The following is a 56,420-nucleotide window of genomic DNA, read 5'->3' as shown; positions in this document are numbered from 1 at the left end:
GCGGCCAGAAACAGATCTGGTTCCTGCTGCGCATGGTCGGCCGCGACTGCGACGTCAACCTGCGCGGCACCTCGCATCCCGAATTCGACGCCTGGCGCTGGCACGACTACTGGGTCCCGCTGGACGTGGTGATCGAGTTCAAGCGCGAGGTCTACCAGCAGGCGCTGCAGGAGCTCTCGCGCTTCCTGAATCGCCCTTCGCATGGTCCGCACCCGCGCGGCGCGCGCCCCGGCAACCAGCACAAGAACCAGCCGCAACAGGCCTTGCCGCCCGACGCAGCCCCTTCGCCCGACACCAAGTGAGTCCCATGCCATCGTTCCAGCAGCCCCAGCAGTACGCCAAATCGTCCTCCTCCAATCTGCGCCTGCTGCGCCGCGCCGTGCTGGCGTGCTCGCTGGCCGCCGCCTGCGCCGGCACGCTGGCGCAAAGCCTGGACGAGGACTTCGACGACGAAGAAAAGCCCTGGCAGGAAATCGCCGTGCAGCTGCCGCCCACGCCGCAGGACCAGAACCTGGCCGAGTTCTACCTCAGCCCCAACGCCACCATGAAGGCCTATGTGGACCTGAACTCGGTCTCCATCGGCGGCGACAAGGTGGTCCGCTACACGGTCGTGACCCGCACCGAAGGCGGCGCCGTCAACGTCATGTATGAAGGCATGCGTTGCGAGACCTGGGAAAAGAAGACCTACGCCTTCGGCCATCCGGACGGCAAGTGGTCGCGCTCGCGCCGCGACAAATGGCAGCCGATCCGCGACATCGGCGTCAACCGCATCGACGGCGCGCTGTTCCGCGACTACTTCTGCGACGGCAAGATGATCGCCGACAACGAGAACCTCAAGAGCATCGTCGCCCGCCTGAAGTCGCAGACGCGCATCGATCCGGTACGCCGCTGAACCGACGCGAAACGCCCTTCCGGGGCGCCATGAAAAAAGCGCGGCATGGCCGCGCTTTTTTATCGTTTATACAATTTCCGACCTGATCAGAGCAGCACCATGTTGTCGCGGTGGACCAGCTCCGGCTCCTCCACGAACCCGAGGATGGCGTGGATTTCCGAGGACGGATGGCGGATGATGCGGCGCGCGTCCGAGCTGGTGTAGTTGCTCATGCCGCGCGCGATCGCCCGGCCGGATGCGTCCACGCAGGTGATCACGTCGCCGCGGCCGAACTCGCCGGCCACTTCCACCACGCCGATGGGCAGCAGGGATTTGCCTTCCGAAGTCAGCTTCTGCACTGCGCCGGCGTCCAGCACCACGCGACCGGCGGTCTGCAGGTGGTCGGCCATCCATTGCTTGCGCGCGGTCAGCTGCGCGGTCTCGGCGTTCAACTGGGTGCCGATCGCTTCGCCCGCGGCCAGGCGGGTCAGCACGCTCTCTTCGCGGCCCCAGGCGATCACGGTATGCGCGCCCGAAGTGGCCGCGCGCTTGGCCGCGAGGATCTTGGTCAGCATGCCGCCGCGGCCGATGCCGGTGCCGGTGCCGCCGGCGATCAGCTCCAGCGCGGGGTCGCCCGCGCGCGCCTCGGTGATCAAGGTCGCGGCCGGATCCTTGCGCGGATCGGCGGTGAACAGGCCAGGCTGGTCGGTCAGGATCACCAGCGCGTCGGCTTCGATCAGGTTGGCCACCAGCGCGCCCAGCGTGTCGTTGTCGCCGAACTTGATTTCATCGGTGACGACCGTGTCGTTCTCGTTGATGACCGGGACCACGCCCAGCTGCAGCAGCGCAAACAGCGTGGAGCGCGCGTTCAGATAGCGCTCGCGGTCGGCCAGGTCGGCGTGGGTCAGCAGCACCTGGGCGGTGTGCAGTTCGTGCTTGCGGAAACTCGTTTCGTAGATCTGCGCCAGGCCCATCTGGCCGACGGCGGCGCAGGCCTGCAGGTGATGGATGCCGGTGGGGCGCTTGTCAAAGCCCAGGCGCTGCATGCCCTCGGCCACGGCGCCGGAGCTGACCAGCACCACTTCCTTGCCCAGCGCGCGCAACTGCGCGATCTGCTCGGCCCAGCGCGCGATGGCGCCGGCGTCCAAGCCCTTGCCGTCATTGGTGACCAGCGATGAACCTACCTTGATGATCAGCCGTTTGGCGCTTTGAATGACCGATTGCATATTGTTCTGAGACGCGAAATCCGAAAGCGGAGATGATAGCCTGAACGGAACGGCCGCGCAGCCGCCCGTGGGGGCAGCGCGACCGGCGCAATTGCTCAGTCGATGACTTTGAAGCGCGGATCGTCCGGATCGATGCTGGAGATGCCGCGGGCTTCCTCGGTCATCTGCGTTTCTTCGGCGCGATGCTCTTCGGCGCGCTTGGTCTCGAGGTAGCTGTAGATCTCGTTGATCAGCTCTTCGCAGCCGTCGCGGTTCAGCGCCGAGATTTCGAACACCGGGCCCTTCCAGCCGAAGCGCTTGACGAAGTCCTTCACGCGCTTGGCGCGCTCGCCCTCGGGCACCACGTCCAGCTTGTTGAGCACCAGCCAGCGCGGCTTGTCGAACAGCGACTGGTCGTAGTTCTTCAGCTCCTTGACGATGGCCTTGGCTTCCTTGACCGGATCGACTTCCTCGTTGAACGGCGCGACGTCGACGATGTGCAGCAGCAGGCCGGTGCGCTGCAGGTGGCGCAGGAACTGCACGCCCAGGCCGGCGCCGTCGGCGGCGCCTTCGATCAGGCCGGGAATGTCGGCGATCACGAAGCTCTTTTCATGGCTCACGCGCACCACGCCCAGGTTGGGATGCAGCGTGGTGAACGGGTAGTCGGCGATCTTCGGGCGCGCGTTGGACACGGCGGTGATGAAGGTCGACTTGCCGGCGTTGGGCATGCCCAACAGGCCAACGTCGGCCAGCACCTTCAGCTCCAGGCGCAGTTCGCGATGTTCGCCTTCCTTGCCTTCGGTCTTCTGGCGCGGCGCGCGGTTGGTCGAAGTCTTGAAGTGGATATTGCCCCAGCCGCCTTCGCCGCCCTTGGCCAGCAGCACGGTCTGTTCGTGGTGGGTCAGGTCGGCGATGTGCTCGCCGGTGTTCTTGTCCACGATCAGCGTGCCGACCGGCATGCGCAGGTACATGTCGTCGGCGCCCTTGCCGTAGCAATCGGAGCCGCGGCCGTTTTCACCGCGGCCGGCGCGGTGCAGCTTGGCGTAGCGGTAGTCGATCAGCGTGTTGACGTTGCGGTCGGCCACGGCCCAGATGCTGCCGCCCTTGCCGCCGTCGCCGCCGTCGGGTCCGCCGAAGGGACGGAATTTTTCGCGGCAGAAACTGGCCACGCCGTTGCCGCCGTCGCCGGCGATAACTTCAATTTTGGCTTCGTCGATGAATTTCATGGTTCTACAACCCCTGTGGAGCCGTAAACAAAACGTCGGTGCCATCGACATGCAAGGATGACGCGGCGCTTTGTTGACGGCTCTTCAAAAAACTAAAAAGGCTCCACCAGGGGCAGAGCCTTTTTTGATGCCTGTTCCGGCCGAAGCCGGATGGCCCGATACGCTTAAGCCGTGACGACGGTAGCGTACTGGCGCTGTTGCAGGCCCTTGACAACGAACTTCACCTTGCCGTCCTTCAGGGCGAACAGGGTGTGGTCCTTGCCGACGCCGACGTTTTCACCAGCGTGGACGCGGGTGCCGCGTTGACGCACGATGATGCCGCCTGCGTTGATCACTTGGCCGCCGTAAACCTTGACGCCGAGGCGCTTCGATTCTGAATCACGGCCGTTGCGCGTAGTGCCGCCGCCTTTTTTGTGTGCCATTTAAGACTCCTTGATTACTTTGAATTGAACTGGTGAACCGGATCCCGATGTGCAACGCAATTAAGCGTTGATCGAGACGATTTGCAGTTCGGTGTAGTTCTGACGGTGGCCTTGACGCTTCTGATAGTGCTTACGGCGACGCATCTTGAAGATACGGACCTTGTCATGGCGACCTTGCGCTACCACAGTAGCCAGCACCGTTGCACCTGCGACCAGCGGCGCACCGAACTTGACGGTTTCGCCGGCGCCCACTGCGAGCACCTGATCCAAAGTGATTTCGGAGCCAATGTCAGCCGGTATCTGTTCTACTTTGAGTTTTTCGCCAGCAGCAACTTTGTATTGTTTGCCGCCGGTTTTTATGACCGCGTACATGTGAAACCTCATCGAATGATTAATGAACGATTTTCTCCTGCGCGCCCTGCGATAAATTGCTGGCGAAACAGGAAAACCCCAAATTATACATAGACTTAGCTCCTCGGTCAAAGGGCTTGGGCGCCGCGTAGACCGCAACGCAACACAGTTTCCGGAAGGACAATCAGGCACCGTTGCAGCCCTGGCAAGGCCCATCCGGCCAAAAGTTTCCCCGCAGCACGGGAATCCCGGAAAATCCGTCGCCACCGCCTTTGGCGTGGGGACGCGTTGTCATCGTATAATCTCGTGATAACCCATTTCCCACAGGTTCCGCCTTGTCTGCCGCCGTACAACCCGCTTCGCAACAAACCATCCTGCAACCGATCGTCGCCGACATGGAAGCGGTCAACGCCGTCATCCGCCGGCAACTGTACTCGGAGGTGCCGCTGGTCAACCAGGTGGCCGAATACATCATCAGCGCCGGCGGCAAGCGCCTGCGCCCGGTGCTGGTCGTGCTCATCGCCAACGCCTTCGGCTACAAGGGCGAGCACCACCACTCGCTGGCGGCGGTGATCGAGTTCATCCATACCGCCACCCTGCTGCACGACGATGTGGTCGACGAATCCTCCCTGCGCCGCGGCAAGCAGACCGCCAACGCCATGTTCGGCAACGCCGCCTCGGTGCTGGTGGGCGACTTCCTGTACTCGCGCGCCTTCCAGATGATGGTGGGCGTGGGCAACCCCCGCGTGATGGAAATCGTGGCCGACGCCACCAACGTCATCGCCGAGGGCGAAGTGTTGCAGCTGCTCAACATGCACAACCCGGACGTCGACGAGTCCGGCTACCTGCAGGTGATCCGCTCCAAGACCGCCAAGCTGTTCGAGGCCGCCAGCCAGATCGGCGCCCTGATCGCCGGCGCCGATGAAGCCGGCATCGAAGCCGCCGGCGAATACGGCCGCTCCATCGGCACCGCCTTCCAGCTCATCGACGACGTGCTGGACTACTCCGGCAACAGCGAAGAAATCGGCAAGAACGTCGGCGACGACCTGCGCGAAGGCAAGCCCACGCTGCCGCTGATCTGGCTGATGCAGCACGGCACCGCGCAGCAGCGCGAACTGGTGCGCACCTGTATCGAGAACGGCGACGAGCAGCATTTCGACGAAGTGCTGGCCGCCATCACCCACTCGGGCGCCCTGGCCTACACCCGCGAGCAGGCCGAAATCGCGGCGCGACGCGCGGCGGACGCAATAGTTTCACTTCCGGATAGCCAATTCAAAAAATCCCTGTTAGAATTATCGGCTTTCGCAGTAGACCGGAATCATTGATTCAGTTCTCACTCGACGGGGTGTAGCTTAGCCTGGTAGAGCGCTACGTTCGGGACGTAGAGGCCGGAGGTTCGAATCCTCTCACCCCGACCAGATTCGTCCGGCAAGTCATTCGGCTTGCTTCGGACACGCAGGAAAAAAGAAAAAAGCCCAGCACGCGCTGGGCTTTTTCTTTTTCCGCAAGCAGTTACCTCAGCTGCCCGCCTCATCCTCTCCTTCCCCATACTGCCCTACCCCCACACTTAACTTATCCACAAGCTACGCCGCAGCCAGCGACGAGATCCTGTTGACCAGCATGCCCGCCAGCCACTGGATGCCCATGTCGTTGGCGAAATGCAAATGGGTATGCACCTGCACTTCGATGGACGGCGTCTCGAACGGCAGCTCCAGCAGGGCGAACTCCCCCAGGCGATTGACGCGCCGCGCGATGCTGCGCGGATAGATCACCGCCAGGTCGGTCTGGCGCACGATCTCCGGCGCCATCGTGAAATGTCCCAATTGCAGCGCGGTGTTGCGGCGAATCCCGCTTTCATCCAGCCAGCGCTCGACCATCTGGTGGCCGGTGGCCTCGGTGCTCACATAGATGAAGCGCTGGTCGGCGAACGCGGCCTGCGTGAGCGGCCCGGCGGCGATCGGATGGTCGGCCCGCACCAGGCAGACGAAGCTGTCCGTCAACAGCCATTTGTGCTCGCACTCTCCCTTTAATCCAGGCAGGTAGCCCACCGCCAGGTCGACGTCGCCGGTGTAGAGCGACGCGCCGACCGTGCGCACATCCAGCCTCACCACTTCCAGCCGCACCTGCGGCGCCGAGGTCTCCAGCTCCGCCAGCAGCGGCGGCAGGTAGTAGTACTCGGACACATCCGACATCGCCACGCGAAACACGCGGCTGGCGCGCGCCGGATCGAACGCGGCGTATTGCAGCACGGCGCCGTTGATGATGCCGATGGCCTGGCGCAACGGGCTTTGCAGCTGCGTGGCGGCGGTGGTCGGCACCATGGAATTGGCTTCCCGCACGAACAGCGGATCGTTGAATTCGGAACGCAGCCGCTTGAGCGCATGGCTGACGGCCGATTGCGTCAGGCACAGCTTGTCGCCGGCGCCGGTGAGGCTCTTGGTATCCCAGATCGCGAGAAAGACCCGGATCAGGTTCAGGTCGATGGTTTCTGTATTAATTCTATTCATTTAATGTATGACTATTATGAATTTGACTAATACATGACCAGCCGTGAAACTGAACCCATCAACACCAGCCATCCATTGAAGCCATCATGAACCACTCGCTGCTCGAACCCGCCTCGCCGCCCGCCGTGTCCGATCCTGCTGCCGGCGCCGCCGGCATTTCCGCATGGAGTCCCGAGATGGATGCGATCATCCGCGAGGTGACGGCGCGTCGCGACGAGTTCGACCAGCTGACCTATGTGCCGCGTGACGCCATCGCCACCATGAAACGTGCAGGCATATTCCGTGCCAGCACCCCGAAGCGCTTCGGCGGCGCGGCGCTGGCGCCGGGCGAATTCTTGCAGATGGTGGAGCGCATTTCCGCCGCCGACGGCTCGGCCGGATGGGTCGCGGCCTTCGGCTCGGCCAATACCTATCTGGCGCCACTGCCGCTGGCCACCCAGCAGCAGATCTACGCCGGCGGCCCCGACCAGGTCTATGCCGGCGGCCTGTACCCCTTGCAAAGCGCGCAAGCCGCGCCCGGCGGCTGGAAGATCTCGGGGCGCTGGCATTTCGCCAGCGGCTGCAAGGGCGCCGACTGGATCGGCGTGGGCATCAAGAACGATGCGCCGCCGGTGGACGGCGTGCCGGCGCCGGCGATCATGGCCGTGATGCCGGCCTCGGAAGTGGAAATCGTGCACAACTGGAACGTGGTCGGCATGCAAGGCACCGGCAGCCACGACACCCGCCTGCAAGACAAATTCGTCGCGCATGAATGGACCTGCGCGCGCGGCGCCCCGGGGCTGATCGACGAGCCGCTGTATCGCTATCCCTCGCTGGCCTACCAGGCCGAAGTGCACGCTGCGGTCAACATCGGCCTGGCGCGCGCGGCACTGGACATCGTCACCGAGATGGCCGGCGGCGCCAAGATCATGCCGGGCGCGCCCCGACTTGGTGATCGCGCCTACTACCGCATCAAACTGGGGATGGGCGAAGCGAAGTGGCGCAGCGCGCGCATGTTCTTCTACGACGCCTGCGGCCGCGCCTGGGACCAGGTCCTGGCGGGCAACCCGGTCTCCGAACAGCTCGACACCCTGCTCAAGCTCTCCGCCACCTATGCCGCGCGGGTGTCCATGGAAGTGGTCAACGAAGCCTACCAGGCGGCCGGCATGGCGGCCATCCAGCGTACCCACCGCATGCAGCGCATCGTGCGCGACGCCATGGTGGTGACGCAGCACGCGGCGCTGTCGGAAATGAACTACGAAACCGCAGGCGCGGTATTTGCGAAGGGTATGCCATCACTGGCGCCGATGAAGTAGGAAACGGTTTCACCCAGCACCGAACTTCGCAGGCGCCGACCGGGAGGCGCCTGCCGCCTCCCGCGGCCTGCCGGCCTGCGGGAATTCCGCTGTACGGCTCCGGGGCCGCCGCCGCCACTCCACTGGCGTTCCATCTCACACCAATATGAGGATAAAGCTCGTGACCCACACCACCGTTTCTCGACGCCGCCGCAACCTGCTCCTGGGGGGAGCCTCCATGATCGCCGCCGGCACGCTGCCGACCTTGCCCGCACTGGCGCAAGGCGCACCCGTGACCATCGGCGTGGGCGCCGATCCCGTGTTCACCGCCTTCTTCGTGGCCGCCAACGAAAAGCTGTTCGCCAAGCACGGCGCCAACGTCACCGTGCAGTCCTACACCGACGGCGGCGAGGCGCTCAACGCGCTGGTGGCCAACCAGGTCAACCTGGCCTGCGCGGGCGAGCCGACCCACATCGTGCGCCTGTCGCGCGCCGAGCTGCGCCCGCTGGCCGTGACCTACCAGTCCAAGACCTACCTCAAGCTGGTGGCGCGCAAGGAGATCGCCTCGGCCGACAAGATCAAGAAGTTCGGCATCGTCGCCGGCTCGGTGTCCGAGTACGTCACCGGCCTGACGATGAAGAAGCTGGGCATCGACGCTACCAAGGTCGAGATGGTGCGCTCCGGTCCGCCGGAACTGCCCGCGCTGCTGGCGCGCGGCGACATCGACGGCTACTTCGTCTGGGAACCCTGGCCCACGCTGGGCGTGCAGCAAGGCGGCCACGTGCTGATGACCTGCGGCGACGTCGGCTACACCAGCACGTTGTGGCTGTCGGCCACCGCGGGCTGGCTGGCGACCAACAAGGAGGTCGCGGGCAATATCCTCAAGGCGCTGGCCGAGGCCGCCGAGATCACCCGCAAGGACCCGCCGCGCGCCGCGCAATCGGTGCAGGCGGTGACCCGCATCCCGGTGCCGCAGACCCTCAACTCGCTCAAGGACATGGAGCCGGTGGTACGCGATTTCAGCGACGCCGACCTCAAGACCGCCAATGCGATCGGCGAATTCCTGCTCTCCAAGCAAGCCATCAAGGCGCCGGTGGACATGGGCAAGATCCTGCAGCGCGGCTTCTACAAGGGGTAAGGCCATGGCACGCGGTTCGTCTGTCTCCATCAAGCGCGTCGGCCTGACCATCGGCGCCAACGAGATCATGGCCGGCATCGATCTCGACATCCGCGCCGGCGAGTTCGTCTGCCTGCTCGGCCCCTCGGGCTGCGGCAAGTCGACGCTGCTCAACGCCATCGCCGGCTTCCAGGACGTGGCCGGCGAGATCCTGGTCGACGGCAAGCCGGTGGCCGGCCCCGGCCCGGATCGCGGCGTCGTGTTCCAGTCCTCCGAGGCGCTCTTTCCCTGGCTGACCGTGCGCGAGAACGTCGAGTACGGACTCAAGCTGCGCGGCGTGGGCGCCGGGCCGCGGCGCGACGCCGCCGAGCGCTACGTGTCGCTGGTGGGCCTGAAGCACGCCATCGACAAGTTTCCCGGCGAACTCTCCGGCGGCATGCGCCAGCGCGCGCAGATCGCCCGGGTGCTGGTCAACGAGCCCAAGGTGGTGCTCATGGACGAGCCCTTCGGCGCGCTCGATGCGCAGACGCGCGAGGTGCTGCAGGGCGAACTCGACCGCATCTGGAAGAGCACCGGCTGCACCATCGTGTTCGTCACCCACGACATCTGGGAAGCGATCCTGCTGTCCGACCGCGTGGTCACCATGACCGCAGGCCCGCGCGCCCACATCAAGACCGTCGAGAAGGTGGAGCTGCCGCATCCGCGCGACCCCGCCGACCCGGCATGCATGGCCCTGTATGCGCGCATCCGCGACGACATCGGGGCGGAAGTCACGCGCGTGCTGCGCGCACAAGGTTTGATCGAAGAGGAGTTGATGAAATGACGCAGCTTACCCAGACAGCCACGCCGGCGGCGCAGGAGCCGGCCAAGCCATCGCACCTGGGCCGTCGCCTGAAGGCCGCGCGCCCCTTCCTCATCTCGGTCATCGCCATCGTCGGCGGCCTGGTGCTGTGGCAGCTGGTGTCGATGACCACCTCGCCGCTGTTCCTGCCCTCGGTCTCGATGACCTGGGCCGCCGCGCTGGAGCTGATCGGCGACGGCACGCTGCAGCAATCGGTGATCGCCTCTTCCGGGCGCATCCTGGCCGGCTGGGGCGCGGGCGTGCTGGTCGGCGTGCCGCTGGGCATCTTCATGGGTCGCTTCGAAACGGTGCGCCAGCTGCTCGATCCCTACATCGAGTTCTTCCGCTTCATCCCGCCGATCGCCTTCGTCACCCTCGCGGTGATCTGGCTCGGCCCGGGCGAGCTGTCCAAGATCGCGCTGATCTTCTACACCACGGTCTTCATCGTCACGCTCAACACCATCGCCGGCGTGCAGGCGGTCAACCCGCTGCGCCTGCGCGCGGCCGCTTCGCTGGGCGCGGGCCAGCTGCAGATCCTGAGCACCGTGATCCTGCCTTCGACCGTGCCCTTCATGGTCACCGGCGCGCGCATCGCCATGGGCAACTCCTTCCTGACCGTGGTCTCGGCCGAGATCGTGTCGGCCCGCGAAGGCCTGGGCGCGCTGATCTGGACCGCCCGCAACTTCAGCCGCACCGAGTGGGTGTTCGTCGGCATCATCGCGCTGGGCCTGTTGGGCTACCTGTTCGACCGTGTGCTGCGCGTGGCCACCAAAAAACTGCTGGCGCGCTACCTGTGACGATCATGGCCCAGGCATCCCCTTCCGATCCCACGCAGAAGCAGGCGTTTCGCGACGCCATGAGCCGGCTCGGCGCGGCGGTCAACATCGTCACCACCGACGGTCCCGCCGGACGCCACGGCCTGACCGTGTCGGCGGTGTGCAGCGTGACCGACGAGCCGCCCACGCTGCTGGTCTGCATCAACCAGTCGGCCGGCGCCCACGACGTGGTGGCGGCCAACGGCAGGCTGTGCGTGAACGTGCTGGGCGCGCAGCACGAGAGCCTGTCCGACGCCTTCGGGCGGCGCGGGCTCTCCACCGATGAACGTTATGCGCGCGCTCGCTGGGGCACGCTGCAAAGCGGCGCGCCGGTGCTGGCCGACGCCGCCGTCAGCCTCGACTGCAAGATCGCGCGTGCCGAACAGGTGGGCACGCACAGCGTGTTCTTCTGCAGCGTGCTCGACATCGCCATCGCCGGCGAGCCCAACGGCCTGATCTATTTCAACCGCCTGTATCACCCGCTCGGCCCGGCCCACGCCGTCGCCGCGCGCTGACACCCGACAAGGACGCATTCATGACCGACGTTTCACAAGAGATCCTCCAGCTCAAGCGCCGCCTCGACGTGCTGGAGGCCGAAGCCGACATCCGCCGCATCCAGGCCCGCTACATGTTCCTGTGCGACACGCCCTGCCCCGAACCGGTGGCCGACGACGCCGAGCGCATCGAGAAGATCCTCGCGCTCTATGCCGAGGACGCCATCTGGGAAGGCGTGGGCGCCTACTACGAAGGCCAGTTCGGCCAGGCCGTGGGCAAGGATGCGATCCGCAAGCATTTCCAGGCCTTCTGGGGACAGAAGAAGGACCCCGAGCTGCTGCTCAACGTGCACTACCTGACTTCGGAGCAGATCCACGTCGACGCCGACTGCACGCGCGCCGACGGCCAATGGGTACATTGCCAGCCGTGGATCTTCGGCGACGGTTCTTCGCTGCTGCGCTCCAGCCGCCTCAACAACCTGTTCAAGAAGGTCGACGGCGAATGGAAGATCGCCCGCACCCGCACCGAGAACGTGTTCGTCGCGCCGCTGACCAAGGGCTGGGCCGAGAGCATTCCCGGCTATTCGGTGCTGATGAAGGAAGGCTGACGCCGCCGCTTCCATTCCCTCCTCCCCGGCCGCGCGGCGTTGTCGCCCTGCGGCCGGCGCTCTCCCTTGCCGCTCTCCCTTGCCGCTCTCCCTTGCCGCTCTCCCTTGCCGCTCCCGCGTCGCTCTCGAATCGTTCTCTTGCGCCCTTTCCCATGACCGCTCCCACCATCCGCCGCAGCTTCGTCGACACCGGCGCCGGCCCCATCCATGTAGCCAGCGCCGGCGCCGGCTTTCCCGTGCTGCTGCTGCACCAGACGCCGCGCTCCTGGGATGAATTTCGCGATGTGCTGCCGCTGCTGGGCCGCGATTTCCATGCCATCGCCATCGACACCGCCGGCTTCGGCGACTCCTGCAAACTGCCGCCCGCAGAACACAGCATAGAACGCTGGGCCGCCATCGCCTTCGAGGTATTGGACGGGCTGGGCGTGGACGCCGCCGCCGTGGTCGGCCACCATACCGGCGCCGTCACCGCGCTGGAGATGGCCGCCTCGCAGCCGGCGCGGGTGAAGGCGCTGGTGCTCTCCTCCTGTCCCTACAACGATGCCGCGCGGCGCAGCGCCCACGCCGGCAAGCGCACCATCGACGATGTGCAGGCGCGCGCCGACGGCGCCCATCTCACCGAACTGTGGAGCCGCCGCCAGCCCTACTATCCGGCCGGCGACATCGGTCTGATGGAACGCTTCATCGCCGACGCCATCAAGGCCGGGCCGATGGCGTCCCACGGCCACGTCGTGGTGCGCAACTACCTGATGGAGCAACGCATCTCCCTCGTCAGCGTGCCCACGCTGGTGCTCCAGGCCGGCAGCGATCCCCATGCCGCGCCCTATGCCGGGCGCGTGGCCGCGGCCATCGACGGCAGCGTGCTGCACACCATCGCCGAGGGCATGGTGCCGATGCCGGACCAGCTTCCCGAGCTCTTTGCGCGCGCGGTGGCGGATTTTCTCTCCGTTCATACGGCATAAAAAAAGGCGCCATCTCGCGATGGCGCCCAAGGACTACCAGAGAGCTTTACTACCGGTTTCTGTTCAGCGCTCCACCGAGCGGTTCCAGCGCGTGTTCCAGGCGCTGCGGTTCTTGTTGACTTCATCCCAGTCGACGCTGCGGGAGTTCTTCACGATCTCGTTCATGCGCTTCTGTTCAGCCGCGGCCGCCCCCGTCACCTGCACCTTGGTGTTGGTCGGGTTGTAGCTGCCGTTCTCCAGCGCCTTGGCCTGCGCCTCCGGCGACAGCAGGTAGGCGGCCAGCTCCTGCGCCAGCTGCGGCTCGCTGTTGTTGGCGATCACGCACTGGGCCACCATCAGCACCACCGCGCCTTCCTTGGGCTGCACGTATTCCACCGGGATGCCCTTGCTCTTGAGGATGGTGGACTGCGTGGGCGTGTAGGGGAACAGCGCGGCTTCGCCGGTCTGCGCCATCTCGGAGATCTTGGCCGAGTTGGAGATGTACTCCACCACGTTGGGACCGATGGTCGACGGCCAGGCCTTGAAGCCGGGCTCGACGTTGGCGTCGGTGCCGCCCTTGAGCTGGTTGAAGGCGAGGAAGGCGTGCAGGCCGAAAGTCGACGAGGGCAGCGACTGGAACACCACCTTGCCCTTGTACTTGGGATCGGCCAGGTCCAGCCAGGACGTCGGCGGCGCCCAGCCCTTGTCGGCGAACACCTTGGTGTTGTAGGCCAGGCCGGTGACGCTGATGGTCACGCCGGTGGCCATGTCGTCCTTGATGTGCGCCACCGGCAGCAGGCCGGCCAGGTTGGGATTGGGTTTTTGCTTCTCGCACAGGCCCATGCCGACGGCGCGGTACATCACGCCGTCGTCGAGGAACATCACGTGCATCTGCGGCTTGTCCTTGGCAGCCTGGGCCTTGGCCAGGATATCGGCCGAGCCGCCCGGCACCACCACCACCTTGACGTTGTGCTTCTGCTCGAAGGGACCGAACACGAACTGGGTGAAGGTCTTCTCCATGTTGCCGCCGTTCATGCCGATGTACAGCGTCTTGGTCTGGGCCTGGACGGCGCCGGTGGCCAGGGTGGCGCAGGCGGCGGCAATGAGGGCGCTGCGTGAAAGCGGAATCATGAGATTTTCCTTTCTGGAACGGGAAGAGATGAGGCGCCAGGAGCAAGCGAGGCGGCGGGAGCGAAACGGGACATCGAAAACGCGTCGAGCGCGACGGCGCTGCGGCCGTGCAGCACCAGCTCGGCCAGGGCCTCGCCGGCGGCCGGGCCGATCTGGAACCCGGCGCCGCAAAAACCGAAACCGTGCAGCAGGCCAGGCTGCGTCAGGCTGGGGCCCAGCACCGGCTGGCGGTCGGGCAGGTAGCCTTCGACGCCGCTCCAGGTGCGGATGATCTGCACGTGGCGCAGCGCCGGCAGCAGCGCCACCGCCTGCGGCAGCAGGGACAGGATGGAATCGTGCGAGGCGCGGGCGCGGCTGTCGTCGATCACGTAACCGCGACCGCCGCCCAGCACCACGTTGCCGCGCGCCACCTGGCGGCAGTAGATGGAGCCGCCTTCCACGCCCAGGCTCCAGGGCAGGAACTGCGGGATCGGTTCGGTCACCGCCATGCTGGGGTGGCCGCTGGTCATCGGCGCATCTTCGCCGAAGAAGCCGGCCAGCTTGCCGGCCCAGGCGCCGGCGCAATTGATCAGGACCTCGGCGCGCACCTGCAAGGCCTCGCCGCCGTGCTCGGCGTCGGCCACGAAGGCGCGGCCGTCGAAGCCGGCCTGCTTCACTTCGCAACGCTCGATGACTTGTGCGCCGGCGCGCCCGGCGGCGCGCGCAAAGGCCGGCGACACCAGCCGCGGATTGGCCTGGCCGTCTTCCGGGCAGAGCGACCCGCCGACTGCGGCGCCGCCCAGCCACGGGCATTGCTCGCGCAAGGCGGCGCCGCCGATCAGCGCGATGTCCAGGCCGTAGGGGCGGCTCATCTCGGCATAGGCTTCCAGCGCCTGCATGTCGGCGGCGCTGCGCGCCAGCTTGAAGTGCCCGCTGCGCACGTATTCGCCGTCGATGCCGATCAGCTCGCGCAAGCCCGACCAGATCTCGTGGGCGCGCTGCGCCAGCGGCAGCTGCACCGCCGCGCGCCCCTGGCGGCGCACGCCGCCGTAGTTGATGCCGCTGGAGCGCGATCCGCACAGGTCGCGCTCCAGCACGGTCACGCGACGCCCGGCCCTGGCCAGCGCCAGGGCCGCGGAGGCGCCGACGATGCCGCCGCCGATGATCAGCACTTCGGTGGCGATGCGCTTCACGACTCGTCTCCCTGCGCCAGCGGCTCGGCCACCAGCGCGGCGTGCGTCGGCGCCGCGGCGGCCTGCGGCCTCACCAGCATGCCGATGGGCACCGGCTTGACCGGCGCCTGGCCGCGCAGGCGGCCGACCTGTTCCAGCGGCGCCTGCGCCGCATGCGCCAGGATCTCCGCCGCCGCCGCGCCGCACATGCGCCCCTGGCAGCGGCCCATGCCGACGCGGGTCAGGGCCTTGAGACGATTCATCTCGGCGGCGCCGCAGTCGCGCACCGCCGCGCGCAGCTCGCCGGCGCGGATGTTTTCGCAGCGGCACACCACCAGTTCATCCGGCGCGCCGGCGGCCCAGCGCAGCGGAAACGGAAAGGCGCGCTCCAGCCCGAGCCGGAAGGCGGCGATGCGCGCCAGCTGCCGCTCGATGGCTTCTGCGCGCGCGCCATCGACGGCCACGCCGCGATCCTGCAGCAAGGCCAGCGCCGCGCGCTCGCCGGCCAGTTCGGCCGCGTCCGCTCCCATGATGCCGGCGCCGTCGCCGGCCAGATAGACGCCGGGCACGCTGCTGCGCCCGGCCTGGTCGCGCACCGGCAAGTGGGCGCGCTGCATGGCGTCGAAACCGAAGCGGCAGCTCAAGAGGTCGGCCAGCTGCGTTTCCGAACGCAGCGCGTAGCCGAAGCCGACGGCGTCGCAGGCGATGCGCCGCTCCGGACCCGGCGCGCCGCCGCGGTGCATGTTCTCGCGACGCCAGACCAAGGCCTCCACCCGCGTCTCGCCCTCCGCGCGCAGCACGCGCGCATGGGTGTGCACCGGTACGCGATGCAGCTTCAGCCAGGCCAGATAGAACATGCCCTTGGCCAACAGCGCCGGCTGGCCAAGCATGGCCGGCAGCGCGGCGATACGGTCGCCCAGGCTGCTGCTGTCGAGCACCGCGGCGACGCGCGCGCCGGCCTTGGCGTATTGATAGGCCACCAGGTACAGCAGCGGTCCGCTGCCGGCCAGCACTACCTCGCCGCCGATGGCGCAGCCCTGGAACTTCAGAGCCACCTGCGCCCCGCCCAGGGTGTAGACGCCCGGCGTGGTCCAGCCGGGGAACGGCAGCACGCGGTCGGTCGCGCCGGTGGCCACGATCAGGTCGTCCCAGGGCAGGCTGGCGGCGATGTGGGTGTTGTTGTCCATCAGGTCCAGCAGGCCGGGCTGGGCGTTCCACACCAGGGTCTGCGCGCGGTAGTCGAGCTGCTCGCGCAGGGCATGGAAAGCGCCGTGCAGCGCCTGCGCGCGGCCGGATTCGAAACCGTAGAGCGTCTTCTTGCTGCGCCTGAAACCCGGCGGCGGCTGGCGATAGATCTGGCCGCCGGCGCGCGGGGCCTCATCGAGCAGCACCGGTCGCAGGCCGTGCGCGACCAGCGTCTGCGCCGCGCGCACGCCTGCGGGGCCGGCGCCGACGATCACGGGGGCGTGGCGGCTCATGGCGCGCCCCCGCTGCCCGTGACGAGCTGCATGCCGGCGCGGATGAAGCTGGAGCAGGCGCGCAGGCGTTCGCCGTCGGCGGTGGCGATCCAGCAATCCTGGCAGGCGCCCATCATGCAAAAACCCGCACGCGGCTGGCCGCTGAATTCGTTGTGGCGCAGATGGCCGGCGCAGGTCAGCACCGCGGTCAGCACGGTATCGCCTTCCAGCGCGAGGGCCGGCTCTCCGTCCAGCGTGAAGGCCACCGGCGCGCGCTCGCGCTCGGCCACGCGCACCAGCTGGGCTCGTGCGGGGGTATTCATGAGCGCCCCACCAGCACGCGATCCAGTCCGTAGACGCGGTCAAGGATCACCATCGCGCCCGCCGTCACCGCCACCATCAGCGCCGAGACCGCGGCCATCATCGGGTCGATCGACTCGGTGGCGTACATGTACATGCGCACCGGCAGCGTCACCGTCGAAGGCGAGGTGACGAAGATGGACATGGTGACTTCGTCGAAGCTGTTGATGAAGGCCAGCAGCCAGCCGCCGGTGATGCCGGGCAGGATCATCGGCAGCGTGATGCGCAGAAATACCGTCGCGCGCGACGCGCCCAACGACAGGGCCGCGTGTTCGGCGCTGCGGTCGAAGCCGACCAGCGCCGACATCACCAGGCGCATCGTGTAGGGCGTGACTACCAGCGCATGCGCCAGGATCAGCCAGCCGAAACTGCCGGCGCCGCCCACCAGCGTGAACAGGCGCAACAGCGCCACGCCCAGCACCAGGTGCGGGATGATCAGCGGCGACAGGAACAAACCCTGCAGCCAGCCCGACCAGCGGTTGGGATAGCGCACCAGCGCCATGCCGGCCGGCACCGCCAGCACGGTGGCGATGGTGGCCGCGGCCAGGCCCAGCCACAGGCTGTTCCAGAACGAGCTGACGAAGTCGGGATATTCGAACACCGCCTTGAACCAGCGCAGCGAGAGCTCGGGGCCGTGGATGGTGAGCGTGTTCTCCGGGGTGAAGGCGATCACGCAGACCACCAGGATGGGCGCCAGCATGAAGCCGATCACCAGCGCGTTGAACAGCAGGGCGACGGGTCCGTTCTTGTTCATGGTTCAGCCCAGCGCTTTCTTGTAACGGCGTTCGATCATGCGGTTCCAGCCGAGCATGATGACCAGGTTGGCGCCCAGCAGCAGCAGGGCGATGGCCGCGCCCAGCGGCCAGTTCAGCTCGTGCAGGTATTCGTCGTAGATCAGCGTGGCCATCATCTTGAGGCGCCGCCCGCCCAAGAGGCCCGGGATGGCGAAGGAGCTGGCCGACAGGCCGAACACGATCAGACTGCCGGAGAGGATGCCGGGCATGATCTGCGGCAGCACGATGCGGCGCACCGCGGTGAAGGGCGACGCGCCCAGCGACAGCGCGGCGTTGACCACGCCGGGGTCGATCTTCTGCAGCGACGTCCACACCGGGATCACCATGAAGGGCAGCATCACGTGCACCAGCGCGATGACGATCGCGGTCTCGGTGTAGAGCATCTTCAACGGCCCGATGCCGAAGGCGCCAAGCACGCCGTTGACCAGGCCTTCCGGGCCCAGCAGCATGCTCCAGCCGAAGGCGCGCACCACCACCGAGATCATCAGCGGCGCCAGCACCACCAGCAGCATGATGGAGCGCCAGGGTTTCTTCATCCGGTTCAGGATGTAGGCCTCGGGCGCGCCCACCGCGATGCAGATCAGCGTGACCAGGCCGGAGATCCAGAAGGTGCGCCAGAAGATCGCGTAGTACCACGGGTCGGACACCACGGCGCGGTAGTGCTCCAGCGTGAAGGTGCCGGCCTGCGGTCCGGCGTCGGCGTCGTAGACGTTGAAGGAGAGGATCACCGTCAGCAGCAGCGGCACCAGCAGCATCACCGCGCACAGCAGGATGGCCGGGGCCGACATCAGCCAGGGCAGGCCGCGCGCCGATGCGCTCGCCGCAGACGCGGCGCTGGACAAGGCGGGCGCGGCCGCCTGCGAGGCGCCGGCCGCGCTCACCGCGCCACCTCTTGGGCGGCATTGCGCGAGGCCGACACCAGACGCAGGCTGTGGTCGTTCCATGCCAGGCCGATGTGGGCGCCGGACTCCAACGCATCCGCGCCGTCGTTGGCGGCCAGCACCGACAGCCGCCCCAGCGGCGTGGCGACTTCATACATCCACTGGCTGCCGAGGAAGAAGCGGCGCGCCACCTCGCCGTTGCAGCGCCCGGCCCCGGGCGCGACGCAGCGGATCTTCTCGGGACGCAGGCCCAGCACCACCTGCGCGCCGGCGCGCAGGCCGGAGTCGGCTTCTTCCAGCGAGAGCAGCATGCCGCCCACGTCGACGTCGGCGCGCTCGCCGGCGGCGCCCAGCACAATGCCGTCCAGCAGGTTGGCCTTGCCCACGAAGGTGGAGATGAATCGGTTGGCGGGATGTTCGTACACGTTCAGCGGGCGGCCGACCTGGGTGATGTGGCCGGACTCCATCACCACCACGCGGTCGCTGATGGACATGGCTTCGCTCTGGTCGTGCGTGACCATGATGGTGGTGGTGCCGACCTTGCGCTGGATGTCGCGCAGCTCGAACTGCATTTCTTCGCGCAGCTTGGCGTCGAGGTTGGACAAGGGCTCGTCCAGCAGCAGCACCGGCGGCGCGATCACCAGCGCGCGCGCCAGGGCCACGCGCTGGCGCTGGCCGCCGGAGAGCTCGCGCGGATAACGCGCGCCGTGTTTGTCCAGGTGCACCAGCGACAGCGCCTGGGCGACGCGCTCGCGCTTCTCGGCGGCGGGGCACTTGCGCATCTCCAGGCCGAAGGCCACGTTCTGCTCCACCGTCATGTGCGGGAACAGCGCATAGGTCTGGAACACGATGCCCAGGCCGCGCGTATTGGGCCGGGCGTGGGTGATGTCGCGCCCGTCCAGCTCGATGCGTCCGCCGCTGACCTGCTCGAAGCCGGCGATCATCTGCAGCGTGGTGGTCTTGCCGCAGCCGGAGGGGCCGAGCAGGGAAATGAATTCGCCCTTCTCCACCGTCAGGTTGAAGGACGACACCGCCTGGGTGTCGCCGTAGAACTTGCTGACGTTGGTCAGCGTGAGGAATGACATGGCAAGTCCTTTCCGCAGGTCCGGGCGCCGTCACCGCTGGCAGGCTTGTCAGCCGGCTGGCGCACCGATGCAATCAATCTGGTCTTGACGATCGGCATGCAATTTCCTTGCCAATTCTGCTATCGTATTTCGCAGAGCAGGATCTTTTTGATATTTATTCCATTCAACGGAATACATAAGCAACAAGACCCGCATTCATTCCATCCAGCAGACCGACCGCCCATGAGCAGCAGCACAAACGAAGACGGCGCCGTTGAAACCGCCCTTCCCGTCAACGGCATACAACGCACCTTCGCGGTGTTGCGCGCCCTGGCCGACGCACCGGCGCAAGGCATGCGCGTGACCCAGGTGGCCAAGAGCGTGGGGCTCACCCAGGGCACCACCCATCGCCTGCTGCAGTCGCTGGTGGCCGAGGGCATGGCCGAACAGGACGAGCGCAGCAAGCTGTACCGGCTGGGCATGGAACTGTTCTCGCTGGCCGCGCGCGCCGGCAACGCGTCGGACCTGCGCAGCCTGTGCCGGCCGGCCCTGCTGCGCCTGTGCGGCAGCCTCGGCGACACCATGTTCCTGCTGGTGCGCTCGCGTTTCGATGCGGTCTGCGTGGACCGCGTCGACGGCCCCTTCCCGATCCGCGCCTTCACCGGCGACATCGGCGGCCGCGTGGCGCTGGGCGTGGGCCAGGGCGCGCTGGCCATCCTCGCCTTCCTGCCCGAGCCCGAGCGTGAAGAAGTGATCCGCTATAACGTGCCGCGCCTGCGCGAGTTCGGCGTCTACGACGAGGTCTACCTGCGCACCGAGATCGAGCGCGTGCGCGAGAGCGGCTACGCCGCGCGCCAGCAAGGCCTGCTGGACGGCATGGCGGGCCTGGCGGTGCCGGTCTTCGACAGCGCCGGCGGCATCGTCGCCGCGCTGAGCGTGGGCACGCTGACCGCGCGCCTGACCGAGGAGCGCCTGCCCACGGTGGTGCAGATGCTCCGGCGCGAAGCCGAGGCCCTGTCCCGGCGCATCAATCCCTTCGATCCGGCGCTGCGCCGGCCTATGCACCAAGCCAATCCCGCCATGGAGTCCAACCAATGACAAGCGCGCCGCAACCCATCCTGCTGATCAAGTCCGGAGGCCAGGCGGCGCTGCCGGAGTGGCGCGCCAGCTTCGCCGAGTTCGCGCCGCAGCTGGGTCTGGATGTGCGCGAATGGAACGATCCCGACGTGGATCCGCAGGCGGTGGAATATGCCCTGGTGTGGCAGCCCGAGGCCGGCCGGCTGGCGCGCTATCCGAACCTGAAGGCGATCCTGAGCAGCGCCGCCGGCGTCGACCACATCCTGGCCGATGCGCAACTGCCGGACCTGCCCATCGTGCGCATGGTCACGCCCGAGACGCAGCAGCGCATGGCGGAGTTCACGCTGATGAGCAGCCTGATGCTGCTCAAAGACATGCCCCGCATCGTGGCCCAGCAGGCGCGCAGCGAATGGACCGAATTCTCCACGCCACGCACCGCGCGCGAGACGCGGGTGGGCATCATGGGCCTGGGCGCCCTGGGGCTGGCCTGCGCGCGCATGCATGCGCAGGTGGGATTCGACACCGCCGGCTGGGCGCGCTCGCCGCGCAGCGAAGCCGGCCTGGCCTGCTATGCGGGCGCCGCCCAGTTGCCCACCTTCCTGGCCCGCACCGACATCCTGGTCTGCCTGCTGCCGGAGACCGACGACACCCGCCACATCATCGACGCCGCGCTGCTGGCGCAGCTGCCGCGCGGCGCGGCCGTGATCAACGTGGGCCGCGGCTCGCATGTGAAGTCGGCCGACCTGTTGGCCGCGCTCGATGGCGGCCACATCGCGTCGGCGGTGCTGGACGTGTTCGACGAGGAGCCGCTGCCGCCGGCGGCGCCGTTCTGGCGTCATCCGCGCATCCTGGTCACGCCGCATGCGGCGGCCACCCCTTCGCGCCGCGAACGCGCGCGGCAGGCGGCGGTGACGATCGCGGCCCTGCGGCAGGGCGCGCCGGCGCCGCACCTGTACGACCGCGCCCGCGGATATTGAGCCCGGCGGCGCCGAACTTGCCGGAACCGGGCCCATCGTCTAGACTTTGCCGCTCGCTGGCCGCCCTGCCGGTATTGCCCGTGAGGCAACACGGCAGGCCCGCCCACTCCCTCGCATGAGGGCAACCAACCTGACGGCAACGTTTGGAAACCGTACCCATATGGGTGCAAGTTCTTGCACTCTTCATCCTGATCCTGCTCTCGGCCTTCTTTTCGATGACCGAGACGGCGCTGATGGCCGCCAACCGCCATCGCCTGCGGCACCTCGCCAAGCAGGGCAACCGCGCCGCCATCACCATCCTGTGGCTGCTTGACCGCACCGAACGCCTGCTCTCGCTGGTGCTGATCGCCAATACCGCGATCAACGCGCTGGCCACGGCCCTGGTGACGGCGCTGGCGATCGCCGCCTTCGGCAACCACCAGCACGTGATCACTGCGGCCACCGCCTGCGTGGCGGGCCTGCTGATCATCTTCGCGGAGATCGTGCCCAAGGTGATCGGCGCGACCTATCCGGAACGCATCTCGCTGTTCACCGGTTTCATCCTGAAACCGCTGATGCGCATCGCCAAGCCGCTGATCTGGTTCGTCAACATCTTCGTGTCGGCGGTGCTCAAGCTGCTGCGCATCAAGGTCGGCGCGCGCGCCCGGGAGCAGCGCATCTCGCCCGAGGAGCTGCGCTCCATCGTGCTCGAGGGCGGCAGCTTCATCCCGCAAAAGCACAAGAGCATCCTGCTCAACCTGTTCGACCTGGAGAAGATCTCGGTGGAGGACGTGATGACGCCGCGCGCCCAGGTCGAGGCGCTGAACCTGGCCGCGCCCATCGAGGACATCCTGCACCAGCTGGCCACCTGCTACCACAACAAGCTGCCGGTGTTCGAGGGCGAGATCAACCACATCGCCGGCATCCTGCATGTGCGCAAGACGGTCTCGCTGTTCAACCGCGAGGACGAGATCACCCATGACGACATCCGCTCGCTGCTCTCGGCGCCCTACTACGTGCCGGTGGAGACCGATGTCTTCACCCAGCTGCAGTATTTCCAGGAGAACCACGAGCGCCTGGGCATCGTCGTCGACGAGTACGGCGAGGTGCAGGGCCTGGTGACGCTGGAAGACATCATCGAAGAGATGATCGGTGAATTCACCACCTCGGCGCCGGGCTCCTCGGGCGAGGGTTTCGGCTGGGACAAGGACGGCGCCTGCCTGCTGGAAGGCAGCACCACGCTGCGCGACATCAACAAGCGCCTGGGCCTGCAGTTGCCGCTGGACGGCCCCAAGACCATCAACGGGCTGCTGCTGGAATACCTGCAGGACATCCCGGAAGCGCAGGTGGCGATGAAGATCGCCGGCTGCGTGATCGAGATCGTGCAGGTGCAGAACCAGGCGATCCGCATGGTCAAGCTGATCGCGCCGGCGCAGGCCGCCGGTGACGATGCGGGCGCGTCGCGGCAGGACTGAGCGCGCCGCGGCGCCATCGAACTAAGCCGAGAATTGCCGCGCAAAGCCGGGTTGCGGCTTTCGCGTGCCATGGCCGGTATGGGAGACTTTTCCTCTCTCCCATCGCCGTCCGGGCTTCCGGGCGGTCCCTCTCCGAGAGGCGATCATCATGGACAATCACAGCCAGCCCGCCGGCCCGGCCGCCGCCCACATCGACGATGCGCCGGTCGTGCGCCTGCTGCACAAGATGCTGGCCGACGCCGTCGGCATGGGCGCATCCGACCTCCACTTCGAACCCTTCGAACACTTCTGCCGCGTGCGCTTTCGCATCGACGGCATGCTGCACGAGATGGCGCAGCCGCCGCTGACGCTCAAGGACAAGCTCTCCACCCGGCTCAAGATCCTCTCGCGCCTGGATATCGCCGAAAAGCGCCTGCCGCAGGACGGCAAGATGCGGCTGGAGCTGGATGGCCGCGAGGTGGATTTCCGCGTCTCTACGCTGCCCACGCAGTTCGGCGAAAAGATCGTGCTGCGCATCCTCGACGGCGCGCAGGACAGCCTGGGCATAGAGCGGCTCGGCTACGAGCCGGCCCAGCATGACGCCCTGATGCGCGCCATCCGCAAACCCCACGGCATGGTGCTGATGACCGGGCCCACCGGGTCGGGCAAGACGGTGTCGCTGTACGCCTGCCTGCAACTGCTCAACCGGCCTGGCGTGAACATCGCCACGGCCGAGGACCCGGTGGAGATCAATCTGCCGGGCATCAACCAGGTCGGCATCAACGAGCGCGCCGGCCTGTCCTTCGCGGTGGCGCTGCGCGCCTTCCTGCGCCAGGATCCGGACGTGCTGATGGTGGGCGAGATCCGCGACCTGGAAACCGCCGATATCGCCGTCAAGGCCTCGCAGACCGGGCACCTGGTGTTTTCCACGCTGCACACCAACGACGCCCCGGCCACGCTCACGCGCCTGCTCAACATGGGCGTGCCGGCCTTCAACATCGCCTCCTCGGTCAGCCTGATCGTCGCCCAGCGCCTGGTGCGCAGGCTGTGCGACTGCCGCCACGAGGTGCGCGCCTCGCCCGATACCCTCAAGCGCGCCGGCTTCAGCGACGCCGACATCGACCGCGCGCCCAGCCTGTTCCGGCCCTGCGGCTGCGAGCGCTGCAACGGCAGCGGCTACCGCGGGCGCACCGGCATCTACCAGGTCATGCCGATCAGCGCGGCGATGGAGGGCCTGATACTGGCGCAAGGCGGCACGCCGGACATCGCCCGGCAGGCGCGCAGCGAGGGCATCGCCGACCTGCGCCGCTCGGGCCTGCTGAAAACGCTGCGCGGCGAGACCAGCCTGAGGGAAGTCATTGCCTGCACCTGAGTCCGGCTCCGCCCGCAACCGCTTCCACTGGGAAGGCCTGGACCGCAACGGCCGGCCGCAACAGGGCGCGCTCGACGCCGCCGACGCCGCATCGGCGCGCGCGCTGCTGCGCGGCCAAGGCATACGGGTGGCGCGTTTGCGCGCCGGCGCGAGCGCCGCTGCCGGGCACGCCGTATCGCTCCCGCCTTCCTCCGCAAGCCGGGCGGATAGATCGCCGTCGCACTCCTCCCGGCGGCGCATTCCGGAAAAACAGATCGTGCTCCTGACCCGCCAGCTGGCCACCATGCTGCAGGCGGGGCTGCCGCTGCTGCAGTCGCTGGACATCGCCATCCGCGGCTGCGCCTCGGGAGCGCTGGCTGGGCTGGTGCGCGCGGTGCGCCACGACGTCTCACACGGCGAAAGCCTGCATGCGGCGCTGGCGCGTCATCCGCGGCAGTTCGATGCCCTGTTCTGCAACCTGGTCCAGGCCGCCGAGCAGGCCGGCATGCTGGACACGATGCTGGAGCGCATCGCCACCTACCGCGAAAAGTCGCTGGCCCTGAAGGGCAAGGTGCGCTCGGCGCTGGCCTATCCGTGCGCGGTGGTGCTGGTGGCGATCGTGGTGACCTCGGTGATCATGCTGTGGGTGGTGCCGGCCTTCGAGGAGATGTTTCGCAACTTCGGCGCGGAACTGCCGCTGCCGACCCGCATCGTGATGGCGATCTCCCATTTTCTCGGCGCCAGCTGGCATTGGCTGCTGGCTGCCATTGCCGTGCTGGCCCTCTCAAGCGTGCACGCCTGGCGACGCTCGCCGCGCGTGCGGGCTGTGGCCGAGCGCGCCAGCCTGAAGCTGCCGCTGTTCGGCCCGCTGCTGCGCCAGGCGGCCATCGCCCGCTGGAGCCGCACCTTCGGCACGCTGTTCGGCGCGGGAATCCCGCTGCTGGAGGCGCTGGAGACCGCCGCCGGGGCGGCCGGCAACGTGGTCTATGCGCAGGCCAGCCTGGCCGTGCGCGACGCGGTGCGCGGCGGCGCCTCGCTGCACGCGGCGATGCAGGCCGCCGGCGTCTTTCCCGACCTGGCGGTGCAGATGGTGGCGGTGGGCGAAGAAGCGGGCGCGCTCGACGCCATGCTGGCCAAGGTGGCCGAACTCAACGAGCGCGAGGTCGATGACGCCGTCGGCGCGCTCACCAGCCTGATGGAACCGATTATCATGGCGGTTTTGGGTATCCTGATCGGCGGCCTGGTGGTCGCCATGTACCTGCCGGTCTTCCGCATGGGATCCGTGGTCTGAAGCGTGTGACGAACTGATGCTCTTCCTCGAGGCTTACGCCGAACCGAACAACGCCTTCTACAGCCTGGCCGCCGCCGTGCTGGGCCTGCTGGTGGGCAGCTTCCTCAATGTGGTGATCCACCGCATGCCGAAGATGATGCTGCGCGAGACCGCCAACTTCGTCGCCCAGGAGCGCGGCGAGGCGCTGCCGCACACCGGCCGCTACGACCTGCTGCTGCCGCGCTCGGCCTGCCCGCATTGCGAGACGCCGCTGCCGCCGCATCACAACGTCCCGGTCCTGAGCTGGCTGCTGCTGCGCGGGCGCTGCGGCGAATGCCGCGCGCCCATCGGGATACGCTACATCGTCGTCGAACTGCTGACCGCGGCCGTCTTCGCGCTGGCGGCGTGGAAGTTCGGCGCCGGCGTCACCGGCCTGGCGATCATGGCGTGCTGCGCCGTGCTGATCGCGCTGGCCTTCATCGATGCCGAAACCATGCTGCTGCCCGACGACCTCACGCTGCCGCTGCTGTGGCTGGGCCTGCTGGTCAACACCGCCCAGCGCGTGGTGCCGCTGCAGGATGCGGTGTTGGGCGCGGCCGCCGGTTATGCGGTGCTGTGGCTGATCTTCTGGATCTTCAAGCTGGCCACCGGCAAGGACGGCCTGGGCTATGGCGACTTCAAGCTGCTGGCGGCGCTGGGCGCATGGCTGGGCTGGCAGGCGCTGCCCTTCGTGCTGCTGTCGGCCTCGGCGCTGGGCGCGCTCGCCGGCATCGCGCTGGTGGTGGCCGGCCGCCACGAACGCGGACAGGCGATTCCCTTCGGCCCCTATCTGTCGATTGCGGGTATGCTGGCGCTGCTTTACGGCAGCGACTGGCTGTCCTTCGGCATCTACGATTACTGAGACTCGACCTTCATGACCTCCCTCGCGCAACGCTTCACGATCGGGCTGACCGGCGGCATCGGCAGCGGCAAGACCACCGTGGCCAACCTGTTCGGCGAACTCGGCGCCTCGCTGGTGGATACCGACGCCATCGCCCATCGCCTGACGGCGCCCGGCGGCCTTGCCATCGCGGCCATTCGCGAGCGCTTCGGCGCCGGCTTCATCGACGCCGGCGGCGCCATGGACCGCGCACGCATGCGCAGCCACGTGTTCGGCAACGCCGGCGCGCGCCAGGAACTCGAAGCCATCCTGCATCCGCTGATCCGCAGCGAAACCGCGCGCGAGGCCGAGGTCGCCACCGGCGACTACGTGATCTTCGTGGTGCCCTTGCTGGTGGAGTCCGGCACCTGGGTCGGGCGCACCTCGCGCATCCTGGTGGTGGATTGCGAAGAAGAGGTGCAGATCGAGCGCGTCATGCGCCGCAACGGCCTGCAGCGCAGCGAGGTGGAAGCCATCATGGCGGCCCAGGCCAGCCGCTTCGCGCGCCTGGCGGTGGCCGACGACGTGGTGGAGAACAACGGCGACAGCGCGGCCCTGCTGCCGCGCGTGCAGGAGCTGCATGCGGCCTATCTCGCGCTGGCGCGGGCGGCCTGAAATCGCCCCGGAAATTCTTTATATCCGCCTTCGGCGGCAGTTGCCCGGCGCCATTGCCGGCGCGGCCGAGGTGCCGACGAGACGCGGCGCGCTTTTTCATTGCGCCATGCATTTGTATTTTTCCTCTGCATGGGTCAGAATCACAAAAAATTGCAATGCAGCTGGAGCTTGCGCGTCAACGAGCTGTCAGTGGCTTAATCGAGTCCGGTTCAACCAATAAAGGGATCATGCTTTGATCGTCTACGAATACCCTTTCAACGAGCGTATTCGCACGCTGTTGCGACTGGAAGACCTGTATGAGAAGTTCGTCTTCTTCCTGCACCAGGAAAGCCCGCAGCAGCATCACATCGCCCTTGCCACCATTTTCGAAATGCTGGAGGTAGCCGGACGCGCCGACCTCAAGTCGGACCTGCTGCAAGAACTGGAGCGCCAGAAGCAGATGCTGCTGGCCTACCAGTCCAATCCCAATGTCGAGCCCGAGATGCTCAACGCCATCCTCGCCGAGGTCGACAAGGCCAGCAGCGCGCTGACCGCGGCCCAGGGCCGGACCGGCCAGAACATCCGCGACAACGAGTGGCTGATGAGCATCCGCGGCCGCACCATCATCCCCGGCGGCGCCTGCGAGTTCGACCTGCCGGCCTACTATGCCTGGCAGCAGCACCCGTTCGAGCGCCGCTTCAACGACATCTCCAACTGGTTCGCGCCGCTGATCCCGCTGTTCGACGCCATTTCGATCGTGATGCGCCTGCTGCGCGAATCCGGCCATGCGGTGAAGATCAACGCCGAAGGCGGCAGTTACCAGCAGATGCTGCAAGGCAAGGTCTACCAAATGCTGCGTTTGTCGCTGGATATGGAACTGGGTGCCATTCCGGAGATTTCGGCCAACAAATACATGCTGTGGGTCAGGTTCACCCAGCAAGACGGCGACGAAAAGCCGCGCTCCTTCGAAGGCGAAGTGCCGTTCGAGCTGGCGCTGTGCGGGTTCTGAGGGGGAGTCATGGCGACTGTTGTCGATTGCCCCACCTGCGGGACCAAGGTCGAATGGAACGAGAAGAACAAATTCCGCCCGTTCTGCTCCGAGCGCTGCAAGCAGATTGACCTGGGCGCCTGGGCCGAAGAGAAATACACGATCCCGGCGGTCAACCTGCCGCTTGAGGGCGAGGACGACAAACCGCTGCAATAGGCATCGGGATGTGCGCAACTTATCAGAAGATCGTTAAAAAAGCCGCTTGAAGCGGCTTTTTTAATTGCTTTTCGCGCTATGACGGATTTCGCCCTGGCGCTGCGCGGAGTACTCGGTTCGAACGGTTCGCTCGGCTCGAGCCTGCCGCCCTCCCAACTTACTGATCCGTGCTTACTGATCCGTACTTGCTGATGCGCATCAGTCGATACGCACTTGCTGCGTCATCCCGGCGTCGGCGCGCCATAGCGCAACTGGTCCAGCCACTCGATCAGGGGGATGGTGGCCGGCAGCAGCGGCTCCACGCCCACCCCGCCCTGCCAGGCGAATGCCTGGCCTTCCAGGCTCTGCGGTTCGCCGCGCCAGCTGCGGCTGATATAGAAATGCAATCGCACATGGGCATGCGGATAGACGTGCTCGACGCCGCACCAGCCTTCGCCGTCCAGCACCTCGATGCCCAGCTCTTCCTTGAACTCGCGCTGCAGGGCGGCGAAGATGCTTTCGCCGGCTTCCACCTTGCCGCCGGGGAATTCCCAGTAGCCGGCGTAGGGCTTGCCTTCCGGGCGCTGGCCCAGCAGCACGTCACCGTTGGGCTTCATCAGGATGCCCACCGCCACGTCGATGGGCTTGACCTTGGTCTGGTTCATCAGCCCTGCGCCTTGCCCGCGTAGTCGCGCGCGAACTGCCAGGCCACACGGCCCGAGCGCGAGCTGCGCTGCAGCGCCCAGCGCAGCGCATCGGCGCGCGCTTCGGCGATCTGGGCGTCGTTGCAGCCGAAGTGGCGCAGCCAGTGGGCGACGATGTCCAGGAAGTCGTCCTGCTTGAACGGGTAAAAAGTGACCCACAGGCCGAAACGCTCGGACAGCGAGATCTTCTCTTCCACCGTTTCGCCCGGATGCAGGTCGCCGTCGTCGGTGTGGGTGTAGGTGCTGTTGTCGGACAGGCGCTCCGGCATCAGGTGGCGGCGGTTGGAGGTGGCGTAGATCAGCACGTTGTCCGATTGCGCGGCGATGCTGCCGTCCAGCGCCACCTTCAGCGCCTTGTAGCCGCCCTCGCCCTCTTCGAAGGACAGGTCGTCGCAGAACACGATGAAACGCTCCGGACGGGCCGAGACCAGCTCGACGATGTCCTGCAGGTCGTGCAGGTCGTCCTTGTCCACCTCGATCAGGCGCAGGCCGCGAGCGGCGTACTGGTTCAGGCACGCCTTGATCAGCGACGACTTGCCGGTGCCGCGCGCGCCGGTCAGCAGCACGTTGTTGGCCGGACGGCCTTCGACGAACTGTTTGGTGTTCTGGTCGATCTGCTCTTTTTGCGGACCGATGTTATGCAGGTCGGACAGGCCGATCTTCGAAATGTGGCCGACCGGCTGCAGATAGCCCGGGCGCTGCGCGGTGGCGCCGCGCCAGCGGAAGGCCACGCCCGCGTTCCAGTCCGGCTCGCGGCTGGCGGCATTGGGCAGGATGGCCTCGACGCGCGCCAGCAAGGCTTCGGCACGCTGCAGGAATTGGTCCAACTGGGTCATGATGGTCTGTCTCGGAATGATGGTTGGCGCCATTGTGGCGCAATGCGGCTGCATGCTGGATGAAAAAAATTCCGAGGGCGCCAAGCATTCATGTTGCCGCCACCATCACGGGACCACGTTCGCGACCGGTCTGCGGAACGCTGTCATGTCTTACAGCACTGCAAAGAACTCTAACTTGCCGGCTTATTGCCGGCGTATTGCCTGTTTTGTTCCCCATTTATTGCCCGCTTCGTGGACGTCGGGCGGGTGTCAGGCGGGATGAGATGCAAGGCGTAAACCGCAGCCAGGCTGGCGCCTGGCGAGGATTTACAACGCCGCAGATCGCCCGCCTGACACCCGCACGACGTTCACGAACGGTAGTCGGCGTTGATGGAGACGTAATCATGCGACAAATCGCACGTCCAGACCGAAGCCTTGGCCGCGCCGCGCGCCAGCTTCACGCGCACCACGATCTCGGCCTGCTTCATCACGCGCTGGCCGTCTTCCTCGCGGTAGTCGGGATTGCGGCCGCCGTCCTTGGCGACCCAAACGTCGTCCAGCCACATGTTGAGCTTCGAGACGTCCAGATCGTCCACACCGGCGTAGCCGATGGCGGCCAGGATGCGGCCCAGGTTCGGGTCGGAGGCGAAGAAGGCGGTCTTGACCAGCGGCGAGTGGGCGATCGAGTAGGCGATCTGGCGGCATTCCTCGATGTTCTTGCCGTCTTCCACGGCCACTTCGATGAACTTGGTGGCGCCTTCGCCGTCGCGGATGATCTGGTGCGCCAGGTTCTGCGACAGCGCGGTCACGGCCGCTGCCAGCTCCTTGTACTCGGCGCTGTCGGCGCTGGTGATTTCCAGCTCGCCGGCGCCGGTGGCGATCAGCATGAAGGAGTCGTTGGTCGAGGTGTCGCCGTCGATGGTGATGCAGTTGAACGAGTGGTCGGCCGCATCCTTGACCAGCTGGTTCAAGAGCGCCTGCGGCAGCTTGGCGTCGAAGGCCAGGAAGCCCAGCATGGTCGCCATGTTGGGCTTGATCATGCCGGCGCCCTTGCTGATGCCGGTCATCACGACCTGCTTGCCGGCGATGGTCACGGTGCGCGACGCCGCCTTGGGCTGGGTGTCGGTGGTCATGATGGACTCGGCGGCGTTGAACCAGTTGTCGGCCTTCAGGTTGCCGATGGCTTGCGGCAGGCCGGCGATGATGCGGTCCACCGGCAGCGGCTCCAGGATCACGCCGGTCGAGAACGGCAGGATCTGCTTGGCGTCGCAGCCCAGCAGCTGGGCCAGCGCGTCGCAGGTGGCGTTGGCGCGCTTCAAGCCCTCTTCGCCGGTGCCGGCGTTGGCGTTGCCGGTGTTGATCACCAGCGCGCGGATGGGCTTGTCGGCGACCAGCGCTTCCAGGTTGGCCTTGCAGATCTGCACCGGCGCGGCGCAGAAGCGGTTCTTGGTGAACACGCCGGCCACAGTCGCACTCGGCGCCAGCTTCAGCACCAGCAGGTCCTTGCGGTTGGCCTTGCGCACGCCCGCCTCGGCATGGCCGAGTTCGATGCCGGCGACGGCTTTCAGGTCGGAAGAGACGGGAATCGGGGAATTGACGGCCATGGCGTGCTTTCAGCGTAAAAATTCGGAACGCGTATTTTAAACACTTTCACCGGCCGCCCGATGACAGCGGCGTGAAATCAGGCCGCGCCGTCCCGCCCGGCGCCGCCGGCCAGGCCCGATTCGATGATCTCGGCGGCCATGCGCGCCCATTGGGCGTACTGGCCGTGGCCGGGGTGGAACTTGTCGATCGCCATCTCATGCGGCAAGGCCCATTGCAGTGAGCAATAGCGCAGGGCCGGATCCTGGGCGATCCAGGCGCGCAGCGCGCTGTCGAGCTTGCGCGCGTAGCGCCCGAGATACCAGCGCAGTGGCTGCGGCGCGGCCGGCAGCGTGTGCAGCGGCGGCAGACCGGTGAAGACGATGTGGGCGACGCCGGCCCGGGCCATCAGCCGTTCGGCCAGCAACCTGAGATTGGCGACATATTGTCGCGGCGGCATCTGCGAGGTGACGTCGTTGGTGCCCAGCGCCACCACCAGCACGGCGGCCGGGCCGATCTCGTGCCGCGCCAGCAGGTCCAGCGCCTCCAGCGAATTGACCCCGCTTTGGGCCACCAGCTGCCAGGCGACGGCGCGACCGCTGCGCGCGGCCAGGTGGCGCGCCAGCGGCAAGGCCAGCGCCTGCTCCTGGTGCTCCACGCCCACGCCGGCGGCCGACGAATCGCCCACCACGAGCAATCTGAGCGCTTCGGCCGGCGCCGCGGCGGCCGCGCCCGGCGGATGCTCCACGCCCAGCCGGGGCCCGGCGGCTTCGGGCAGGCGCAGCGCGGTCTTGCGCAGCCATTTGCCCTGGGCCAGCAGCAACGGCCCCAGCAGGATCTTGGCGAGGATCAGCATGCGCGAGCGGACCGGTCAGGGCAGCAGGTTCTTGACCACCACCAGCCACGGCCGCTGCGAGATCGGCTGGGCGCGTCCCTGCTCGTCGACGGGAATCAGCGACTCGGACACCGAATTGAACACGTTGCCGCCGATGGCGCCCGCCCAGCCCTGGTCGGCATGCACCTCCACCACCATGTCGCAGTGCCCGGCCAGGCCGGGCCGGATCTCGTCGAGCGTGGTGGCGTTGTTGTTGCCGCGCGGCGCGCAGATCAGGTCGCCCGGCGCGATCGGCTCGCTGGCGGCCGGGCGCAGCACGAATTGCGGCGAGGGCCGCGCTTCGCGCTCCTTGAGGAAGCTCAGGTAGTTGAAGTGCGTTTCATTGGGGGCGAAGTCCTGCGGCGGCACGTTGGAGCTGACCATCAGCCACGAGATGAAGGCCGCCGACCAGGCCTGCTGGCAATCGGCGCCGGTGAGGTTCTTGCCCACGGCATGCCAGTACTCGCCCACGCGCTGCACGGCCTCGCCCTCGTCCTCCAGCAAGCCCAGCCGCGGCGCGCTGAAGGGGTCGTGCCGCATGTCGATCTGCTGGTTGCCGAAGAAGTCCCACTCGGCCCTGGCCGCCGCCACCAGCGCCGCGCGGGTGGGCGGCGCGGTGCTGATCGCCACGGCCGGCACCGCGCTCACCGTCGGCTCCGCCTGGGCCGGGCGCACCGGCGCATAAGCTGCATCCGCCGGTTCTTTCCAGCTGGGCATCGGACTGGAGGCGCAGCCGGCCAGCAGCGCGCAAAGCGCCACGGCGGCGGCGAGCAGGACGGATCGGGTGGGCTTGGCGGCTTGCATCTTGTTGTTCTCCCAAAAAACGAGGTCAAAAAAAGGCCGCTCACCAGGTCGATGGTGAACGGCCTTTTTCTTCAGGCTGCCGGCGGCTGGATCAGGCCAGCTTGCCGTGGCACTGCTTGTACTTCTTGCCGCTGCCGCACGGGCAGGGGTCGTTGCGGCCGACCTTCGGATATTCCGAACCGTCGTCGGACTCGCTCTGGGCGGTCGGCGCCAGCAGCTCCTCGGGCGCGGCTTCGGGATTGAAGTCGGCGTGCTGGTAGTTGACGTTGATGGGCGAACCGCCGCTCATGCTTTCCTCGGCCGCCTCGATCTCTTCGCGGCTCTGGATGCGCACGGTCATCACGACCTTGATCACTTCGTTCTTGATCAGGTCCAGCATCTGGGCGAACAGCTCGAAGGCTTCGCGCTTGTATTCCTGCTTGGGGTTCTTCTGCGCATAGCCGCGCAGGTGGATACCCTGGCGCAGGTGGTCCAGCGCGGCCAGGTGTTCGCGCCAGTGGTTGTCGATGCTTTGCAGCATGACGCTGCGCTCGAAGCCGGCGAAGGCTTCCACGCCGACCACCGCGACCTTGGTGTCGTAGGCTTCGGTGGCGGCGGCCAGCACGCGCTCCAGCAGGTCGTCGTCGGCCAGATCGGGCTCGGCTTCGAGGATGGCGTCGAGCGGCACGTCCAGCTGCCATTCGTTCTTCAGCACCGCCTGCAGGCCCGGGATGTCCCATTGCTCTTCCATCGACTCGGCCGGCACGTACTCGCGGAACAGGTCGGTGAACACGCCTTCGCGCAGCGAGGCGATCATCTCGGCCATTTCGGCCGACTCCAGCAGCTCGTTACGCTGCTGGTAGATCACCTTGCGCTGGTCGTTGGCGACGTCGTCGTATTCCAGCAGCTGCTTGCGGATGTCGAAGTTGCGGGCTTCGACCTTGCGCTGCGCGGACTCGATCGAGCGGGTCACGATGCCGGCCTCGATCGGTTCGCCTTCGGGCATCTTCAGGCGGTCCATGATGGCGCGCACGCGGTCGCCGGCGAAGATGCGCAGCAGCGCGTCGTCCAGCGACAGATAGAAGCGCGAGGAGCCCGGGTCGCCCTGGCGCGCGGAACGGCCGCGCAGCTGGTTGTCGACGCGGCGCGACTCGTGGCGCTCGGTGCCGATGATGTGCAGGCCGCCGGCGTTGACCACGTGGTCGTGCAGCGACTGCCATTCGTCGCCCAGCTGCTTGGCGCGGGCGGCCTTGTCGTCGTCGGACAGGGCCGGGTCTTCCTGGATCAGCTGGATCTGCTTGCCCACGTTGCCGCCCAGCACGATGTCGGTGCCGCGGCCGGCCATGTTGGTGGCGATGGTGATCATCTTGGGACGGCCGGCCTGCGCCACGATCTCGGCTTCACGCGCGTGCTGCTTGGCGTTCAAGACGTTGTGCGGCAGCTTGGCCTTGGTCAGGATGCCCGACAGCAGCTCGGAGTTTTCGATCGAGGTGGTGCCCACCAGCACCGGCTGGCCGCGCTCGTAGCAATCCTGGATGTCTTTCAGCATCGCCATGTACTTCTCTTGCGCGGTCTTGTAGACCTGGTCCTGGCGGTCCTTGCGGGCATTCGGACGGTTCGGCGGGATCACCACGGTTTCCAGGTGGTAGATCTCCTGGAATTCGTAGGCTTCGGTGTCGGCCGTACCGGTCATGCCGGACAGCTTGCCGTACATGCGGAAGTAGTTCTGGAAGGTGATCGAGGCCAACGTCTGGTTCTCGTTCTGGATCTTCACGCCTTCCTTGGCTTCGACGGCCTGGTGCAGGCCGTCGGACCAGCGGCGGCCGGTCATCAGGCGGCCGGTGAATTCGTCGACGATGGTGACTTCGCCGTTCTGCACCACGTAATGCTGGTCCTTGTGATACAGCGTGTGCGCGCGCAGGGCGGCGTACAGGTGGTGGATCAGCGTGATGTTGGCGGCGTCGTACAGCGACGCGCCTTCCGGCAGCAGGCCCATCTGGGTCAGGATCTCTTCGGCCTTGTCATGACCGGCCTCGGTCAGCAGGACCTGGTGGCTCTTCTCGTCCTTGGTGTAGTCGCCCGGGACTTCGATCTTGCCCTTGCCGTCCGGGGTCTCTTCGCCGATCTGCAGCGTCAGCAGCGGCGGCACGGAGTTTATCTTGTGATACAGCTCGGTGTGGTTCTCGGCCTGGCCGGAGATGATCAGCGGGGTACGCGCTTCGTCGATCAGGATCGAGTCCACTTCGTCGACGATGGCGAAATTCAGGCTGCGCTGCACGCGGTCGTCGGCGTCGAACACCATGTTGTCGCGCAGGTAGTCGAAACCGAACTCGTTGTTGGTGCCGTAGGTGATGTCGGCGGCGTAGGCTTCCTGCTTGATGTCGTGTTCCATCTGCGACAGGTTCACGCCGGTGGTCAGGCCCAGCCAGCCGTACAGGCGACCCATGTCGTCGGCGTCGCGCTGCGCCAAGTAATCGTTGACGGTGACCACGTGCACGCCCTTGCCGGCCAGCGCATTCAGGTAGGCCGGCAGCGTCGCCATCAGGGTCTTGCCTTCGCCGGTGCGCATTTCGGCGATCTTGCCGAAGTGCAGCGACATGCCGCCGATCAGCTGGACGTCGAAGTGGCGCATCTTCAGCACGCGGCGGCTGGCTTCGCGGCACACCGCGAAGGCTTCCGGCAGGATCGCGTCCAGCGTCTCGCCGCCGGCGATGCGTTGCTTGAATTCGGGCGTCTTGGCTTGAAGTTCGGTATCCGTCAGCTTTTCGACCGACGGCTCCAGCGCGTTAATCTGGCGGACGATTTTTTGATATTGTTTGAGCAACCGCTGGTTACGGCTACCGAAAATCTTGGTCAGGAATGACATGCTTGGATTCTATAAAAGCGCCGATGAAAGATCCGGCAGACAGACGCCCGGCACCCGGCCGGAAAACGCCCAATAATAAACCGCTGATTTTAGCACGCAGGCCCCGTGGCGATGGCTTTCGAGGCATGCAGGCGGGCCGAACCGCTTGTAGATCAGGCCCGATCGCGAAGATTCAATAGAAAAACCCGCCAAAAGGCGGGTTTTGCGCATGTCCGGGGGAGAAAAGCGCTCAGCGGCCGGCCACGAACACCGGCATCTGCTTGGGCTGGTTGCCGCCGTTGGCGCCCAGGGCCAGGAACTTGCGCGGATCCTGGGCGATGCCGCGGATGCGCACCTCGAAATGCAGGTGGGCGCCGGTCGAGCGGCCGGTCGAGCCGACGTCGGCCACATGCTGGCCGCGCTTGACGATGTCGCCCACCTTCACATACAGCTGCGAGGCGTGGGCATAGCGCGTGATGATGTTGTTGCCGTGGTCGATTTCCAGCATGTTGCCGAACTGATAATGATATTCGGAGGCGATCACCACGCCGGCGGCCGCGGCCACGATGCGGGTGCCCACCGGGGCCGGGAAGTCCAGGCCCTCGTGGAAGGCGTTGTGCCCGGTGAAGGGGTCCAGGCGCCAGCCGAAGCTCGACGAGTTGTAGGCCACGTTGACCGGCTGGTTGGTCGGCAGCAGGCGCGACTTGATCTTGTCGCCCATCAGGGTGGACTCGACCGCATTGAGGTAATCGGTACGATGGCCGGCGTCCACCGCCAGCGAGTCGAGCATGCGGCGCAGCTCATCCATGCCGACTTCCCTGCCGGGGCCGGCCAGGCTGGACTGCTCGGCGCCGCCGCGGCCGGGCATTTCCTTGAAGTTGAATTCTTCGGGACGGATGCCGGCCAGGCCCTGCACGCGCTCGCCCAGGGCGTCCAGGCGCATCATCTGGGCCTGCATCTCGCCCAGCTTGACGGCCATCATGGCCAGGTTTTCCTTGAGGAATTTTTCCTTGCGGTCGTCTTCCTGCTGGCTCATGGACATGGCCAGCTTGCGGAACATCGGCGATGCGTCGGCCTCCCCGGCGTGACGCAGCACCATGTAGGAGATCAGCGCGGAGCAACCGGCGATGGCGATTGCCATGAGGAAGAACACGATGAACAGGTGCTTCGAACCCAGCGTGACGGATCGCGCCTTGGTGAAACGGGGGTGCAGCAGGATAATTTGCATCTTTGCTCCTTGGTCTCCGGTCGGTCAACTACCGGATGTGATAAGGTTTAAAGATGAAGTACGCATCCACGTTCACCCCTTATCGGCCCGCTCCCACGAGCGCTCAACGCATGGCGCGGAGCACGAAGGGAGCTTCGGATTTTTTGCGGTCGAATTCGACGATGGCGGCGCTGCTGCCCGCTCTTTCACGCATGGCCACGCTGCAAAAGGCAGTCGCGGCCGGATTGCCCGCGATGTTTGCCGCGTGCGAGATCTTGAACTTCGAAACTGGCGTGCTGGTAATGAGTGCGCCCAATGCCGCTCTGGCCGCCCGCCTCAAACAACAGCTCCCCAGGCTGCAAGACCGCTTGCAAAAGGACGGATGGCAGGTTAATTCAATCCGTATCAAAGTGCAAGTTGGCAAGATTGCCCCGCCGCCCCAGCCCAAACGGGTACTCGAATTGACGGACAACGCCTTGTCATCCTTCGCCGAGCTCAGCAATACGCTGTCGGCCGACCCGCGCAGCCAGGGCCTGAAGGATGCCATCGACGCCATGATACGGCGTCGCCGGCCTCGCGCATAAGCGAAACAGGGAAGGGAAAGCGGGGTTATTTCCAGCCAGCAATCCATGTATTGCAAAATCTTGTAAAAGATTTACGCCCGCACTTTCACCCCAAAAAGCGCCGTACAAAAGAAAAACGCCCCGCAATGCGGGGCGTTTTTCCTTGTCTAGCGTCGCAACGGGCCCGGTTGCTCAGTTCAGCGCCCACTCCTGCTTGGCCTGCATCACATAGGTCTGCGGCGCGGTCTCCAGCGAATCGAAGGTGACCACTTCATAGGAATCCGGATTGTTCAGCAGCTCGCGCAGCAGCAGGTTGTTCAGGCCGTGGCCGGACTTGTGCGCGTCATAGCTGGCCAGCAGCGGGTGGCCGATGATGTAGAGGTCGCCGATGGCGTCGAGGATCTTGTGACGCACGAACTCGTTGTCGTAGCGCAGGCCGTCGGCGTTGAGGATGCGGTATTCGTCCATCACGATCGCGTTCTCGAACGAGCCGCCGCGGGCCAGGCCCATGCCGCGCAAGGTTTCCACGTCCTGCATGAAACCGAAGGTGCGCGCGCGGGCGATCTCTTTCACGTACGAATCGATGCCGAAGTCGACCTCGGCCACCTGGCCGGTGCCGTCCACTGCGGGGTGGTTGAATTCGATGAAGAACTTCAGGCGGAAGCCGTTGTAGGGTTCCAGACGCGCCCACTTTTCCTTGTCGCCGGTGCCTTCGCGCACTTCCACGGGCTTTTTCACGCGGATGAATTTCTTGGCGGCGTTCTGCTCTTGCAACCCGGCCTGCTGCAGCAGGAACACGAAGGAAGAGGCGGAACCGTCCATGATCGGGATTTCTTCCGCGGTCAGGTCGATATAGAGGTTGTCGATGCCCAGCCCGGCGCAGGCCGACAGCAGGTGCTCAACGGTGGATACCTTGGCGCCGTCCTTGGTCAGGGTCGAGGCCATGCGGGTGTCGCCCACGCCGGTGGCGACCATGGGCAGCTCGACGACGGGATCGAGATCGATGCGGCGGAAGATGATGCCGGTGTCCGGCGCGGCCGGACGCAGGGTCAGCTCGACCTTGGTGCCGGAGTGCAGGCCGACGCCGGTGGACTTGACCAAATTCTTGATTGTGCGCTGTTTCAACATCCGGACATTATAGCCAAGGCGCGGGAGCGCGGCCGCCCGGGTGTTGCAAATCTGGAGCGGCGGCGGATTGTTTTTATCAATCGCAATGATTGCTTTTGCCCGCCACCGGGGCGCGTCAAACGACACGGGTCCCGGCCTGCGCCGGGACGACAAGGAAAAAGAAACCTGAACCGGCGATATGCCGGATCCCTGCAGCCCTGCCACCCCGGCCCCGGACGGGACCCGACGACGTTCGGGGAAGCCCGATTTACAGCTGGCCCAGCAGGGTCTCGGCGTTCGACACTTCGAACTTGCCCGGCGCTTCCAGGTTCAGCTGCTTGACCACGCCGTCTTCCAGCAGCATGGAGTAACGCTGCGAACGCACGCCCATGCCCTTGGCGGTCAGGTCGAACTCCATGCCCAGTTCCTTGGTCAGCGCGGCGCTGCCGTCGGCCAGCATGCGCACCACGCCGGTGGCCTTCTGCTCGCGGCCCCAGGCGCCCATGACGAAGGCGTCGTTGACCGACAGGCACCAGATCTCGTCCACGCCTTTGGCCTTGAACTGCTCGGCTGCCGCGATGTAGCCCGGCACGTGCTTGGCCGAACAGGTCGGCGTGAAGGCGCCCGGCAGCGCGAACAGGGCGATCTTCTTGCCCTTGACCAGGTCGGACACCTTGAAGGCGTTCGGGCCCAGGCTGCAGCCTTCGGTTTCGGTCTCGATGAATTCGGTCAGGGTGCCTTCCGGCAGGCGGTCGCCGATCTTGATGGTCATGGTGTTTCCTCGTCTGGTTGTGGGTATCTAGTGCAATCCGGGCGGGCAAAAAAACGCCGCGCACGGGGCGCGGCGTTAGTATGCCCTGTTGTGGGCCGGGCTGCTGGAAATCACCCAGCCCGGCCACACAGCGAATGGGCAGCCTGCGATCAGTCCGCCTGCTTGCGCAGGAATGCCGGGATGTCGTAGGTTTCCATGCCGTTCTTTTCCAGGGCGCGCACGGTGTCGGAAGCCGACTCGCGACGCCACACGGCCGGCGCCTTCAGGCCGCCGAAGGCGGCTGCCGGCTGGGCGGCGCCCTGCATCACTGTGCCGGTGGCGGCCATGATGGGTTCGTTGTGTGTACCGGTACGCATCACCGGGGTCTGCACCAGCTGCACGGTCTTGCGGGCACGGCCCAGGCCGGTCGCCACCACGGTGACGCGGATCTCGTCGCCCATGGTGTCGTCGTAGGCGATGCCTTGCGCGATCGAGGCGTCGGCGGCGGCGAAGGCGCGCACGGTCGCCATCACTTCCTTGATTTCCTTGCCCTTCAGGCTGCGCGAGGCGGTCACGTTGACCAGCACGCCGCGCGCGCCGGACAGGTCGATGCCGTCCAGCAGCGGCGAAGCCACGGCCTGCTCGGCGGCCACGCGCGCGCGGTCGACGCCGGAAGCGGTCGCGGTGCCCATCATGGCCTTGCCCTGCTCGCCCATGATGGTCTTGACGTCGTTGAAGTCGACGTTGATGTGGCCCGGCACGTTGATGATTTCAGCAATACCGGCAACGGCGTTGTTAAGCACATCGTCGGCGTGGGACAGCCATTCGATCATGCTGTCGTCTTCGTAGATCTCTTCCAGCTTCTCGTTGAGGATGATGATCAGGGAATCGACGTGCTGCGACAGTTCTTCCAGGCCTGCGTCGGCGATGTCCATGCACTTCTGGCCTTCGTAGGAGAACGGCTTGGAAACCACCGCGACGGTCAGCGCGCCCTGCTGCTTGGCCACCTGCGCCACCACGGGAGCCGCGCCGGTGCCGGTGCCGCCGCCCATGCCTGCGGCGATGAACACCATGTGCGCGCCGCGCAGCGAGTCTTCGATGCGCGAACGGGTCTCTTCGGCCAGGCGGCGGCCGACTTCCGGCTGCATGCCCGCGCCCAGGCCGGTGTCGCCGATCTGGATGACGTTGTGCGCCTTGGACTGCTTGAGCGCCTGCGCGTCGGTGTTGGCGGCGATGAATTCCACGCCGTTGACGCCCTTGTTGATCATATGCTGCACAGCGTTGCCGCCGGCGCCGCCGACGCCCACGACCTTGATGATCGTACCCAGCGTCGCGTTGTCGACCATATCGATTTCCATGATGACTCCTTTAAATATATGTGTCTGCAGCTGGCAGTTGATAGGCATCACGCGGTGTGACGACTAGCAACTGAGAACTGCATGCCTGTCCAAGATTGTTTCAATCAACCGTTTTACTGTGCTACTGCGAACTCAAATTACTGACCTGCCGAATTACCAAAAACTGCCATACCGCCGAATTCTTGAACCGCCCAACCAACCGTCGCCCGAAGAGAACAAAAACTCCCGACACCGTACCGCCGTTGACGCAACCGCCGCCAAAACTTTTACATCCTGATGCACCTGCCCGCCGCGCACCTCAGAAATTGCCGAGGAACCATTCCTTCATGCGCTGCCATACCGCCTTCACCGAGCCCTCCTGGCGCGTCACGATGTAGCCGCGCAGGTATTGCTTCTTGGCTTCCTGCAGCAGGCCCAGCACGGTCGAGTAGCGCGGGCTGCGCACCACGTCGGCCAGCTGGCCGCTGTACTCCGGCGTGCCCAGGCGCGCCGGCTTGAGGAAGATGTCTTCGGCCAGCTCGGTCATGCCCGGCATCATCGAGGAGCCGCCGGTGAGCACGATGCCCGAGGACAGCACTTCTTCGTAACCCGACTCGCGCACCACCTGGTGCACCAGCGCGAACAGCTCTTCCACGCGCGGCTCGATGACCGCGGCCAGCGCCTGGCGCGACAGGGTGCGCGGGTTGCGGTCGCCCAGGCCGGGCACTTCCAGCGTCTCGGTCGGGTCGGCCAAGATCTGCTTGGCCACGCCGTAACGCAGTTTGATTTCTTCCGCTTCCAGCGTCGGCGTGCGCAACGCCATCGCGATGTCATTGGTGATCTGGTCGCCGGCGATGGGGATCACGGCGGTGTGGCGGATCGCGCCTTCGGTAAATACCGCCACGTCGGTGGTGCCGCCGCCGATGTCGACCAGCACCACGCCCAGCTCGCGCTCGTCCGGGGTCAGCACGGAGTCGGCCGACGCCATCGGCTGCAGGATCAGGTCCGACACTTCCAGGCCGCAACGGCGCACGCACTTGACGATGTTCTGCACTGCCGAGACCGCGCCGGTCACGATGTGCACTTTCACTTCCAGGCGGATGCCGCTCATGCCGATCGGCTCGCGCACGTCTTCCTGGTTGTCGACGATGAATTCCTGCGGGACCGTGTGCAGCAGCTGCTGGTCGGTCGGAATGTTGACGGCCTTGGCGGTTTCGATCACGCGCGAGACGTCGGCCGCCGTCACTTCCTTGTCCTTGATCGCCACCATGCCGCTCGAATTGAAGCTGCGGATGTGGCTGCCGGCGATGCCGGTATAGACGTTTCTGATCTTGCAGTCGGCCATTAGTTCGGCCTCTTCCAGGGCGCGCTGGATGGACTCGACGGTGGCCTCGATGTTGACCACCACGCCCTTCTTCAGCCCCTTGGACTCGGACTGGCCCAGGCCGATGACTTCATGGCGGCCGTCGGCCAGCACCTCGGCGACCACCGCGACCACCTTGGAGGTGCCGATGTCGAGACCGACGATCAGATTTTTTGCGTCTTTTGTCATATCGTTCCGCTTATTTCTTCTTTCCGTTCAATGCCGCCAGCACCATTCCATCCGCCTTGAGCGCCATCCCGTTGGGGTAACGCATGTCGACGCTCTCGATCTTGCCCTGCAATCTTTCCATCAGCTGGGGATACACCGCCACCAGCCTGTCGATCCGTTCCTTCAGCACCGCGTCGCCCTGGTCGCGCCCAAGCTCGACGGTCATGCCGTTGTCCATGCGCACCGTCCAGGCGTAGCGGTTGGACAGCACCAGCGACTCCGGCTCCAGCTTCAGCGGCGCGAACCACTGCCGGAACTGCGCCAGCCGCGTCACCACCTGCTTCTCGCTGCCCTCGGGGCCGTCGAACTCCAGCAGGTCGCCGTCGTCTTCGGCCTCGGCCAGGTTGGCGGTGAACACATCACCCTTCTGCGACAGCAGCTTGCCATCCTCGCCCCAGGTGCCCAGGGCCCTGTGTTCCTCGATCTTCACCACCAGCCGGTCCGGCCATTCGCGCCGCACCATCGCTTTGCGCACCCACGGCACCGCCTCGAAGGCCGCGCGCACCGCCGACAGGTCGGTGGTGAAGAAATTGCCGCGTATCTTCGGCACCGCCGCCGCGCGCACCGTCAGCGCGTTGATCTTTTCCAGCGGCAACTCGCCGGCGCTTTCGATACGTATCGTGTGCAGCGTAAACATCGGCCGCTGCGCCACCCACCACAGGCCCGATGCCATCAGGGCCAGCAGCACCAGCGCAAACAGCGCGCTGCTGACCGCATTGAGCATCTTGACGTCTTGCCACATTCCTTCGCGAGCTCCCCTGGCGCCTTAGGACTGGTCCGCCTGCGGCGTCCAGTTCTTCGAAGGCGTCATATCGAGCGCCGCCAGCTGCAGGATCTCGCAGCACAAATCCTCATAACTCAATCCCAGCGCCTTGGCGGCCATCGGCACCAGCGAATGGCTGGTCATGCCCGGCGAGGTATTGATTTCCAGCAGGTAAGGCTCGGCCTGGCCGTCCTTCTCGCGCAGCATGAAGTCGACGCGGCTCCAGCCGCGGCAGCCGACCGCGTGGAAGGCCTGCACCGCCAGTTCCTGCAGGCGCTGGGTCAGTTCTTCGCTGACCGGCGCCGGGCACAGGTACTTGGTGTCGTCGGTGAAATACTTGTGCTGGTAGTCGTAGTTGCCTTCGGGCGCACGGATCTCGATCACCGGCAGGGCGCGCGCATCGCGGCCGCTGCCGATCACCGGCACGGTCAGTTCGCGGCCGCGGATGAATTCTTCGGCCAGCACCACGTCGTCGTAGCGGGCGCACAGGTCGAAACCGGCCTGCACGTCGGAGTAGCCGTTGACCTTGGCGATGCCGATGGTCGAGCCCTCATGCGGCGCCTTGAGCATCAGCGGCAGGCCCAGCTCGTCAGGCACGGTGCGCAGCTGCTCGCGGGTGGTGGACTTGGCGTCCAGCACGGCGAAGCGCGGCGTCGGCAGCCCGTGCGCCAGCCAGATGCGCTTGGTCATGATCTTGTCCATGGCGATGCTCGACGCCATCACGCCGGGGCCGGTGTAGGGCAGGCCCATCTGTTCCAGCGCGCCCTGCAGCGTGCCGTCCTCGCCGTAGCGGCCGTGCAGCGCGATGAAGACGCGGTCGAATTTCTCCGCCTGCAACTCGCCCAGGCTGCGCTCGGCCGGATCGAACGGGTGCGCGTCCACGCCCTTGGAACGCAGGGCCTGCAGCACGCCGCTGCCCGACATCTTGGACACTTCGCGCTCGGCCGAGCGGCCGCCGTAGAGCACGCCGACGCGGCCGAAGGCCTTGATCTGGTCCTGGCTGATCATGCGCCCCCCTGTTCGGATTTTTCACCGGCCTGCGCCGTCAGGCGGCCGGGCACGGCGGAAATCGAGCCGGCGCCCATGGTCATCACCACGTCGCCGTCGCGCACCACGTTGCGGATGGTCTCGGGCATGTCGGCGATGTCGTCCACGAACACCGGTTCGACCTTGCCGGCCGCGCGCAGCGCATGCGCCAGCGAACGGCCGTCGGCGGCGACGATGGGCGACTCGCCGGCCGAATACACCTCGGCCAGCACCAGCACGTCAGGCTGCGACAGTACCTTGACGAAGTCTTCGAACAGGTCGCGCGTGCGGGTATAGCGGTGCGGCTGGAACGCCAGCACCAAGCGGCGGCCCGGATAGGCGCCGCGCGCGGCGGAGATCGTCGCGGCGGTCTCGACCGGATGGTGGCCGTAGTCGTCGACCAGCGTGAAGTGGCCGGCAGGCTTGCCTTCGGCGTCGAACAGCGGCACCTCGCCGTAGCGGGTGAAGCGGCGACCCACGCCGTTGAATTCGGTCAGCGCCTTTTGCGTGGCGGCGTCGTCCACGTCCAGCTCGCGCGCGATGGCGATCGCCGCGCAGGCGTTCTGCACGTTGTGCATGCCGGGCTGGTTCAGGCTCACCTGCATCGGCGCATAGCCGTCCTGGATCACGGTGAACTCCATCTTGCCGTCGACCGCGCGGGCGTCCACCGCGCGCACTTCGGCGTCCTCGTGGAAGCCGTAGGTGACGATGGGCTTGGACACCATCGGCATGATCTCGCGCACGTGCGGGTCGTCCAGGCACAGCACCGCCACGCCGTAGAACGGCAGGCGCTGGGTGAACTCGACGAAGGCCTGCTTCAGGCGCGCGAAGTCATGGTTGTAGGTCTCCATGTGGTCGGCGTCGATGTTGGTGATCACCTCGATCACCGGCGTCAGGTTCAGGAAGGACGCATCGGACTCGTCGGCCTCGGCCACGATGAATTCGCCGGTACCCAGCTTGGCGTTGGCGCCGGCCGAGGTCAGCCGGCCGCCGATCACGAAGGTCGGGTCCAGTCCGCCCTGGGCCAGCACGCTGGCTACCAGCGAAGTGGTAGTGGTCTTGCCGTGGGTGCCGGCGATCGCGATGCCCTTCTTCAGGCGCATCAGCTCGCCCAGCATCACCGCGCGCGGCACGATGGGGATGTGTTTCTTGCGCGCCGCCAGCACTTCCGGATTGTCGCCCTTGACGGCGGTGGAGGTGACGATGGCGTCGGCGCCGTCGATGTTCTCGGCCGCGTGGCCGTAGCGGATGCAGGCGCCCAGCTGCGCCAGGCGCTGGGTCGCGGCATTGCTGCCCAGGTCCGAGCCGGACACGCCGTAGCCCAGGTTCAACATGACCTCGGCGATGCCCGACATGCCGGAGCCGCCGATGCCGACGAAGTGAATATTCTTGACGCGATGCTTCATGGTGTTACCAGTCCTTCCAGCACGCGCGCGATCGCCTCATTGGCGTCGCGCCGGCCTTGTTCGTATGCCGCCTGCGCCATGTCCTGGCATGCAGCGCGGTCCATTTTCTGCAGCAAACCCGCCAGCGCGTCGGCTGTGAGTTCGCGTTGCGGCAGGTGTATCGCCGCGCGGTTTTGCGCCATCCATTTGGCGTTGTCGATCTGGTGCGAGGTGGTCGACACTGCCAGCGGCACCAGCACGCTCGCCACTCCGGCGGCGGTCAGTTCCGACACCGTGATGGCGCCGGCGCGGCAGATCACCAGGTCGGCCTCGGCGTAACGGCGCGGCATGTCGTCGATGAAATCCACCACCTCGGCCTGCACGCCCGCCTTGTCGTAGGCGGCGCGCAGCGCATCGATATGCTGCTTGCCCGACTGGTGCGTGACCAGCGGACGCTGCGCCGGCGGCAACTTGGCCAGCGCCGCCGGGACGTTGTCGTTCAACACCTTGGCGCCCAGGCTGCCGCCCACCACCAGGATCTTCAGCGGGCCGCTGCGCCCGGCATAGCGCTGCGCCGGCAGCGGCAGCGCCACGATTTCCTTGCGCACCGGGTTGCCGGTGACTTCGGCCTTGCCGGCTGCACGGCCAAAGTCGGCCGGGAAGCCGAACAGCACGCGGTCGGCCAGCGGCGTGAGCATCTTGTTCGACAGCAGCAGCGCGGCGTCGGCGTTGACCAGCACCAGCGGCTTGCCGCGCAGGCGCGCCATCGCGCCGCCCGGCACCGTCACGTAACCGCCCATGCCCAGCACCACGTCCGGGCGACGGCGTCCGAGGATGGCGAAGCAGCTGAAGAAGCTGGCCGCCATGCGCAACACGCCCTTGACCGTATGCATCAGGCCCTTGCCGCGCAGGCCGGCGAAGACGATGGTGTCCATCTCCACGCCATGGCGCGGGACCAGGTCGCGCTCCATGCCGTGCGAAGTACCCAGCCAGCTCACCTGCCAGCCGCGCGCGCGCATGGTGTCGGCGATCGCCAGGCCCGGGAAGATGTGGCCGCCGGTGCCGGCCGCCATGATCAGCAATTTGCGGGGAGTGCTCACAGGCGTCCTCCTCGCATCAGCACGCGGTTCTCGTAATCGATGCGCAGCAGGATCGCCAGGCCCACGCAGTTGAGCAGCACGCCGGAGCCGCCATAGCTCATCAGCGGCAGCGTCAGGCCCTTGGTCGGCAGCAGGCCCAGGTTCACGCCCATGTTGATGAAGGCCTGCACGCCCAGCCAGATGCCGATGCCCTTGGCCACCAGGCCGGCGAAGGTCAGGTCCAGCGCGATGGCCTGGCGGCCGATCTCGAAGGCATGCTTGACCAGCCAGTAGAACAGCAGCACCACCACCAGCACGCCGGCAAAGCCGAGTTCCTCGCCGATCACGGCCAGCAGGAAGTCGGTGTGCGCCTCGGGCAGGTAATGCAGTTTTTCCACGCTGCTGCCCAGGCCCACGCCGAACAGCTCGCCGCGACCGAAGGCGATCAGCGAGTGCGACAGCTGGTAAGCCTTGCCCAGCGCGTTTTCCTCTTCCCACGGATTGAGGTAGGCGAAGATACGCTCGCGCCGCCACGGCGACATCACGATCACCAGGGTGAACACGCCGCCCAGCATGGCGCTGATGCCGCCGAACCAGATGCCGTTGATGCCGCCCAGGAACAGGATGCCCATGGCGATGCAGACAATCACGCCGAACGCGCCCAGGTCGGGCTCCAGCAGCAGCAGCAGGCCGACCAGGCCGACGGCGGCGGCCATCGGCGCAAAGCCCTTGACCAGCTTGTGCATCACCGCCTGCTTGCGCACCGTGTAGTCGGCCGCGTACAGCACGATGAAGAGCTTCATCAGCTCGGACGGCTGCAGGTTGATCACCTTCAGCGACAGCCAGCGCTTGGCGCCGTTGACGCCCTTGCCCACGCCCGGGATCAGCACCATCAGCAGCAGGATCAGCGTGATGGCGAACAGGTACGGCGCCCATTTCTGCCAGGTCTCGATCTTCACGCGGAACGCCAGCGCGCCGGCGATGATCGAGAGCACGATGAAGATCGCCTGGCGGGTCAGGAAGTGGTAGTTCGAATAGGAGGCGTACTTGGGCGAATCGGGCAAGGCGACCGACGCCGAATACACCATCACCATGCCGAACAGCATGAGCAGCAGCACCACCCAGATCAGCGGCTGGTCGTACTCCATCATGCGCGAGCGCTGCTCGAAGCCGACGCTGCCGGAATGCCCGCCCAGGCCGCTCTTGAGGCGACCGGCGGCAGCCGGGGCGGCGTCTTTGACGCTGCCCAGCATTCCACGCAGTGACGACAGTCCGAGCTTCATGCGATCACCTCGCCGCGCGAGAGCGCCAGTTCACGCACCGCGTCCACGAAGACCTCGGCGCGGTGCGCATAGTTGCGGAACATGTCAAAGCTGGCGCACGCCGGCGACAGCAGGACGATCTCGCCCGAGCGCGCCATGTCGCCGGCCTTCTGTACCGCCTCGTCCATGCTCGCGCAGTCGATCAGCTCGACGCCGGTGTCGGCCAGCGCGGCGCGGATCACCGGCGCGTCGCGGCCGATCAGCAGCACCGCGCGGCCGTACTTGCTTACCGGCAGCGCCAGCGGCGCAAAGTCCTGGCCCTTGCCTTCGCCGCCCGCGATCAGCAGGATGCGGTTGGGACGGCCGCCCAGGCCCAGCCCGTTCAGGGCGGCCACGGTAGCGCCGACGTTGGTGCCCTTGCTGTCGTCGTAATACTCCACTTCCTGCACCACGCCCACCAGCTCGACGCGGTGCGGCTCGCCCGTGTAGTCGCGCAGGCCGTGCAGCAGCGGCGCCATCGGCAGGTCGATCGCGCGGCACAGCGCCAGCGCGGCCAGCGCGTTCATGGCGTTGTGGGCGCCGCGGATCTTCAGCGCATCGGCCGGCATCAGGCGCTTGACGGTCACCGGCGGCGGCACCAGTTCCTTCTGCTTGCGGCGGCGACGGCCTTCCGGCTGTTCGTCGTCTTCATGCACGAAGCCGTTGGCCAGCCACAGCATGCCGTTGTCATTGATCAGGCCGAAGCTGTCCGGCGCGGACGGTTCGTCCAGGCCGAACGAGGACAGCGGCGCGGCCGGGTCGGACATCGCCATCACCAGCGCGTCGTCGCGGTTGAGCACGCGCACGGTGCGTTCGCCGAAGATGCGCGCCTTGTCGGCGGCATAGGCGTCCATGCTGCCGTGCCAGTCCAGGTGATCCTGGGTCACGTTGAGCACGGTGGCGGCATCGGCCTGCAGGCTGTGCGTGGTGTGCAACTGGAAGCTCGACAGCTCCAACACCCAGGCCTGCGGCATCGAGCCGCGATAGGTCGGCTCCGGCGGCGGAGGCGGCGGCACGGCGGCCAGCGCGTCTTCGTCAGCGGTGCGGGAGACTTCCATGAAGTCGCCCAGGTTCATGCCTTCGGGCGCGGCTGCTTCGTTGCCGGGAACGTCGGTCTGCACGCCGGCGTCGACCGACGCGTCGGCATTGGCGGCTTCAGCCGGCAGGTGTTCGGCGCCTTCGGTGATCTCGGTGGCCAGCGTGGGCGGTGCTTCGTGAACATCGTCAGCTTCCCGAGCTTCGGGCGCGTCGAGTGCTTCGGTCGCTTGCACCGCTTGGCCTTCGGACGGCGTCTCTCCGGCATCGGACGCAGCAGGTTCGGTCGCCTCGCCGGACGGGTCTTCACCGCCGACGGCGGCATCCGCTTGCGACTGCTCCAATGCAACAGGCTCGGCGTCGTCTACGACCGACGGCGACAGCAGGTCGGCCTGCGCATCGTTGGCGGCCGGCGTCGCGGCTTCCGGCACCGGGAACGGGACCGGCACGGCGATGGCGGCGGCTTCCTCGATGCGGGCGGCGGCGCGCTTGTGGCGGGCTTCTTCGGCGGCCTGCTGTTCGGCCAGCTCGGCGGCGCGCGCGGCTTGCTCTTCGGCCTCGGCCTGGGCCTGGATGGCGGCGATCGCATCCTGCTCGGCCAGTTCGGCCAGGAACACCTTGTCCCTGATCACGGCTTCGCGCAGCACGTCCAGCGCGGCCGGGCTGATGTTGCCGGCGACCTTGACCGACAGGCCGGCGCGTTCGCACAGCTGACCGGTCAGGCTGGTGACGGTGGTCTTGCCGTTGGTGCCGGTGATGGCCAGCACCCTGGGCTTGTACAACGTCTCTTCGCGCAGCGCCGCCAGGGCCTGGGCGAACAGTTCGATCTCGCCCCACAGCGGCAGGCCGCGCTCGGCGATGGCGGACATCAGCGGCGCCAGCTCGCCCTCGGGCGCAAGGCCGGGACTGACGGCGACGAAGTCCACGCCGTCCAGCAGTTCGGGCGCAAAGGCGCGACCCAGCACGGCCTCGGCCTGCGCATCGTCGGCGCGCAGGGCAGCCAGGCGCTCGGCCAGTGCGGCCTCCGTACGCGTATCGGCCACGCGCACGCCGGCGCCGCAGTAGACCAGCCACCGCGCCATTGCCAGGCCGGACTCGCCGAGTCCGAGCACCAGAACGTGTTTGCCCGAGTAATTCATTCTTTCCTGCTCACTTCTTTCACTTCATCAAACTGCCAAGGGCGCCGCCTTGCTTTGCTCGCAAGGGGCGCCGTGTATTCATTGCCGGCCTGCCTCAGCGCAACTTCAGCGTGGACAGGCCCACCAGCACCAGCATCATGGTGATGATCCAGAAGCGGACCACCACCTGGGTTTCCTTCCAGCCCTTCTGTTCATAGTGATGGTGCAACGGCGCCATCAGCAGCACGCGGCGGCCGGTGCCGAAACGCTTCTTCGTGTACTTGAAATAGGCCACCTGGATCATCACCGACAGCGTCTCCACCACGAAGATGCCGCCCATGATGAACAGCACGATCTCCTGGCGCACGATCACGGCGATGGTGCCCAGCGCGCCGCCCAGCGCCAGCGCGCCGACGTCGCCCATGAACACCTGCGCCGGGTAGGCGTTGTACCAGAGGAAGGCCAGGCCGGCGCCGCCCATGGCGCCGCAGAAGATCAGCAGCTCGCCCGCGCCGGGAATGTGCGGGATGAACAGGTATTTGGCGTAGCTGGCGTTGCCGGTCAGGTAAGCGAACAGGCCCAGCGCGGCGCCCACCAGCACGGTGGGCATGATGGCCAGGCCGTCCAGGCCGTCGGTCAGGTTGACGGCGTTGCTGGTGCCGACGATGACGAAGTAGGTCAGCGCGATGAAGCCCCACACGCCCAGCGGATAGCTCACGCTCTTGAAGAACGGCACGATCAGGTCGGCCTTGGGCGGCAGGTCGAGGCTGAAGCCGGATTGCACCCAGGCCATGAACAGGTCGAGCACCTTCATGTTGCTCACTTCGGACACCGAGAACGCCAGGTAGAACGCGGCCACCAGGCCGATCAGCGACTGCCAGAAATACTTTTCGCGCGAGCGCATGCCTTGCGGGTCGCGATAGACCACCTTGCGGTAGTCGTCGACCCAGCCGATGGCGCCGAAGCCCAGGGTCACGATCAGCACGATCCAGACGAAGCGGTTGGACAGGTCGGCCCACAGCAGGGTCGAGATGCCGATGCCGATCAGGATCAGCACGCCGCCCATGGTCGGGGTGCCGGACTTGATCAGGTGGGTCTGCGGGCCGTCGGTGCGCACGGCCTGGCCGACCTTCATGCGGGTCAGCATGCGGATCACGGCGGGGCCTGCGATCATGCCGATCAGCAACGCCGTCAGCGTGGCGAACACCGCGCGGAAGGTGATGAAGCTGAACAGGCGCAGGAAGCCGAAGTCCTGTTGAAAATTCTGAGCGAGCCAGACCAGCATGCTAATGGGTCTCCTGTTGATGTTGCGTGTTGGATTCAACGTTGACCAGATGCTGTACAACTCGCTCCATCTTCATGAAGCGTGAACCTTTTACCAAAACGGTCGCGCCTTGCGGCGCGGCCTGCTCCACCGCCGCGCAGAGCGCGCCGATGTCGTCGAAGTGCGCCGATTCCTGCGCGGCTTCGCCTTGTGTTTCCTGATAGGCCTGCACCGCGTGGCGCATCAGCTCGCCGGTCGCGTAGAAGCGCGGGATGCCGCGGCTCTTGGCGTAGGCGCCGATCTCGCGGTGGAACTGCGGACCCTGGTCGCCGACCTCGCCCATGTCGCCCAGCACCAGCACGCGCCGGCCGTCGATGGCGGCCAGCACGTCGACGGCGGCGCGCACCGAATCCGGGTTGGCGTTGTAGGTGTCGTCGATCACCAGCGCGCCGCTGATGGCCTGTTTGCGTTGCAGGCGGCCATTGACCGGCGCGAAGTTTTCCAGCCCGCGCACCACGGCCTCGACCGGGATGCCGGAACCCAGTGCGCAAGCCGCTGCCGCAAGCGCATTGCGCACATTGTGCTCGCCCACGGCGGCCAGTTCGACCTTGAAATGGGCGGGCGGGACGGCCAGTCCCTTGACGGTGACTTCCATCGTGCTGCCGAAGACGCCGGCCTTGTAGGTCGCGCCGACGTCGGCCTGCTCATTCAGGCCGAAGGTCAGCACCCGGCGCGCGCCCGCCTCTTCGCGCCACAGCGCGGTGAAGGCGTCGTCGGCGGGGAACACCGCCACGCCGTCGGCCGGCAGATGGCGGATCACCGCGCCGTTCTCGCGCGCCACCGCTTCCACGGTGGCCATGAATTCTTGGTGCTCGCGCTGGGCATTGTTGACCAGGCCCAGCGTCGGCTGCGCGATGCGTGACAAGACAGCGATCTCGCCCGGATGGTTCATTCCCATCTCGATCACCGCGGCCTGGTGCGCGGGCTGCATGCGGAACAAGGTCAGCGGCACGCCGATCTCGTTGTTGAAATTGCCGCGCGTGCCAAGGTAGCCGTCGTCGCCAAAAGCGGCGGCGAGGATGGAGGCGATCATTTCCTTGACCGTGGTCTTGCCGTTGCTGCCGGTCACGCCGATCACCGGCACCTGATGCAGGGCGCGCCAGCCGTGGGCGATCTGGCCCAGCGCGGCGCGGGTGTCCGGCACCACGATGGCCGGCACCGCGAGTCCGGCCGGCACGCGCTCCACCACCACGGCGCAGGCGCCCTGGGCGACCACGGCGTCGAGGAAATCATGCGCGTCGAAACGTTCGCCGCGCAGCGCCACGAAGACATTGCCCGGCTTGACCGCGCGGCTGTCGGTGACGACGTCGTTCAACGCCAGCACGCCGGCCGGCGCGTTGACCACGCCCGGCACCGTGTGCGCGGAGGCGGCGGCCTCGGCGGCGCGGATCCACTCCAGCATCTGCGCGAAGTCGAATTTCATCACGCGCCTCCCATCATGGTCGAGCGCGCGGCCAGCGCCAGCGCGACGTGATCGGCATCGAGGAAGGGCAATTTCTTGCCGGCGATTTCCTGGTAGGCCTCATGCCCCTTGCCGGCCAGCAGCACGACGTCGCTCTTGGTGGCATGGCGGATGGCCCACAGGATGGCGCCGGCGCGGTCTTCCAGCACCACCGGTTCGATGCGCGCGATGCCGGCGCGGATCTGGTCGATGATGACCTTGGGATCTTCGCTGCGCGGGTTGTCGCTGGTCAGCACCACGTGGTCGGCCTGTTCGGAGACGCGGCCCATCTGCGGGCGCTTGCCCGGATCGCGGTCGCCGCCGCAGCCGAACACGCACCACAGCTCGCCGCCGCGCTGGGTGGCGACCTGGCGCAGCGTGGCCAGGGTCTTGTCCAGGGCGTCCGGCGTATGGGCGTAGTCGATCACGATCAGCGGCACGTCCGGACCACCGAACTGCTGCATGCGCCCGGGCGCGGCGGTCAGCGCGCCGGCGGCGGCCACCACGGCTTCCCAGGCCACGCCCTTGGCCAGCAGCACGCCCATGATGCCGAGCACGTTGCTGACGTTGAAACGGCCCACCAGCTGAGTCTTGACCTGGCCGCTGCCGAACGGCGAATCGACCTGGAACACGGTGCCGGCATGGCTGCTGCGGATATTGCTGGCGCGCAGCGTCGGCACGCCGGCGGCGGCCGGATCGATCTCGTCTTCCAGCGCGTAGCCGATCAGCGGCACCTGGCGCGCCTGCACCAGCGGCAGCAGGCGCACGCCCATGGGGTCGTCGAGGTTGACCACGGCATGCTTCAAGCCGTCCCATTCGAACAGCTTGCGCTTGGCGGCCTCATAGCTCGCCATGTCGCCGTGGTAGTCCAGGTGGTCGCGCGTGAAATTGGTAAACAGGGCGACGTCGACGTGCATGCCGTTCATGCGGCCCTGCGCCAGCCCGATCGACGAGGCCTCGATCGCCAGCGCGGCGACCTTGGCCTTGGCCAGCTTGGACAGGTTGCGTTGCAGCAGCACCGCGTCCGGCGTGGTGTAGCCGGTAACGTCGAAAGCCTGCGCGCGGCCGGCCAGGAAGGTGCCCACGCCCAGCGTGCCGACCACGCCGGCCAGCCCTGCGCCCGGCAGGCGCGACAGCGCCGAACCCAGCCACCAGGAGCAGGACGTCTTGCCGTTGGTGCCGGTGATGGCCACGGTGAACATGCCGGCATCGGGCCGGCCGTACCAGGCGGCGGCGACCTCGCCGGCCCTGGCCTTCAAATCCTCTACCGCCAGGCGCGGCAGCTCGAGCTGCGCCGGCCAGTCGAAGCCGGCGGCCTCATAGACCACCGCCGCGGCGCCGCGCTCGACCGCATCCGCTATATAAGAGCGGCCGTCGGCGTCGCCCACGTAGGCGAAGAACACGTCGCCCGGCGCAATGGCGCGCGAGTCGGCGCTCAACTGGGCGCCGGCCGCATTGGCCTGCAACCAGTCGTGGATGTCCTTGACCTCAAGCGCTCGCGAGCTCATTACATACTCTCCTCGAGCGGTTCTTTGGGGATGATGATGTTGGTCACGCTCGAATCCGGCGGCACGTTCAGCGCGCGCAGCGCGTTGGCGGCGACGTTGGCGAACACCGGACCGGCCACCGGGCCGCCGTAGTGCTGCACGGTCGGTTCATCGATCATGACCGCGATGATCAGGCGCGGGTCCGACATCGGCGCGATGCCGGAGAACGACGCCACGTATTTGCGCACGTACTTGCCGCCCTCGATCTTGTAGGCCGTACCGGTCTTGCCGCCCACGCGGTAGCCGGGCACCTGGGCCTGCGGCGCGGTGCCGCCGGGGGCAACCACGGTTTCCAGCATGCGGCGCATCTGCAAGGCGGTGTTCTCGGAGATCACGCGCTGGCCGATCGGCGAATCGTTCACCTTGGTGAAGGACAGCGGGATGATGTCGCCGTTGCGGGCGAAGATCAGATAGGCATGCGCCACCTGGATCAGCGACACGGCGATGCCGTGGCCGTAGCTCATGGTGGCCTGCTCGATCGGGCGCCACGACTTGTAGGGACGCACGCGGCCGGCGACAGCGCCGGGGAAGCCGTACTTGGGCTGCTGGCCGAAACCGACGGTGGTGAACATTTCCCACATCTCTTCGGGCGGCATCTGCAGCGCGATCTTGGCGGTGCCGATGTTGGACGACTTCTCGATGATCTGCGCCACCGTCAGCGGACCGTGGGCATGCGAGTCGCCGATGGTGGCGGTGCCGATGGTCATCTTGCCGGGCGCGGTCTGGAACACCGTCGACGGCGTCACGCGGTGGGTGTCCAGCGCCAGCGCCACGGTGAAGGGCTTGAGGATGGAGCCGGGCTCGAAGGTGTCGGTGACGACGCGGTTGCGCAGCTGCGCGCCGGTCAGCACCGAACGGTCGTTAGGGTTGTAGGTCGGCAGGTTGGCCAGCGCCAGCACCTCGCCGGTCTTGGCGTCGACCACGATGATGCCACCGGCCTTGGCCTTGTTCTTCTCCACCGCTTCTTTCAGCTGGGTGAAGGCGATGTACTGGATCTTGCTGTCGATGGACAGGGTCAGGTCGCGGCCGTCGTGCGGCTCGCGGATCGATTCGATGTCCTCGACGATGCGGCCCAGCCGGTCCTTGATCACGCGGCGGCTGCCGGTGGTGCCGGCCAGCGTCTTCTGCGCGCCCAGCTCCATGCCGTCCTGGCCGGCGTCCTCGATGTTGGTGAAGCCGACCACGTGCGCCATCACCTCGCCTTCGGGGTAGAAGCGCTTGTATTCCTTGCGGGTCTCGATGCCGGGGATGCCCAGCTTGGCGATCTTGTCGGTGACTTCCTGCTCCACCTGGCGCTTCAGGTAGACGAAGCTGCGGTCGGAGTCGAGCTTCTTGCGCAGCTCGGCGTCGCTCATCTCGAGCAGCCTGGCCAGCTCGCGCAGCTTGTCCTTGGGCGCGGCCTGCACGTCCTCGGGGATCGCCCACACCGCCTTGACCGGCACCGACGAGGCCAGTACCTGGCCGTTGCGGTCGGTGATCTTGCCGCGCGTGGCCGGCAGCTCCAGCGTGCGCGCGTAGCGCGAGGCGCCCTGCTTTTGCAGGAAGTCGGTCGACACGCCCTGCAGCCACAGCGCGCGCACCACCAGCGCGACGAACGCGGCAAACAGTACGAACAGCACGAAGCGCGAACGCCACGCCGGCAGCTTCACCTGCAGGATGGGATTGGAAGAGAAGGCGACGCCCTTGGAGGCGGCGACTCTGCCGCCGGCGACATTGGTGCGCGGGGGCATGCGGGTCATTTCGCCCCCACCGTCAGGTATTGGGTACGCGCCGCGGTCAGCGGCACCATGCCCAGGTCACGCCGCGCCAGTTCCTCGATGCGGGCGTTCTTGCCCAGGGTCGACTGGTCCAGCTGCAGTTGCGCCCAGTCGACGTCGAGCTGGCGCGCCGCGGTCTGGGCGCGTTCCAGTTCGATGAACAGGCTGCGCG

54 protein-coding genes and 1 tRNA gene (2 of these 55 cut by a window edge) are annotated in these 56,420 nt (G+C 66.6%); 21 read left to right on the top strand and 34 right to left on the bottom strand.

The window, feature by feature from the left end; all coding sequences use genetic code 11:
* Both CEJ42_RS22310 and CEJ42_RS22305 read left to right on the top strand, forming a co-directional pair.
* Window positions 1-302, top strand: the 3' portion of a protein-coding gene (locus tag CEJ42_RS22310; RefSeq protein ID WP_079217071.1) for an RNA pyrophosphohydrolase. 277 nt of this gene lie to the left of the window's left edge; the window shows 302 of its 579 coding nt (coding positions 278-579); the start codon falls outside the window, past its left edge; the stop codon is at window positions 300-302.
* A 5-nt stretch (window positions 303-307) separates the two neighbouring features.
* Entirely contained in the window at window positions 308-892 is a 585-nt protein-coding gene (locus tag CEJ42_RS22305; protein ID WP_079217072.1) for a CNP1-like family protein, read from the top strand.
* An 86-nt stretch (window positions 893-978) separates the two neighbouring features.
* Here the strand turns inward: CEJ42_RS22305 and proB are convergent, their stop codons facing one another.
* The 4 genes from proB to rplU all read right to left on the bottom strand — a co-directional run bounded on the left by proB (window position 979) and on the right by rplU (window position 4,096).
* Window positions 979-2,097, bottom strand: coding sequence for a glutamate 5-kinase (gene proB, locus CEJ42_RS22300; protein WP_079217073.1), 1,119 nt, complete (start codon window positions 2,095-2,097; stop codon window positions 979-981).
* Window positions 2,098-2,192: 95 nt separating this feature from the next.
* Window positions 2,193-3,302 carry an Obg family GTPase CgtA gene (cgtA, locus tag CEJ42_RS22295; RefSeq protein WP_079217074.1) on the bottom strand — a complete coding sequence of 370 codons (1,110 nt, stop codon included), beginning with the start codon at window positions 3,300-3,302 and terminating at the stop codon, window positions 2,193-2,195.
* Window positions 3,303-3,466: 164 nt separating this feature from the next.
* The gene (gene rpmA / locus CEJ42_RS22290; RefSeq protein WP_006713216.1) at window positions 3,467-3,724 is read right to left on the bottom strand and encodes a 50S ribosomal protein L27; all 258 of its coding nucleotides are present in this window, start codon (window positions 3,722-3,724) and stop codon (window positions 3,467-3,469) included.
* Between the two features lie 60 nt (window positions 3,725-3,784).
* Window positions 3,785-4,096 carry a 50S ribosomal protein L21 gene (rplU, locus tag CEJ42_RS22285; protein WP_006713215.1) on the bottom strand — a complete coding sequence of 104 codons (312 nt, stop codon included), beginning with the start codon at window positions 4,094-4,096 and terminating at the stop codon, window positions 3,785-3,787.
* Between the two features lie 374 nt (window positions 4,097-4,470).
* Here rplU and ispB point away from each other — a divergent pair, with 374 nt between their 5' ends.
* On the top strand, window positions 4,471-5,400 hold the full coding sequence (gene ispB, locus CEJ42_RS22280) for an octaprenyl diphosphate synthase (RefSeq protein ID WP_175354654.1): 930 nt from the start codon (window positions 4,471-4,473) through the stop codon (window positions 5,398-5,400).
* A gap of 16 nt (window positions 5,401-5,416) precedes the next feature.
* A tRNA-Pro gene (locus tag CEJ42_RS22275) sits at window positions 5,417-5,493 on the top strand.
* A gap of 165 nt (window positions 5,494-5,658) precedes the next feature.
* Here the strand turns inward: CEJ42_RS22275 and CEJ42_RS22270 are convergent.
* A complete protein-coding gene (locus tag CEJ42_RS22270; protein WP_079217076.1) occupies window positions 5,659-6,582 on the bottom strand; it encodes a LysR family transcriptional regulator in 924 nt (307 codons plus the stop codon).
* 86 nt (window positions 6,583-6,668) lie between these two features.
* Here CEJ42_RS22270 and CEJ42_RS22265 point away from each other — a divergent pair, with 86 nt between their 5' ends.
* The 7 genes from CEJ42_RS22265 to CEJ42_RS22235 all read left to right on the top strand — a co-directional run bounded on the left by CEJ42_RS22265 (window position 6,669) and on the right by CEJ42_RS22235 (window position 12,693).
* Entirely contained in the window at window positions 6,669-7,877 is a 1,209-nt protein-coding gene (locus CEJ42_RS22265; protein WP_088752593.1) for an acyl-CoA dehydrogenase family protein, read from the top strand.
* A 160-nt stretch (window positions 7,878-8,037) separates the two neighbouring features.
* A complete protein-coding gene (locus CEJ42_RS22260; protein ID WP_088752592.1) occupies window positions 8,038-8,994 on the top strand; it encodes an ABC transporter substrate-binding protein in 957 nt (318 codons plus the stop codon).
* A gap of 4 nt (window positions 8,995-8,998) precedes the next feature.
* Window positions 8,999-9,796: an ABC transporter ATP-binding protein gene (locus CEJ42_RS22255; protein WP_088752591.1), complete on the top strand. Its 798-nt coding sequence runs from the start codon at window positions 8,999-9,001 to the stop codon at window positions 9,794-9,796.
* Entirely contained in the window at window positions 9,793-10,611 is an 819-nt protein-coding gene (locus CEJ42_RS22250; RefSeq protein ID WP_088752590.1) for an ABC transporter permease, read from the top strand. Before CEJ42_RS22255 ends, CEJ42_RS22250 begins: the two co-directional genes overlap by 4 nt.
* A 5-nt stretch (window positions 10,612-10,616) precedes the next feature.
* On the top strand, window positions 10,617-11,144 hold the full coding sequence (locus CEJ42_RS22245) for a flavin reductase (RefSeq protein WP_079219225.1): 528 nt from the start codon (window positions 10,617-10,619) through the stop codon (window positions 11,142-11,144).
* Between the two features lie 20 nt (window positions 11,145-11,164).
* Window positions 11,165-11,731, top strand: a complete 567-nt coding sequence (locus CEJ42_RS22240) for a nuclear transport factor 2 family protein (RefSeq protein WP_088752589.1) — start codon at window positions 11,165-11,167, stop codon at window positions 11,729-11,731.
* A 152-nt stretch (window positions 11,732-11,883) separates the two neighbouring features.
* Complete coding sequence (locus CEJ42_RS22235) at window positions 11,884-12,693, top strand: alpha/beta fold hydrolase (protein ID WP_088752588.1); 810 nt, start codon at window positions 11,884-11,886, stop codon at window positions 12,691-12,693.
* Window positions 12,694-12,756: 63 nt separating this feature from the next.
* Here CEJ42_RS22235 and CEJ42_RS22230 read toward each other — a convergent pair whose 3' ends face one another.
* The 7 genes from CEJ42_RS22230 to CEJ42_RS22200 are packed head-to-tail and all read right to left on the bottom strand — an operon-like array spanning window position 12,757 to window position 19,531.
* Entirely contained in the window at window positions 12,757-13,803 is a 1,047-nt protein-coding gene (locus CEJ42_RS22230) for an ABC transporter substrate-binding protein (RefSeq protein ID WP_079217083.1), read from the bottom strand.
* Window positions 13,800-14,975, bottom strand: a complete 1,176-nt coding sequence (locus tag CEJ42_RS22225) for an NAD(P)/FAD-dependent oxidoreductase (protein WP_088752587.1) — start codon at window positions 14,973-14,975, stop codon at window positions 13,800-13,802. The genes CEJ42_RS22230 and CEJ42_RS22225 overlap by 4 nt, the downstream gene beginning before the upstream one ends.
* Entirely contained in the window at window positions 14,972-16,432 is a 1,461-nt protein-coding gene (locus CEJ42_RS22220) for an FAD/NAD(P)-dependent oxidoreductase (protein WP_088752586.1), read from the bottom strand. Before CEJ42_RS22220 ends, CEJ42_RS22225 begins: the two co-directional genes overlap by 4 nt.
* Window positions 16,429-16,734 (bottom strand): (2Fe-2S)-binding protein, encoded by a 306-nt coding sequence (locus CEJ42_RS22215; protein ID WP_079217086.1) that lies wholly within the window; start codon window positions 16,732-16,734, stop codon window positions 16,429-16,431. The genes CEJ42_RS22220 and CEJ42_RS22215 overlap by 4 nt, the downstream gene beginning before the upstream one ends.
* Window positions 16,731-17,525, bottom strand: coding sequence for an ABC transporter permease (locus CEJ42_RS22210; protein WP_088752585.1), 795 nt, complete (start codon window positions 17,523-17,525; stop codon window positions 16,731-16,733). Before CEJ42_RS22210 ends, CEJ42_RS22215 begins: the two co-directional genes overlap by 4 nt.
* A gap of 3 nt (window positions 17,526-17,528) precedes the next feature.
* Window positions 17,529-18,446, bottom strand: a complete 918-nt coding sequence (locus CEJ42_RS22205; protein ID WP_088752584.1) for an ABC transporter permease — start codon at window positions 18,444-18,446, stop codon at window positions 17,529-17,531.
* Window positions 18,443-19,531, bottom strand: coding sequence for an ABC transporter ATP-binding protein (locus CEJ42_RS22200; RefSeq protein ID WP_088752583.1), 1,089 nt, complete (start codon window positions 19,529-19,531; stop codon window positions 18,443-18,445). The genes CEJ42_RS22205 and CEJ42_RS22200 overlap by 4 nt, the downstream gene beginning before the upstream one ends.
* Before the next feature lie 222 nt (window positions 19,532-19,753).
* Here CEJ42_RS22200 and CEJ42_RS22195 point away from each other — a divergent pair, with 222 nt between their 5' ends.
* From CEJ42_RS22195 to yacG, 9 genes are all read left to right on the top strand, one after another.
* On the top strand, window positions 19,754-20,608 hold the full coding sequence (locus CEJ42_RS22195; protein ID WP_088752582.1) for an IclR family transcriptional regulator: 855 nt from the start codon (window positions 19,754-19,756) through the stop codon (window positions 20,606-20,608).
* Window positions 20,605-21,564 (top strand): 2-hydroxyacid dehydrogenase, encoded by a 960-nt coding sequence (locus CEJ42_RS22190; RefSeq protein WP_088752581.1) that lies wholly within the window; start codon window positions 20,605-20,607, stop codon window positions 21,562-21,564. The genes CEJ42_RS22195 and CEJ42_RS22190 overlap by 4 nt, the downstream gene beginning before the upstream one ends.
* Before the next feature lie 143 nt (window positions 21,565-21,707).
* Entirely contained in the window at window positions 21,708-23,018 is a 1,311-nt protein-coding gene (locus tag CEJ42_RS22185) for an HlyC/CorC family transporter (RefSeq protein WP_088752580.1), read from the top strand.
* Window positions 23,019-23,166: 148 nt separating this feature from the next.
* On the top strand, window positions 23,167-24,369 hold the full coding sequence (locus CEJ42_RS22180; RefSeq protein WP_088752579.1) for a GspE/PulE family protein: 1,203 nt from the start codon (window positions 23,167-23,169) through the stop codon (window positions 24,367-24,369).
* Entirely contained in the window at window positions 24,356-25,639 is a 1,284-nt protein-coding gene (locus CEJ42_RS22175; protein ID WP_088752578.1) for a type II secretion system F family protein, read from the top strand. The genes CEJ42_RS22180 and CEJ42_RS22175 overlap by 14 nt, the downstream gene beginning before the upstream one ends.
* Before the next feature lie 16 nt (window positions 25,640-25,655).
* Window positions 25,656-26,519 carry a prepilin peptidase gene (locus tag CEJ42_RS22170; protein WP_088752577.1) on the top strand — a complete coding sequence of 288 codons (864 nt, stop codon included), beginning with the start codon at window positions 25,656-25,658 and terminating at the stop codon, window positions 26,517-26,519.
* Window positions 26,520-26,531: 12 nt separating this feature from the next.
* A complete protein-coding gene (gene coaE / locus CEJ42_RS22165; RefSeq protein WP_088752576.1) occupies window positions 26,532-27,152 on the top strand; it encodes a dephospho-CoA kinase in 621 nt (206 codons plus the stop codon).
* 232 nt (window positions 27,153-27,384) lie between these two features.
* On the top strand, window positions 27,385-28,140 hold the full coding sequence (gene zapD, locus CEJ42_RS22160) for a cell division protein ZapD (protein WP_079217097.1): 756 nt from the start codon (window positions 27,385-27,387) through the stop codon (window positions 28,138-28,140).
* Window positions 28,141-28,149: 9 nt separating this feature from the next.
* Complete coding sequence (gene yacG / locus CEJ42_RS22155; protein WP_079217098.1) at window positions 28,150-28,335, top strand: DNA gyrase inhibitor YacG; 186 nt, start codon at window positions 28,150-28,152, stop codon at window positions 28,333-28,335.
* 221 nt (window positions 28,336-28,556) lie between these two features.
* Here the strand turns inward: yacG and mutT are convergent, their stop codons facing one another.
* From mutT to CEJ42_RS22120, 7 genes are all read right to left on the bottom strand, one after another.
* A complete protein-coding gene (mutT, locus tag CEJ42_RS22150) occupies window positions 28,557-28,979 on the bottom strand; it encodes an 8-oxo-dGTP diphosphatase MutT (protein WP_088752575.1) in 423 nt (140 codons plus the stop codon).
* Entirely contained in the window at window positions 28,979-29,854 is an 876-nt protein-coding gene (locus CEJ42_RS22145) for an ATP-binding protein (protein ID WP_088752574.1), read from the bottom strand. The genes mutT and CEJ42_RS22145 overlap by 1 nt, the downstream gene beginning before the upstream one ends.
* 347 nt (window positions 29,855-30,201) lie before the next feature.
* The gene (gene argJ / locus CEJ42_RS22140) at window positions 30,202-31,437 is read right to left on the bottom strand and encodes a bifunctional glutamate N-acetyltransferase/amino-acid acetyltransferase ArgJ (RefSeq protein ID WP_088752573.1); all 1,236 of its coding nucleotides are present in this window, start codon (window positions 31,435-31,437) and stop codon (window positions 30,202-30,204) included.
* A 77-nt stretch (window positions 31,438-31,514) separates the two neighbouring features.
* A complete protein-coding gene (locus tag CEJ42_RS22135; protein ID WP_088752572.1) occupies window positions 31,515-32,270 on the bottom strand; it encodes an SGNH/GDSL hydrolase family protein in 756 nt (251 codons plus the stop codon).
* 15 nt (window positions 32,271-32,285) lie between these two features.
* Entirely contained in the window at window positions 32,286-33,092 is an 807-nt protein-coding gene (locus tag CEJ42_RS22130; RefSeq protein WP_088752571.1) for a DUF2272 domain-containing protein, read from the bottom strand.
* A 91-nt stretch (window positions 33,093-33,183) separates the two neighbouring features.
* Entirely contained in the window at window positions 33,184-35,937 is a 2,754-nt protein-coding gene (gene secA, locus CEJ42_RS22125) for a preprotein translocase subunit SecA (RefSeq protein WP_079217103.1), read from the bottom strand.
* A gap of 229 nt (window positions 35,938-36,166) precedes the next feature.
* Window positions 36,167-37,144, bottom strand: coding sequence for a M23 family metallopeptidase (locus CEJ42_RS22120; RefSeq protein WP_079217104.1), 978 nt, complete (start codon window positions 37,142-37,144; stop codon window positions 36,167-36,169).
* A gap of 53 nt (window positions 37,145-37,197) precedes the next feature.
* Here CEJ42_RS22120 and CEJ42_RS22115 point away from each other — a divergent pair, with 53 nt between their 5' ends.
* Window positions 37,198-37,707 carry a DciA family protein gene (locus CEJ42_RS22115; RefSeq protein ID WP_088752570.1) on the top strand — a complete coding sequence of 170 codons (510 nt, stop codon included), beginning with the start codon at window positions 37,198-37,200 and terminating at the stop codon, window positions 37,705-37,707.
* A gap of 171 nt (window positions 37,708-37,878) precedes the next feature.
* Here CEJ42_RS22115 and lpxC read toward each other — a convergent pair whose 3' ends face one another.
* The 15 genes from lpxC to ftsL all read right to left on the bottom strand — a co-directional run.
* Entirely contained in the window at window positions 37,879-38,814 is a 936-nt protein-coding gene (gene lpxC, locus CEJ42_RS22110) for a UDP-3-O-acyl-N-acetylglucosamine deacetylase (RefSeq protein WP_079217106.1), read from the bottom strand.
* A 247-nt stretch (window positions 38,815-39,061) separates the two neighbouring features.
* On the bottom strand, window positions 39,062-39,565 hold the full coding sequence (locus CEJ42_RS22105; RefSeq protein WP_088752569.1) for a peroxiredoxin: 504 nt from the start codon (window positions 39,563-39,565) through the stop codon (window positions 39,062-39,064).
* 149 nt (window positions 39,566-39,714) lie between these two features.
* Entirely contained in the window at window positions 39,715-40,902 is a 1,188-nt protein-coding gene (gene ftsZ, locus CEJ42_RS22100; protein WP_079217108.1) for a cell division protein FtsZ, read from the bottom strand.
* Between the two features lie 298 nt (window positions 40,903-41,200).
* Entirely contained in the window at window positions 41,201-42,433 is a 1,233-nt protein-coding gene (ftsA, locus tag CEJ42_RS22095) for a cell division protein FtsA (protein WP_079217109.1), read from the bottom strand.
* A gap of 10 nt (window positions 42,434-42,443) precedes the next feature.
* Complete coding sequence (locus CEJ42_RS22090; RefSeq protein WP_079217110.1) at window positions 42,444-43,214, bottom strand: cell division protein FtsQ/DivIB; 771 nt, start codon at window positions 43,212-43,214, stop codon at window positions 42,444-42,446.
* Window positions 43,215-43,238: 24 nt separating this feature from the next.
* Window positions 43,239-44,243, bottom strand: coding sequence for a D-alanine--D-alanine ligase (locus tag CEJ42_RS22085; RefSeq protein ID WP_079217111.1), 1,005 nt, complete (start codon window positions 44,241-44,243; stop codon window positions 43,239-43,241).
* Window positions 44,240-45,667: a UDP-N-acetylmuramate--L-alanine ligase gene (gene murC, locus CEJ42_RS22080; protein ID WP_079217112.1), complete on the bottom strand. Its 1,428-nt coding sequence runs from the start codon at window positions 45,665-45,667 to the stop codon at window positions 44,240-44,242. The genes CEJ42_RS22085 and murC overlap by 4 nt, the downstream gene beginning before the upstream one ends.
* Window positions 45,664-46,746 carry an undecaprenyldiphospho-muramoylpentapeptide beta-N-acetylglucosaminyltransferase gene (gene murG / locus CEJ42_RS22075; protein WP_088752568.1) on the bottom strand — a complete coding sequence of 361 codons (1,083 nt, stop codon included), beginning with the start codon at window positions 46,744-46,746 and terminating at the stop codon, window positions 45,664-45,666. The genes murC and murG overlap by 4 nt, the downstream gene beginning before the upstream one ends.
* A complete protein-coding gene (gene ftsW, locus CEJ42_RS22070) occupies window positions 46,743-48,008 on the bottom strand; it encodes a putative lipid II flippase FtsW (RefSeq protein ID WP_079217114.1) in 1,266 nt (421 codons plus the stop codon). Before ftsW ends, murG begins: the two co-directional genes overlap by 4 nt.
* Window positions 48,005-50,200 (bottom strand): UDP-N-acetylmuramoyl-L-alanine--D-glutamate ligase, encoded by a 2,196-nt coding sequence (gene murD / locus CEJ42_RS22065; protein ID WP_088752567.1) that lies wholly within the window; start codon window positions 50,198-50,200, stop codon window positions 48,005-48,007. The genes ftsW and murD overlap by 4 nt, the downstream gene beginning before the upstream one ends.
* Window positions 50,201-50,294: 94 nt before the next feature.
* Window positions 50,295-51,464, bottom strand: a complete 1,170-nt coding sequence (gene mraY, locus CEJ42_RS22060) for a phospho-N-acetylmuramoyl-pentapeptide-transferase (protein ID WP_079217116.1) — start codon at window positions 51,462-51,464, stop codon at window positions 50,295-50,297.
* A gap of 1 nt (window position 51,465) precedes the next feature.
* Window positions 51,466-52,929, bottom strand: a complete 1,464-nt coding sequence (locus CEJ42_RS22055) for a UDP-N-acetylmuramoyl-tripeptide--D-alanyl-D-alanine ligase (protein WP_088752566.1) — start codon at window positions 52,927-52,929, stop codon at window positions 51,466-51,468.
* Window positions 52,926-54,452 carry a UDP-N-acetylmuramoyl-L-alanyl-D-glutamate--2,6-diaminopimelate ligase gene (locus CEJ42_RS22050; RefSeq protein WP_088752565.1) on the bottom strand — a complete coding sequence of 509 codons (1,527 nt, stop codon included), beginning with the start codon at window positions 54,450-54,452 and terminating at the stop codon, window positions 52,926-52,928. Before CEJ42_RS22050 ends, CEJ42_RS22055 begins: the two co-directional genes overlap by 4 nt.
* Complete coding sequence (locus CEJ42_RS22045) at window positions 54,452-56,230, bottom strand: peptidoglycan D,D-transpeptidase FtsI family protein (RefSeq protein ID WP_079217119.1); 1,779 nt, start codon at window positions 56,228-56,230, stop codon at window positions 54,452-54,454. The genes CEJ42_RS22050 and CEJ42_RS22045 overlap by 1 nt, the downstream gene beginning before the upstream one ends.
* Window positions 56,227-56,420, bottom strand: partial view of a cell division protein FtsL gene (ftsL, locus tag CEJ42_RS22040; protein WP_079217120.1) — the 3' portion only. Its footprint extends 79 nt past the window's final position; only the last 194 of its 273 coding nucleotides appear in the window; the start codon falls outside the window, past its right edge — the gene reads right to left on this strand; its stop codon occupies window positions 56,227-56,229. Before ftsL ends, CEJ42_RS22045 begins: the two co-directional genes overlap by 4 nt.

This window comes from Herbaspirillum robiniae (assembly GCF_002213415.1).
Taxonomy (GTDB): Bacteria; Pseudomonadota; Gammaproteobacteria; order Burkholderiales; family Burkholderiaceae_D; genus Herbaspirillum; species Herbaspirillum robiniae.
Note: the sequence above shows the minus strand (reverse complement) of the source record. Positions and strands in the feature narration are given on the sequence as shown.

Bases quoted from the DNA above. Each gene is read 5' to 3' on its own strand.
- CEJ42_RS22305 (WP_079217072.1), top strand. From the start codon at position 308: ATGCCATCGTTCCAGCAGCCCCAGCAGTACGCCAAATCGTCCTCCTCC.
- proB (WP_079217073.1), bottom strand. From the start codon at position 2,097: ATGCAATCGGTCATTCAAAGCGCCAAACGGCTGATCATCAAGGTAGGT.
- cgtA (WP_079217074.1), bottom strand. From the start codon at position 3,302: ATGAAATTCATCGACGAAGCCAAAATTGAAGTTATCGCCGGCGACGGC.
- rpmA (WP_006713216.1), bottom strand. From the start codon at position 3,724: ATGGCACACAAAAAAGGCGGCGGCACTACGCGCAACGGCCGTGATTCA.
- rplU (WP_006713215.1), bottom strand. From the start codon at position 4,096: ATGTACGCGGTCATAAAAACCGGCGGCAAACAATACAAAGTTGCTGCT.
- ispB (WP_175354654.1), top strand. From the start codon at position 4,471: ATGGAAGCGGTCAACGCCGTCATCCGCCGGCAACTGTACTCGGAGGTG.
- CEJ42_RS22270 (WP_079217076.1), bottom strand. From the start codon at position 6,582: ATGAATAGAATTAATACAGAAACCATCGACCTGAACCTGATCCGGGTC.
- CEJ42_RS22265 (WP_088752593.1), top strand. From the start codon at position 6,669: ATGAACCACTCGCTGCTCGAACCCGCCTCGCCGCCCGCCGTGTCCGAT.
- CEJ42_RS22255 (WP_088752591.1), top strand. From the start codon at position 8,999: ATGGCACGCGGTTCGTCTGTCTCCATCAAGCGCGTCGGCCTGACCATC.
- CEJ42_RS22250 (WP_088752590.1), top strand. From the start codon at position 9,793: ATGACGCAGCTTACCCAGACAGCCACGCCGGCGGCGCAGGAGCCGGCC.
- CEJ42_RS22245 (WP_079219225.1), top strand. From the start codon at position 10,617: ATGGCCCAGGCATCCCCTTCCGATCCCACGCAGAAGCAGGCGTTTCGC.
- CEJ42_RS22240 (WP_088752589.1), top strand. From the start codon at position 11,165: ATGACCGACGTTTCACAAGAGATCCTCCAGCTCAAGCGCCGCCTCGAC.
- CEJ42_RS22235 (WP_088752588.1), top strand. From the start codon at position 11,884: ATGACCGCTCCCACCATCCGCCGCAGCTTCGTCGACACCGGCGCCGGC.
- CEJ42_RS22230 (WP_079217083.1), bottom strand. From the start codon at position 13,803: ATGATTCCGCTTTCACGCAGCGCCCTCATTGCCGCCGCCTGCGCCACC.
- CEJ42_RS22220 (WP_088752586.1), bottom strand. From the start codon at position 16,432: ATGAGCCGCCACGCCCCCGTGATCGTCGGCGCCGGCCCCGCAGGCGTG.
- CEJ42_RS22215 (WP_079217086.1), bottom strand. From the start codon at position 16,734: ATGAATACCCCCGCACGAGCCCAGCTGGTGCGCGTGGCCGAGCGCGAG.
- CEJ42_RS22210 (WP_088752585.1), bottom strand. From the start codon at position 17,525: ATGAACAAGAACGGACCCGTCGCCCTGCTGTTCAACGCGCTGGTGATC.
- CEJ42_RS22200 (WP_088752583.1), bottom strand. From the start codon at position 19,531: ATGTCATTCCTCACGCTGACCAACGTCAGCAAGTTCTACGGCGACACC.
- CEJ42_RS22195 (WP_088752582.1), top strand. From the start codon at position 19,754: ATGAGCAGCAGCACAAACGAAGACGGCGCCGTTGAAACCGCCCTTCCC.
- CEJ42_RS22190 (WP_088752581.1), top strand. From the start codon at position 20,605: ATGACAAGCGCGCCGCAACCCATCCTGCTGATCAAGTCCGGAGGCCAG.
- CEJ42_RS22180 (WP_088752579.1), top strand. From the start codon at position 23,167: ATGGACAATCACAGCCAGCCCGCCGGCCCGGCCGCCGCCCACATCGAC.
- CEJ42_RS22170 (WP_088752577.1), top strand. From the start codon at position 25,656: ATGCTCTTCCTCGAGGCTTACGCCGAACCGAACAACGCCTTCTACAGC.
- coaE (WP_088752576.1), top strand. From the start codon at position 26,532: ATGACCTCCCTCGCGCAACGCTTCACGATCGGGCTGACCGGCGGCATC.
- yacG (WP_079217098.1), top strand. From the start codon at position 28,150: ATGGCGACTGTTGTCGATTGCCCCACCTGCGGGACCAAGGTCGAATGG.
- mutT (WP_088752575.1), bottom strand. From the start codon at position 28,979: ATGAACCAGACCAAGGTCAAGCCCATCGACGTGGCGGTGGGCATCCTG.
- CEJ42_RS22145 (WP_088752574.1), bottom strand. From the start codon at position 29,854: ATGACCCAGTTGGACCAATTCCTGCAGCGTGCCGAAGCCTTGCTGGCG.
- argJ (WP_088752573.1), bottom strand. From the start codon at position 31,437: ATGGCCGTCAATTCCCCGATTCCCGTCTCTTCCGACCTGAAAGCCGTC.
- CEJ42_RS22135 (WP_088752572.1), bottom strand. From the start codon at position 32,270: ATGCTGATCCTCGCCAAGATCCTGCTGGGGCCGTTGCTGCTGGCCCAG.
- CEJ42_RS22130 (WP_088752571.1), bottom strand. From the start codon at position 33,092: ATGCAAGCCGCCAAGCCCACCCGATCCGTCCTGCTCGCCGCCGCCGTG.
- secA (WP_079217103.1), bottom strand. From the start codon at position 35,937: ATGTCATTCCTGACCAAGATTTTCGGTAGCCGTAACCAGCGGTTGCTC.
- CEJ42_RS22120 (WP_079217104.1), bottom strand. From the start codon at position 37,144: ATGCAAATTATCCTGCTGCACCCCCGTTTCACCAAGGCGCGATCCGTC.
- CEJ42_RS22115 (WP_088752570.1), top strand. From the start codon at position 37,198: ATGAAGTACGCATCCACGTTCACCCCTTATCGGCCCGCTCCCACGAGC.
- lpxC (WP_079217106.1), bottom strand. From the start codon at position 38,814: ATGTTGAAACAGCGCACAATCAAGAATTTGGTCAAGTCCACCGGCGTC.
- CEJ42_RS22105 (WP_088752569.1), bottom strand. From the start codon at position 39,565: ATGACCATCAAGATCGGCGACCGCCTGCCGGAAGGCACCCTGACCGAA.
- ftsZ (WP_079217108.1), bottom strand. From the start codon at position 40,902: ATGGAAATCGATATGGTCGACAACGCGACGCTGGGTACGATCATCAAG.
- ftsA (WP_079217109.1), bottom strand. From the start codon at position 42,433: ATGACAAAAGACGCAAAAAATCTGATCGTCGGTCTCGACATCGGCACC.
- CEJ42_RS22090 (WP_079217110.1), bottom strand. From the start codon at position 43,214: ATGTGGCAAGACGTCAAGATGCTCAATGCGGTCAGCAGCGCGCTGTTT.
- CEJ42_RS22085 (WP_079217111.1), bottom strand. From the start codon at position 44,243: ATGATCAGCCAGGACCAGATCAAGGCCTTCGGCCGCGTCGGCGTGCTC.
- murC (WP_079217112.1), bottom strand. From the start codon at position 45,667: ATGAAGCATCGCGTCAAGAATATTCACTTCGTCGGCATCGGCGGCTCC.
- ftsW (WP_079217114.1), bottom strand. From the start codon at position 48,008: ATGAAGCTCGGACTGTCGTCACTGCGTGGAATGCTGGGCAGCGTCAAA.
- murD (WP_088752567.1), bottom strand. From the start codon at position 50,200: ATGAATTACTCGGGCAAACACGTTCTGGTGCTCGGACTCGGCGAGTCC.
- mraY (WP_079217116.1), bottom strand. From the start codon at position 51,464: ATGCTGGTCTGGCTCGCTCAGAATTTTCAACAGGACTTCGGCTTCCTG.
- CEJ42_RS22050 (WP_088752565.1), bottom strand. From the start codon at position 54,452: ATGAGCTCGCGAGCGCTTGAGGTCAAGGACATCCACGACTGGTTGCAG.
- CEJ42_RS22045 (WP_079217119.1), bottom strand. From the start codon at position 56,230: ATGACCCGCATGCCCCCGCGCACCAATGTCGCCGGCGGCAGAGTCGCC.